The 52039-nt window shown below is 63.2% G+C and carries 72 protein-coding genes and 1 pseudogene (2 of these 73 cut by a window edge); 36 read left to right on the top strand and 37 right to left on the bottom strand.

The window, feature by feature from the left end; all coding sequences use genetic code 11:
* The 3 genes in view from KHO41_RS03130 to KHO41_RS03120 are tightly spaced (at most 45 nt apart) and all read right to left on the bottom strand, a layout consistent with a single transcriptional unit that may run on beyond the window.
* On the bottom strand, nt 1-291 hold the 5' portion of the coding sequence (locus KHO41_RS03130; RefSeq protein ID WP_211951842.1) for a hypothetical protein. Its footprint begins 111 nt before the window's first position; 291 of the gene's 402 nt are visible here — the first part of the coding sequence; its start codon is at nt 289-291; the stop codon falls past the left edge of the window.
* Between the two features lie 45 nt (nt 292-336).
* The gene (locus KHO41_RS03125; RefSeq protein ID WP_211951841.1) at nt 337-1605 is read right to left on the bottom strand and encodes a N4-gp56 family major capsid protein; all 1269 of its coding nucleotides are present in this window, start codon (nt 1603-1605) and stop codon (nt 337-339) included.
* An 11-nt stretch (nt 1606-1616) separates the two neighbouring features.
* The gene (locus tag KHO41_RS03120; protein ID WP_211951840.1) at nt 1617-2654 is read right to left on the bottom strand and encodes a hypothetical protein; all 1038 of its coding nucleotides are present in this window, start codon (nt 2652-2654) and stop codon (nt 1617-1619) included.
* A 175-nt stretch (nt 2655-2829) separates the two neighbouring features.
* Here KHO41_RS03120 and KHO41_RS03115 point away from each other — a divergent pair, with 175 nt between their 5' ends.
* Complete coding sequence (locus KHO41_RS03115) at nt 2830-3525, top strand: hypothetical protein (protein ID WP_211951839.1); 696 nt, start codon at nt 2830-2832, stop codon at nt 3523-3525.
* 517 nt (nt 3526-4042) lie between these two features.
* Here KHO41_RS03115 and KHO41_RS03110 read toward each other — a convergent pair.
* The 29 genes from KHO41_RS03110 to KHO41_RS02970 all read right to left on the bottom strand — a co-directional run bounded on the left by KHO41_RS03110 (nt 4043) and on the right by KHO41_RS02970 (nt 25449).
* Complete coding sequence (locus KHO41_RS03110; protein ID WP_211951838.1) at nt 4043-6016, bottom strand: acyltransferase family protein; 1974 nt, start codon at nt 6014-6016, stop codon at nt 4043-4045.
* Between the two features lie 82 nt (nt 6017-6098).
* Nucleotides 6099-8399 carry a hypothetical protein gene (locus KHO41_RS03105; protein WP_211951837.1) on the bottom strand — a complete coding sequence of 767 codons (2301 nt, stop codon included), beginning with the start codon at nt 8397-8399 and terminating at the stop codon, nt 6099-6101.
* A gap of 19 nt (nt 8400-8418) precedes the next feature.
* Nucleotides 8419-9486 (bottom strand): hypothetical protein, encoded by a 1068-nt coding sequence (locus KHO41_RS03100; protein WP_211951836.1) that lies wholly within the window; start codon nt 9484-9486, stop codon nt 8419-8421.
* Complete coding sequence (locus KHO41_RS03095; protein ID WP_211951835.1) at nt 9483-11567, bottom strand: portal protein; 2085 nt, start codon at nt 11565-11567, stop codon at nt 9483-9485. The genes KHO41_RS03100 and KHO41_RS03095 overlap by 4 nt, the downstream gene beginning before the upstream one ends.
* 32 nt (nt 11568-11599) lie before the next feature.
* A complete protein-coding gene (locus KHO41_RS03090; protein ID WP_211951834.1) occupies nt 11600-13150 on the bottom strand; it encodes a terminase large subunit domain-containing protein in 1551 nt (516 codons plus the stop codon).
* Nucleotides 13150-13830 (bottom strand): terminase small subunit-like protein, encoded by a 681-nt coding sequence (locus KHO41_RS03085; RefSeq protein WP_211951833.1) that lies wholly within the window; start codon nt 13828-13830, stop codon nt 13150-13152. The genes KHO41_RS03090 and KHO41_RS03085 overlap by 1 nt, the downstream gene beginning before the upstream one ends.
* Before the next feature lie 32 nt (nt 13831-13862).
* On the bottom strand, nt 13863-14204 hold the full coding sequence (locus tag KHO41_RS03080) for a Rossmann-fold NAD(P)-binding domain-containing protein (protein WP_211951832.1): 342 nt from the start codon (nt 14202-14204) through the stop codon (nt 13863-13865).
* A 195-nt stretch (nt 14205-14399) separates the two neighbouring features.
* Nucleotides 14400-14726: a hypothetical protein gene (locus KHO41_RS03075; protein WP_211951831.1), complete on the bottom strand. Its 327-nt coding sequence runs from the start codon at nt 14724-14726 to the stop codon at nt 14400-14402.
* Nucleotides 14720-15388 (bottom strand): transglycosylase SLT domain-containing protein, encoded by a 669-nt coding sequence (locus tag KHO41_RS03070; protein ID WP_211951830.1) that lies wholly within the window; start codon nt 15386-15388, stop codon nt 14720-14722. Before KHO41_RS03070 ends, KHO41_RS03075 begins: the two co-directional genes overlap by 7 nt.
* Entirely contained in the window at nt 15385-16026 is a 642-nt protein-coding gene (locus KHO41_RS03065; protein ID WP_211951829.1) for a hypothetical protein, read from the bottom strand. The genes KHO41_RS03070 and KHO41_RS03065 overlap by 4 nt, the downstream gene beginning before the upstream one ends.
* Before the next feature lie 2 nt (nt 16027-16028).
* On the bottom strand, nt 16029-16319 hold the full coding sequence (locus tag KHO41_RS03060; RefSeq protein ID WP_211951828.1) for a hypothetical protein: 291 nt from the start codon (nt 16317-16319) through the stop codon (nt 16029-16031).
* A 92-nt stretch (nt 16320-16411) separates the two neighbouring features.
* Nucleotides 16412-17410 carry a P63C domain-containing protein gene (locus KHO41_RS03055; RefSeq protein ID WP_211951827.1) on the bottom strand — a complete coding sequence of 333 codons (999 nt, stop codon included), beginning with the start codon at nt 17408-17410 and terminating at the stop codon, nt 16412-16414.
* Nucleotides 17411-17498: 88 nt separating this feature from the next.
* A complete protein-coding gene (locus tag KHO41_RS03050; RefSeq protein WP_211951826.1) occupies nt 17499-17822 on the bottom strand; it encodes a hypothetical protein in 324 nt (107 codons plus the stop codon).
* A gap of 28 nt (nt 17823-17850) precedes the next feature.
* A complete protein-coding gene (locus KHO41_RS03045; protein ID WP_211951825.1) occupies nt 17851-18267 on the bottom strand; it encodes a hypothetical protein in 417 nt (138 codons plus the stop codon).
* The gene (locus tag KHO41_RS03040; RefSeq protein ID WP_211951824.1) at nt 18260-18475 is read right to left on the bottom strand and encodes a hypothetical protein; all 216 of its coding nucleotides are present in this window, start codon (nt 18473-18475) and stop codon (nt 18260-18262) included. The genes KHO41_RS03045 and KHO41_RS03040 overlap by 8 nt, the downstream gene beginning before the upstream one ends.
* Nucleotides 18468-18725: a hypothetical protein gene (locus KHO41_RS03035; RefSeq protein WP_211951823.1), complete on the bottom strand. Its 258-nt coding sequence runs from the start codon at nt 18723-18725 to the stop codon at nt 18468-18470. Before KHO41_RS03035 ends, KHO41_RS03040 begins: the two co-directional genes overlap by 8 nt.
* Nucleotides 18722-19078 (bottom strand): hypothetical protein, encoded by a 357-nt coding sequence (locus KHO41_RS03030; protein WP_211951822.1) that lies wholly within the window; start codon nt 19076-19078, stop codon nt 18722-18724. Before KHO41_RS03030 ends, KHO41_RS03035 begins: the two co-directional genes overlap by 4 nt.
* Complete coding sequence (locus KHO41_RS03025) at nt 19075-19467, bottom strand: hypothetical protein (RefSeq protein WP_211951821.1); 393 nt, start codon at nt 19465-19467, stop codon at nt 19075-19077. Before KHO41_RS03025 ends, KHO41_RS03030 begins: the two co-directional genes overlap by 4 nt.
* 36 nt (nt 19468-19503) lie before the next feature.
* Entirely contained in the window at nt 19504-20025 is a 522-nt protein-coding gene (locus KHO41_RS03020) for a hypothetical protein (RefSeq protein WP_211951820.1), read from the bottom strand.
* On the bottom strand, nt 20025-20300 hold the full coding sequence (locus KHO41_RS03015; protein ID WP_211951819.1) for a hypothetical protein: 276 nt from the start codon (nt 20298-20300) through the stop codon (nt 20025-20027). Before KHO41_RS03015 ends, KHO41_RS03020 begins: the two co-directional genes overlap by 1 nt.
* Nucleotides 20300-20722 carry a DUF1064 domain-containing protein gene (locus KHO41_RS03010; protein ID WP_244873693.1) on the bottom strand — a complete coding sequence of 141 codons (423 nt, stop codon included), beginning with the start codon at nt 20720-20722 and terminating at the stop codon, nt 20300-20302. The genes KHO41_RS03015 and KHO41_RS03010 overlap by 1 nt, the downstream gene beginning before the upstream one ends.
* A gap of 29 nt (nt 20723-20751) precedes the next feature.
* Nucleotides 20752-21846, bottom strand: coding sequence for a DNA-methyltransferase (locus KHO41_RS03005; RefSeq protein WP_211951818.1), 1095 nt, complete (start codon nt 21844-21846; stop codon nt 20752-20754).
* A 232-nt stretch (nt 21847-22078) separates the two neighbouring features.
* The gene (locus tag KHO41_RS03000) at nt 22079-22732 is read right to left on the bottom strand and encodes a DUF6475 domain-containing protein (protein WP_211951817.1); all 654 of its coding nucleotides are present in this window, start codon (nt 22730-22732) and stop codon (nt 22079-22081) included.
* A complete protein-coding gene (locus KHO41_RS41135) occupies nt 22729-23607 on the bottom strand; it encodes a hypothetical protein (protein WP_244873692.1) in 879 nt (292 codons plus the stop codon). Before KHO41_RS41135 ends, KHO41_RS03000 begins: the two co-directional genes overlap by 4 nt.
* Nucleotides 23604-24149, bottom strand: coding sequence for an HNH endonuclease (locus KHO41_RS02990; protein WP_211951816.1), 546 nt, complete (start codon nt 24147-24149; stop codon nt 23604-23606). Before KHO41_RS02990 ends, KHO41_RS41135 begins: the two co-directional genes overlap by 4 nt.
* A gap of 2 nt (nt 24150-24151) precedes the next feature.
* Entirely contained in the window at nt 24152-24562 is a 411-nt protein-coding gene (locus KHO41_RS02985; RefSeq protein WP_211951815.1) for a Ref family recombination enhancement nuclease, read from the bottom strand.
* A 19-nt stretch (nt 24563-24581) separates the two neighbouring features.
* Nucleotides 24582-24752: a hypothetical protein gene (locus tag KHO41_RS02980; RefSeq protein ID WP_211951814.1), complete on the bottom strand. Its 171-nt coding sequence runs from the start codon at nt 24750-24752 to the stop codon at nt 24582-24584.
* Entirely contained in the window at nt 24752-24952 is a 201-nt protein-coding gene (locus KHO41_RS02975; protein WP_211951813.1) for a hypothetical protein, read from the bottom strand. Before KHO41_RS02975 ends, KHO41_RS02980 begins: the two co-directional genes overlap by 1 nt.
* 227 nt (nt 24953-25179) lie before the next feature.
* Nucleotides 25180-25449: a hypothetical protein gene (locus KHO41_RS02970; RefSeq protein WP_211951812.1), complete on the bottom strand. Its 270-nt coding sequence runs from the start codon at nt 25447-25449 to the stop codon at nt 25180-25182.
* A gap of 34 nt (nt 25450-25483) precedes the next feature.
* On the opposite strand from KHO41_RS02970, the gene KHO41_RS02965 reads away from it, so the two are divergent.
* Both KHO41_RS02965 and KHO41_RS02960 read left to right on the top strand, forming a co-directional pair.
* Nucleotides 25484-25786 (top strand): hypothetical protein, encoded by a 303-nt coding sequence (locus tag KHO41_RS02965; protein WP_211951811.1) that lies wholly within the window; start codon nt 25484-25486, stop codon nt 25784-25786.
* A 230-nt stretch (nt 25787-26016) separates the two neighbouring features.
* The gene (locus KHO41_RS02960) at nt 26017-26418 is read left to right on the top strand and encodes a hypothetical protein (RefSeq protein WP_211951810.1); all 402 of its coding nucleotides are present in this window, start codon (nt 26017-26019) and stop codon (nt 26416-26418) included.
* On the opposite strand, the gene KHO41_RS02955 is transcribed toward KHO41_RS02960, so the two are convergent.
* Nucleotides 26419-26658: a transcriptional regulator gene (locus KHO41_RS02955; RefSeq protein WP_211951809.1), complete on the bottom strand. Its 240-nt coding sequence runs from the start codon at nt 26656-26658 to the stop codon at nt 26419-26421.
* An 85-nt stretch (nt 26659-26743) separates the two neighbouring features.
* On the opposite strand from KHO41_RS02955, the gene KHO41_RS02950 reads away from it, so the two are divergent.
* The 6 genes from KHO41_RS02950 (at nt 26744) to KHO41_RS02925 (ending at nt 30465) form a co-directional block, all read left to right on the top strand.
* Nucleotides 26744-27265: a hypothetical protein gene (locus KHO41_RS02950; protein ID WP_211951808.1), complete on the top strand. Its 522-nt coding sequence runs from the start codon at nt 26744-26746 to the stop codon at nt 27263-27265.
* Nucleotides 27262-27795: a hypothetical protein gene (locus KHO41_RS02945; RefSeq protein ID WP_211951807.1), complete on the top strand. Its 534-nt coding sequence runs from the start codon at nt 27262-27264 to the stop codon at nt 27793-27795. The genes KHO41_RS02950 and KHO41_RS02945 overlap by 4 nt, the downstream gene beginning before the upstream one ends.
* Nucleotides 27788-28165, top strand: a complete 378-nt coding sequence (locus KHO41_RS02940; RefSeq protein WP_211951806.1) for a hypothetical protein — start codon at nt 27788-27790, stop codon at nt 28163-28165. The genes KHO41_RS02945 and KHO41_RS02940 overlap by 8 nt, the downstream gene beginning before the upstream one ends.
* Nucleotides 28166-28190: 25 nt before the next feature.
* A complete protein-coding gene (locus tag KHO41_RS02935) occupies nt 28191-28700 on the top strand; it encodes a hypothetical protein (RefSeq protein ID WP_211951805.1) in 510 nt (169 codons plus the stop codon).
* A gap of 13 nt (nt 28701-28713) precedes the next feature.
* Entirely contained in the window at nt 28714-29475 is a 762-nt protein-coding gene (locus tag KHO41_RS02930) for a DUF1828 domain-containing protein (protein WP_211951804.1), read from the top strand.
* Between the two features lie 159 nt (nt 29476-29634).
* Nucleotides 29635-30465: an HNH endonuclease gene (locus tag KHO41_RS02925; RefSeq protein WP_211951803.1), complete on the top strand. Its 831-nt coding sequence runs from the start codon at nt 29635-29637 to the stop codon at nt 30463-30465.
* A 69-nt stretch (nt 30466-30534) separates the two neighbouring features.
* On the opposite strand, the gene KHO41_RS02920 is transcribed toward KHO41_RS02925, so the two are convergent.
* Nucleotides 30535-31578 (bottom strand): hypothetical protein, encoded by a 1044-nt coding sequence (locus KHO41_RS02920; protein ID WP_211951802.1) that lies wholly within the window; start codon nt 31576-31578, stop codon nt 30535-30537.
* 250 nt (nt 31579-31828) lie between these two features.
* On the opposite strand from KHO41_RS02920, the gene KHO41_RS02915 reads away from it, so the two are divergent.
* The 24 genes and pseudogenes from KHO41_RS02915 (at nt 31829) to KHO41_RS02810 (ending at nt 46227) form a co-directional block, all read left to right on the top strand.
* Complete coding sequence (locus tag KHO41_RS02915) at nt 31829-32134, top strand: hypothetical protein (RefSeq protein WP_211951801.1); 306 nt, start codon at nt 31829-31831, stop codon at nt 32132-32134.
* Nucleotides 32135-32237: 103 nt separating this feature from the next.
* Nucleotides 32238-32681 (top strand): hypothetical protein, encoded by a 444-nt coding sequence (locus tag KHO41_RS02910; protein WP_211951800.1) that lies wholly within the window; start codon nt 32238-32240, stop codon nt 32679-32681.
* A gap of 10 nt (nt 32682-32691) precedes the next feature.
* Nucleotides 32692-33264, top strand: a complete 573-nt coding sequence (locus KHO41_RS02905) for a hypothetical protein (protein ID WP_211951799.1) — start codon at nt 32692-32694, stop codon at nt 33262-33264.
* Nucleotides 33261-33548, top strand: coding sequence for a hypothetical protein (locus KHO41_RS02900; RefSeq protein WP_211951798.1), 288 nt, complete (start codon nt 33261-33263; stop codon nt 33546-33548). Before KHO41_RS02905 ends, KHO41_RS02900 begins: the two co-directional genes overlap by 4 nt.
* Nucleotides 33545-33823 (top strand): hypothetical protein, encoded by a 279-nt coding sequence (locus tag KHO41_RS02895; RefSeq protein ID WP_211951797.1) that lies wholly within the window; start codon nt 33545-33547, stop codon nt 33821-33823. The genes KHO41_RS02900 and KHO41_RS02895 overlap by 4 nt, the downstream gene beginning before the upstream one ends.
* Nucleotides 33820-33966, top strand: coding sequence for a hypothetical protein (locus KHO41_RS02890; protein ID WP_211951796.1), 147 nt, complete (start codon nt 33820-33822; stop codon nt 33964-33966). Before KHO41_RS02895 ends, KHO41_RS02890 begins: the two co-directional genes overlap by 4 nt.
* Nucleotides 33963-34088 carry a hypothetical protein gene (locus tag KHO41_RS41625; RefSeq protein ID WP_280519687.1) on the top strand — a complete coding sequence of 42 codons (126 nt, stop codon included), beginning with the start codon at nt 33963-33965 and terminating at the stop codon, nt 34086-34088. The genes KHO41_RS02890 and KHO41_RS41625 overlap by 4 nt, the downstream gene beginning before the upstream one ends.
* A 10-nt stretch (nt 34089-34098) precedes the next feature.
* Nucleotides 34099-35349, top strand: coding sequence for a hypothetical protein (locus tag KHO41_RS02885; RefSeq protein ID WP_211951795.1), 1251 nt, complete (start codon nt 34099-34101; stop codon nt 35347-35349).
* A complete protein-coding gene (locus KHO41_RS02880; protein WP_211951794.1) occupies nt 35346-35990 on the top strand; it encodes an ERF family protein in 645 nt (214 codons plus the stop codon). Before KHO41_RS02885 ends, KHO41_RS02880 begins: the two co-directional genes overlap by 4 nt.
* Nucleotides 35990-36328, top strand: a complete 339-nt coding sequence (locus KHO41_RS02875; protein ID WP_211951793.1) for a hypothetical protein — start codon at nt 35990-35992, stop codon at nt 36326-36328. Before KHO41_RS02880 ends, KHO41_RS02875 begins: the two co-directional genes overlap by 1 nt.
* The gene (locus KHO41_RS02870) at nt 36316-36948 is read left to right on the top strand and encodes a lambda exonuclease family protein (RefSeq protein ID WP_244873691.1); all 633 of its coding nucleotides are present in this window, start codon (nt 36316-36318) and stop codon (nt 36946-36948) included. Before KHO41_RS02875 ends, KHO41_RS02870 begins: the two co-directional genes overlap by 13 nt.
* A 20-nt stretch (nt 36949-36968) precedes the next feature.
* A pseudogene (locus KHO41_RS02865) lies at nt 36969-37862 on the top strand (recombination-associated protein RdgC); the annotation flags it as partial.
* A gap of 15 nt (nt 37863-37877) precedes the next feature.
* Entirely contained in the window at nt 37878-38111 is a 234-nt protein-coding gene (locus KHO41_RS41620; protein ID WP_280519689.1) for a DNA translocase FtsK, read from the top strand.
* Nucleotides 38108-38704, top strand: coding sequence for a hypothetical protein (locus KHO41_RS02860; protein ID WP_211951791.1), 597 nt, complete (start codon nt 38108-38110; stop codon nt 38702-38704). The genes KHO41_RS41620 and KHO41_RS02860 overlap by 4 nt, the downstream gene beginning before the upstream one ends.
* Nucleotides 38701-38838: a hypothetical protein gene (locus KHO41_RS02855; RefSeq protein WP_211951790.1), complete on the top strand. Its 138-nt coding sequence runs from the start codon at nt 38701-38703 to the stop codon at nt 38836-38838. The genes KHO41_RS02860 and KHO41_RS02855 overlap by 4 nt, the downstream gene beginning before the upstream one ends.
* Complete coding sequence (locus KHO41_RS02850) at nt 38835-39923, top strand: FtsB/FtsL family cell division protein (protein WP_211951952.1); 1089 nt, start codon at nt 38835-38837, stop codon at nt 39921-39923. Before KHO41_RS02855 ends, KHO41_RS02850 begins: the two co-directional genes overlap by 4 nt.
* On the top strand, nt 39920-40468 hold the full coding sequence (locus KHO41_RS02845; protein ID WP_211951789.1) for a hypothetical protein: 549 nt from the start codon (nt 39920-39922) through the stop codon (nt 40466-40468). Before KHO41_RS02850 ends, KHO41_RS02845 begins: the two co-directional genes overlap by 4 nt.
* Nucleotides 40465-40692: a hypothetical protein gene (locus KHO41_RS02840; protein WP_211951788.1), complete on the top strand. Its 228-nt coding sequence runs from the start codon at nt 40465-40467 to the stop codon at nt 40690-40692. The genes KHO41_RS02845 and KHO41_RS02840 overlap by 4 nt, the downstream gene beginning before the upstream one ends.
* On the top strand, nt 40689-41360 hold the full coding sequence (locus KHO41_RS02835) for a hypothetical protein (protein ID WP_211951787.1): 672 nt from the start codon (nt 40689-40691) through the stop codon (nt 41358-41360). The genes KHO41_RS02840 and KHO41_RS02835 overlap by 4 nt, the downstream gene beginning before the upstream one ends.
* A 177-nt stretch (nt 41361-41537) precedes the next feature.
* Entirely contained in the window at nt 41538-41744 is a 207-nt protein-coding gene (locus tag KHO41_RS02830) for an excisionase (RefSeq protein ID WP_211951786.1), read from the top strand.
* On the top strand, nt 41734-42849 hold the full coding sequence (locus KHO41_RS02825) for a tyrosine-type recombinase/integrase (RefSeq protein WP_211951785.1): 1116 nt from the start codon (nt 41734-41736) through the stop codon (nt 42847-42849). Before KHO41_RS02830 ends, KHO41_RS02825 begins: the two co-directional genes overlap by 11 nt.
* Nucleotides 42850-43060: 211 nt before the next feature.
* On the top strand, nt 43061-44374 hold the full coding sequence (locus KHO41_RS02820) for a hemolysin family protein (protein ID WP_211951784.1): 1314 nt from the start codon (nt 43061-43063) through the stop codon (nt 44372-44374).
* Nucleotides 44375-44639: 265 nt separating this feature from the next.
* Complete coding sequence (locus KHO41_RS02815; protein ID WP_244873690.1) at nt 44640-45962, top strand: bifunctional diguanylate cyclase/phosphodiesterase; 1323 nt, start codon at nt 44640-44642, stop codon at nt 45960-45962.
* Between the two features lie 133 nt (nt 45963-46095).
* Nucleotides 46096-46227 carry an entericidin A/B family lipoprotein gene (locus tag KHO41_RS02810; protein ID WP_041680161.1) on the top strand — a complete coding sequence of 44 codons (132 nt, stop codon included), beginning with the start codon at nt 46096-46098 and terminating at the stop codon, nt 46225-46227.
* A gap of 91 nt (nt 46228-46318) precedes the next feature.
* Here KHO41_RS02810 and KHO41_RS02805 read toward each other — a convergent pair whose 3' ends face one another.
* From KHO41_RS02805 to KHO41_RS02795, 3 genes are read right to left on the bottom strand one after another with little or no spacing between them, the layout of a single operon-like run.
* Nucleotides 46319-46960, bottom strand: a complete 642-nt coding sequence (locus KHO41_RS02805; RefSeq protein WP_211951783.1) for a bifunctional 4-hydroxy-2-oxoglutarate aldolase/2-dehydro-3-deoxy-phosphogluconate aldolase — start codon at nt 46958-46960, stop codon at nt 46319-46321.
* Nucleotides 46961-47000: 40 nt separating this feature from the next.
* A complete protein-coding gene (locus tag KHO41_RS02800) occupies nt 47001-47936 on the bottom strand; it encodes a sugar kinase (protein WP_211951782.1) in 936 nt (311 codons plus the stop codon).
* 12 nt (nt 47937-47948) lie between these two features.
* The gene (locus tag KHO41_RS02795; RefSeq protein WP_211951781.1) at nt 47949-49217 is read right to left on the bottom strand and encodes an amino acid deaminase; all 1269 of its coding nucleotides are present in this window, start codon (nt 49215-49217) and stop codon (nt 47949-47951) included.
* A 195-nt stretch (nt 49218-49412) separates the two neighbouring features.
* Between KHO41_RS02795 and KHO41_RS02790 the strand changes: the two genes are divergently transcribed.
* The 3 genes in view from KHO41_RS02790 to KHO41_RS02780 are tightly spaced (at most 39 nt apart) and all read left to right on the top strand, a layout consistent with a single transcriptional unit that may run on beyond the window.
* On the top strand, nt 49413-50333 hold the full coding sequence (locus KHO41_RS02790) for a MurR/RpiR family transcriptional regulator (RefSeq protein WP_211951780.1): 921 nt from the start codon (nt 49413-49415) through the stop codon (nt 50331-50333).
* Nucleotides 50334-50336: 3 nt separating this feature from the next.
* On the top strand, nt 50337-51800 hold the full coding sequence (locus tag KHO41_RS02785; RefSeq protein ID WP_211951779.1) for an N-acyl-D-amino-acid deacylase family protein: 1464 nt from the start codon (nt 50337-50339) through the stop codon (nt 51798-51800).
* A gap of 39 nt (nt 51801-51839) precedes the next feature.
* Nucleotides 51840-52039: the 5' portion of a RidA family protein gene (locus tag KHO41_RS02780; RefSeq protein ID WP_011300142.1), read on the top strand. The gene runs 193 nt beyond the window's last position; only the first 200 of its 393 coding nucleotides appear in the window; it begins with the start codon at nt 51840-51842; its stop codon lies off the right edge, out of view.

Raw genomic sequence — 52039 nt, 5'->3', positions numbered from 1 at the left:
AGCCATGTTGGTCGAAGCGGCCGCTACGGTCGAGGTAGCTGCGAGGAACGCGGCAGCATCGGCGGCCGAGCCGTCGACGTACTCGTAGCCAACCGACACGGTCGTGCTGGCACCGAGCGCCGCATTGATCATGCGCAGGTCATCAACCTTGGCGCCGGCCGGCAGTTGAGCCAGACGGACCTTGTCGGCGATCTGAGCGGCAGCCAGGACGGCCGCACCATGGACAGCCGCCAGCGGCGCGGCGCCGGAATACTGCACGTCTTGAAGCGTAGGAGCGTTGATAGTTGCCATGTAGATTCTCCGGTTGGGGCGAGCGCTGGGCCCGCCCCTGTGTCATTACGAGGCCAGCAGAGTGCGACCGGCTGCCGAGGCGATGTCCGGGGCGTACGAGTCGACCACCGCCACGCCGTGGTCGGTGTCGGCGCCGTCGACCTTGAAGCGGATCTTGGCCGTACCACCCATGGCCGCGCTCACGATCTCGATCGAGTTGCCGTGGTCAACCTTCTCTTCCGACCAGTCATAGAAGTAGTCGGAGTCGGTCTTGCCGTAGGCCTTCGCCAGCGCCTGGGCGCCCACGATGATCGAGCGGTCGATGTCCGTTGCAGCCGTCACGGTCGATTCCGTGTACGTCTTGCCGTCGGTGCCGCCGGTATCCACCACCACATTCGAGCCGGTGTTGAAGCGGATGGCGTAGCGGTTCATGCGCTTGATCAGCAGGCCATCCCACATGATCGTCTCGTACGAGTCGAACAGCGGATGGTTGACGCCTGCCTTCTTGCGCTCGAAGGCGTTCTGCACGGCCTGACGCCACACCGTCTGGCTGGTGCGCGACTTCAGATACAGCCACACACGCTCGCTCACGAACATGACCCACAGCGGATCGTTCCAGGCGCGGTCGTCGCCCTTCACCTTGACCGACTGCAGGCGTACGGTCGATTCGCGCAATTGGGCGATGATGCGCTCGATGTCCTGGAAGGTCAGCGCGTCGTTGGTGCCGAGGTCAGTCGGGCCAGTGGCATCGCCGGCGGCGTAGTAGCGGTTCTTGGTCGGCGCCTTGATCGCGTTGACCATGATCTCGGCGAAGTCCGCATCGGACTGCAGCGGCACAACCCAGTCGCTGGTGATCTGGTCGCCGCGAGCGCCGGCCAGGTGCACCAGAGTGGTCTGGTCTTCGACGCGCGCGCCCCAGTTGTGCAGGCTCGCCATGGCGATGCCGCGCAGGTTGTGGGTGGTGCGCTTCTGGGTCATGCGGCCGCCCGAGTCGGCGCCGCCGCGGAGCTGGTCGATTTTCACGTCCATGCTCGAGTAGGTCAGATTCATCATCCGACCTTCGACGCGCTTGTCGCCCATCACCGGCTTGCCGCTGAGCTGGTTGAACAGGTCGATGGAGACAGAGTCGCCAGCGCCCTTGCTGAGGTCGCCGCACTTGACGACCGGGTAGTCAGGGCTGGTTTGGCCCTTGGCTTTGGCTGCGAACCCGCCTTCCTTCGGCATCTCGCCGGAGAGCAGATTCATAAAGCCGGGTTCGTGCTGAACCTTGGAGAACAGGCCGACCGAATACATCTTTCGGGCGAGCGGGCTACCAAACGGGATAACAGTGGACATAGCTCAAATCCTCACTGAATGCTGTTGAGATAGGCTTCCATTTGGTCCGGTGTCATCCGCGCGAACTTGTCAGCGATTTGGGCATGAGTCATCTTCTCGAGTGCATCCTGCTCGCTGGCGGCGGGCGGCGAACCGGCCGGGAAGTCCGAAAGCGAAGTCGGCACGCTGGGCTTGGCCGACGTCTTGGCCGCTGCCTCCGCTTCCTTCTTCAGTTCTTCCGGCGTCTTTTGTGGTGGGGACTGTTTCGCGCCTGGGATTTCGATTGCGCCGTGCGTCGTCTCGATGAGGGTCACCACGTGGGCGAAGCGTTCAGCCAGCGTCTTGCCGGCCCAATCCGGGTCTTGTCGAAGCACAGTGTCGAAACGCTGGGCGGCGGCGAAGAGCTTCGGATCGTTGGCCTGGATGTGCGCCAGCTTGGGCGTTGCGTCGATGGCGTCGCGGATAGCAATCTCCCGCTCTTCTGCCTCGGTGCGCACGCGCTGCTCGCGCTCCTGCTCTACAGGCTGCAGCTTCGTTTGCAAGGCAGCGAGGGTCGCTTGTTGCGCCTTCAGTGCCTTGTACATGGTGGGGAAATCCTCTCGGATCGCCTCCAGTTCCTCGTCGGACAGAGCCTCGGCTTCGGTTGCTGCGCCAGTGGTGCGGGCGGACTCACCAGGTGTCGCCCCTTGGTTTCCGGCTGCTAGCTGCGCCTTGAGGTCTGCGATCTGCGCCTCGGCATCCTTGGCCAATTGCTCGGCCCGTGCCGCGCGCTCTCGCTCGCCTCGTAGCACCGAATACGGAATGACGTTCTTGCCATCACGGGCAAGCACACCTTCCGCTTTGCTCTCGTCGTCCTGCGTCGAATCGCCTGCCGCGCCTTGGCTCGTTTCCTTTGCCTTGGCCGCCTCTGCAGCTGCTGCCACTTCGGCTGCTTCCTGGGCTGCTTTTGCTGCCTCCGCTTCTGCCGCACCGGTGTCGGCCGCCGCACTTTCCGGTGCGATGTCCTTGCCGCTCTCGGCGTCAGCGAATGCCTTCAGTAGTGCCTCAGGGTCGTTCAGGTCGATTTGCATTCCACTCCACTCCACGTATCGCGTTGGCTGCGAGGTTCAATCCCTTAGCCAGTCTGCCTATCCGGGCAGCACGGGAACCGGCTTGGGGGTTGGTGGAGATGCTAGGGGGTGGGGAGCAATTCGAGTCGTGCAGCGCTTGCTCTGATAGAGTTGGCACCCCTCACTAGGAGACGAAATGCCACTGGTATCAATTGAGCCGCGCTTTGGCGTAAGGACGCCGCGCGTATATCGATTCCTGCAGAAGCAGTACGTCGATAAATTCTTCGAGACAGGAGAATTGCTACTCGGCAGCTTCCTGCATTTCGCGAGTCACCCTGATGAAACCCGATTTGACGGGGCAGAGGGGGCTGTGACCTTGGTTCACCGGACCGATCGTGGTGGCGGACAAACGGTCCTGATGGACGCTGGCTTTGGTGAAAGCGCGTATGCGCTTTGCGGCAGCGTGAATCCATCAGTTTCGACACGGAACAAGTTTGGGGCGGATTCTGGCATCGTAATAACTGATCCAGTAGCATTTGCTCGCGAGGTGGCGAACGTCCTGCCTGGCTTCCGGCGCACTGTCCAAGGTCCTTGCAGCTATCAAGGTTATCGTGCAATTGAGTCCGATCTAGGGCACATCGACTTTGGGTGCAATGAAGAGACAAGCGATCCCAGCAAGCTAGATCAAGGTGCAGTGCAGCAAGCGTTCTCAACGATGCTGACCGAAGACGCCTATTTCATCAAGCATTCTGATTTCCATGCTGAGTGTGAGTACCGGGTAGTCTGGGAAGTCGACCATGTCGCTGACCGCCCTCGCATCGTGAACGCGCCAGGAGCAAGGAAGTACTGCCGGCGGTGGGAAGACCTAGAGTGGATCGGTTTCGGCGCGTAGACGCGTGATCAGATCGCACGAAGGACCCACAAGAGGGAGTCCAGCGCCTGGAGTCCGGACAATCGTCCTCAAGCGGCTGACACTTGGACCGGCCGCACCACTGAGGACCCATCAAACTGACCGCCTTCGCCCGAATTCTCTGCATCCTGATTCTGCTGCTGCGTTGCGGGTAAAATGCCAGAAGTAACAAAAACTACAATCTGATGTAGGCCGCATGCACAGCACAAAAGAGTTGCGCATGGGTCACATCACAAATATCGGGTGCGGTGATGGCGGTCTACCTATTTGGCTTCCTCGTCTTCGAGGCTCTGTGGTTCTTTCCCTTCCGGGCGATCTTCCGTGAGGCACGCTTTGGCTCTGGATATGCTTATCTGGCGCTTATCCCTCTGCTTGGGCCTCTGGCTTGCATCTGGATCCTCGCATCAAAGCCGTGGCCCCTGAAAACGAAGCTGGTTCGCATATCGCCGAAATAAAAAAGCCACCGGAGGTGGCTTTTTTTACTTGATCTTCAGTGGCCTTAACTGGCTGGATCGGCTGGGCTGTCGTGCGTTCGCACTTGCATACGAGGCGTAATAAATCCCAGAACCCGATCGCCGAGGAGGCGCGCGCCAGCCTCCGTCAGATGGTTATCGTCAAACAGCAGTGGCACCCCATTCTCTGCCCAGGCCACACACCCACCCTCACAGAGAGCCTGGTAAGCCGAGACATACTGCACTCCGCTCGGCAACGGTAGCACCGCAAATTTGGCATCCATTTTTTCCTGCTCAGGCCGCAGATGTCGCGCCACCAATCCAGAGTCTCCAGAGCGAATGCTGCGCGCCAGAAGCCGCGGGAAAACCTGGTCGTACTCGGCTGTCGGCCCGATGACCACAACTCGGTCGCTGTATTGACGGAGCCGGTTGACCGACTCCAAGATGCCGGCGGCGTCCTGATCACCCCAACGCGCAGAAAGCAGGATGACGTCGACCCGCTGTGCCGGCAAGAACTTCTCAAACACGTAGCGCATCACCTCATTGCAATGATGGGAGGACGAGGCACTTAGGATTGGCTTACACGCAGGCACCGTCGCCTGCATAAAGTTCACATCGGGCCGAGACGCTGAAAAACCGCCCCACAAGTGCGCCGCATGACTATCGCCGAGAAGCAGCACATTTTCCTTGTCGGGCGAAACCTTCAGGCAATCGCCTGCCGCTAAGTCAACGGGTCTCTTTGCATCGTCATCAATGAAGCACTCCCCGCGGCGCATCGATTTCGTCGCATCGTAATCCAGGTACGCAAGCGTGGCTTCGACACTGTGCGGCAAGGTCGTTCTTGCCGCACTAACCAGCGCCGCAGAAATCGCGATCGCACACATGCTCGCTGCCCCAATGGCCGCAAAGGTCAGTGGACGGCGGTTACCTCCGCCTTGCGCCGAGCGACGGAACGGCTTCTCAATGAGCAGGTAGGACAGCCACGCCACAACACCACACAGCACCAAAAGCGCGATGCGCTGCTTAATGGTCGGTATCCGGAACGCGTCGCAGAAGAAGACCCAGATTGGCCAGTGCCACAAGTACAGGGAATACGAAATCAACCCAACAAAGCGAAAGATGGGCGATTCAAGGATTGCAGTCGCGCGGGTGCGGAACGCGGAGCCTGCATAGATGAGTAGTGCAGCACCCAAGCACGGGGGCACCGCTGCCAACCCTGGGAACGGCGTCTTTTGGCTGATCAGAAGGATGCTGGCCGCGATGAGCGCCAGGCCTAGCACCCCAAGCAACTCGACAACCCACCTGCTGCGAATGATGGGTATTGCGCCGACCGCTAGCAGCGAGCCAAGCATTAGCTCCCACGCGCGCGATGGAACCAAGTAGAAGGCGGCAGATGCATCGACATCCACCAGCCACACCGCCCACGCGAAACTGGCGAGCGCTACGCCACTGATCACCGCCACCCTGCTCCGGTGCGTTCTCTTGCGAAGAGCGTACATCAATAGCGGAAAAGCCACATAGAACTGCTCTTCGACCGAGAGCGACCACGTGTGCAATAGAGGGCTCGCTGCCGCTTTCGAATCAAAATAGCCGCTCGACATGTAGAACGCTACATTCGATACTGACATCACTGCAGCGACGGTGGTGCGGGCGATGCGCGCCACATCAGACGGGAAACCCATCAGCATTGCTGCGGCAAGAGTGGCTGCCAGGACTACAAATAGCGCAGGCAGAATGCGGCGCGCTCGTCTGGCGTAAAATCCAGTGACACTGTATTTTCCGCGGGATATTTCCTCATGCAGTATCTTGGTTATCAAGTAGCCGGATATCACGAAAAATATATCGACCCCAACGAACCCGCCTGGGAAATACTTATCCGCCCTGAAGTGAAACAGGATGACGGGGATAATGGCCAACGCCCTCAATCCGTCTATATCTGGCCTATACCCTGCCGCCATACGCCCCACCATCGACTCCACAAGTTGTGCAGGCGCTTGATGCGCCCGCAATTTTTCCAGCATGGGATTAGATGATGGCCGCCGGCATAACGACACCCCACGTATGAGGGGTGTCGATCCTAAGCCGTTGTTTTTCGTTAGAGACTCAAACCTTCCATGAGTCGACGCCAGCGAGCCAGCAGGTGCCAACCATTCCCGTCTGCTCCCATGAGAAGACGACTCGCCCCGTGCCTGCGGGCGCAAGGTAGACACCGCCCAGCGTAGCAAAGCCAGAGGTGACCGCAGTGAGCGCGGCCTGCGTGCCGCTTACGCTGTTCACCACGATGATTGAGCTGATGAGAGTTGTTCCATCCGCCGCATAGAAATAGAGCACGCAGCGGGTACTGCCCGCCGTAATCGTGTCGATCCGAATGCGCGAGCGGATCAGGATCGAGTCGCCACCCTTGTATGGTAAATCCTGCGTGGCCTTCGACGTGGACGCGACAGCCGACACGAACTTCATTGACCGCGAATTGCCTACGGTCACTGACGAGTCGTACGTGTACGCGCCGTTGGCGTCTGGTGCGAGCGTGAATGCGTTCAGGTTGCCGCCCAACTGCTGGAATCGCCCGTTGCAAACCTGTGACGTGCCATAGTTAATCGCGGGCGGCACAGCGTTGGAGAAGGTCATAGCCAGTCCGCGCAACGATTCATTCCCAGCCACACCATCGACCGGATTGATAAGAGCGGAACTCCCCTTCATTTGCAGCGCAACGCCGTCCATTGTTACGCGGTAGTGCCCGCCTGCACCTGTGGCGATATTGATCCACGCAGTTTTCCCGGAGGCTGACTCCGTGTTTCCGAACGGAGATGCCCCCGGGCCTGTCCCGAGATAGCCTCCATACATGTGAAATTCCGGCCATGAGAAGCCGGATACATAGGTCATCTGCACATTGGCGTTGGCTGTGTTGCCTTCTTGGTGGCAGCCGAATGCATACACCTTCGTCGTCTTCAGAACAAAGTCGATGTCGTTATAGTCGATACTGACGTCGTGCAAATACAGATCGATACCGGTATTCCCCGGGTCATATACAGCGACTGAGCTGAATTGATTGTTGATGTTATTGAAAATTGAGCCACCGGTAATCGAAATTTTCTCGCCGGCATTGCTCGTCAGTGCGAATGCGAGCCCCCTCCGCCATGCTGCGCCCCACTTCACATTGCGGAAATGCATGAGGTACAGGTTGGCCCCCGAAAGGGTGACGTTGTCCCGGAACCCCTGAACCTCGAAGCCATCAATAAGAGCGTCATCAACCTGCTGCGCAGTGCCATCCAGTTGGATGCCGTCAGCCTGGCTTACTGTGCCGGCCGTGATATCTGGCCAGTAGCTGTATGTGCCGCTGTTCGTTACCTGCGGCCCCCAGAGCCGAAAGCCTCGGATGATCGTTCGGTGCGTATAGTCCTGCCCGGAGCCGCCACCGTAGGTTACAGCGTAGCCACTGGAAAGGTTTGATCGCAGGATGGAGTTGCCCATCTCAAGCAAGCATGGGCGAGTCAGCGCCCAAGTGCTATTGAGGCGATAGACGAAGTTCCCTGACAGGTCCATCCATAGGCGCCTCGGCTTGCAGAATGCTTGTAGCGCCTGCAGTGCAGGCTGATCGTCGTGCGAGTTGTCACCGTATGCGCCGTATTGGAGCGCATGCACCTTACCCACGTATTCCAGCCCGAAATAGCTGCCATTTGCCCCGGCGATGATCGCGCCACCGTCTGCTGTCTGGGCGCCGCTGAGCTTCCTGTAAGTGCCATGCCCACCATCGCCGGCTGTACGGTAGCCCTGCGTCTTGACCTGCGTCCAGATTGCCGCGTCAAGGGCCTGCAGATCAACCATAGTGGCGACTGTCTTGGTAAGGCCGAGCGTAGCGTAGACAAAGGAGGCGATCTTGCTGAGAGTCGTCTGCAGCAGTCCGGCTCCGCGGCTCATCGGTAGCGTCTCGCTACCCGTCAGCGTGCCCCCATCAGTGGCAGTGCCGTTGGCGATGGCTGAGGTTGACGCGGTTGCCGCTGACGCGCTGCCTGCCGCAGCCGTGGCTGAAGCGGCAGCATCCCCAGCCTGAGTGGTGGCGATAGCCGCCTGGGCCGTCGCAATGCCAGCCTGACTGGTCGCCGCAGCGGACGCGGTAGAGGCCGTATCCCGCGCGGCTTCCGCTGCTTGTCGTGCCGCCACTGCCTGACTTGCGCTAGCAACGGCATCGCTCCTGCTCTGCGCTGCATTGACCTTGCTGTCATTCGCCGCATCCCGAGCCGCCTCCGCCGCCGTCTTGGCCGCACCAGCAGCGGTAGCCGAAGCGCCGGCCGCCGCCGCCTGAGACGCTGCCAACCCCTCCAGATACTTGAGGTTAGCCTCGCTCTCTGGCACGGTGACGGTCCGCAGTACGTTTTCGCGGAGGATGAGGTGGTCAGTTTCCATCGTGTATCCGTGTCAGGTGTTACAGGCTGCCGTAAGCGGTGAGAACCCAGGCCGAACCGTCGTAGGTGGCGCGAGCCCACTGGCCAGGGTTCAGGTACTTGAGCGCGGCCACTGCAACGAGGTCGCCGCCTGTCGCTGCGGAAGTACGCGTGACATGCACGCGGTCGCCCGATGCGGGGTTCGTGATGTTCAGGGTGACGGTGCGGCCGGCGGTGATCGGCGCGGCATAGATGACGGTCGTGTCGATAGCGCGGCCGGTGGTCACGTCCGCGTCGCCGGGCTTCGTGACGGTGGGCGCCGCGATCGAGCCAGCGCTTGCCGCAGCCGCCGCGGCACTCGCGGCCGCAGCCGCCGCGCTCGCCGAGGCATTACCTGCCTGCGTCGTCGCCGTCGCTGCCGATCCCGCCGCTGCAGTCGCCTGCGTGGTGGCCGTGCCCGCCGATCCGGAAGCCGACGAGGCGGACCCAGCCGCAGCAGAAGCAGAGCCCGACGCCGCCGCAGCCGACGCCGCGGCATTCGCCTCCGACGTCGCCGCATTGGTGCGCGAGGCGTCTGCCGCATTGGCGCTGGTGGTAGCCGACTGCGACGAGGCGAGCGCCGCCGCAGCCTGAGCCGCCGCGTCCGTCGCGCTGCCTGCCGCTGCCGCCTCGGCCGTTTCCGCCCCAGTCTGCGCCGCCTGCGCCGCCACCTTCGCCGCATTGGCGCTATCCACCAGGTCGGTGGCAAGGCTCGTCGCCTGATCCAGATAGTCCTGGAAGTCCGTCTTCCCCGGCAGGTCAGGCAGTTGCGCGATTTCCGACAGGTTCGCCGTCGGCGCATCCGGTACAACAGCGATGGTCGAGTAACCCTTCGCGTCCGACGGCTGCACCTTGATCTTGTAGTTCGAAGACTGCGACCCGAGGGCGTTGGGCCACAGGTTCAGCGTCGCCTCGCCATATTGGTCCGTGACCGCCTCAACGATCTGCGGCACGACGAAGCCGTCGTGGATCTCATAGCGATCGAGCTGGGCGGTAACGGTCGCGCCGACCACAGCATCAGCGTTCTGGTCGTAGAGCTTGATCGCGACGGCGCAGGTTGGAATGCTCATTGCGCGTTCTCGCTGGTGGCGTACTGCTGATACTGGGCCGGCATCATGCCGAGCTGGGCGGTTTGCGCTTCGAGGTTGTCGGCCTTGGCGTTCTCGTTGCGGACCTTGGCGGCGGTCAGTGCTGCCTCGAGGACTTGGTTGCGCTCTTCGAGCTTGGCCATCTTTTCGGCCTGTTGGGCTTGAGCCTGCGCCGCTGCCTGCTGTGCCTGCTCGTCGGCCATGCCCAGCTTGCTCTTGAGTAGGTCGACAATCTCAGTCTTGTTTGGCATGTCGCTCATCGAGACCAGGAACGGCACCAGCACGGCCTGCAGTTCTGGCGGCAGGGACTTCGCGACCTCGGCCATCATCTGCTGTTGCTGCAGCTTGAATGTCGGCGTGCTCGGGATGTCGTCCAACACCACCTTGGCGCGCACACGACTGGTGTCGTTGAGCTTCACCGGCTGGCCGGTCTGTGGATCCTGCGCGATCTGGTTCAGCACGATGACGCGCTTGGCCTTGCCGTCGCCCACTTCCACCGGGATCTGGCGACCGTCCATGTCCTCCAGCATCAGGGAGAACAGCATTTCGCCGACCATGCGGCGGGCGAAGCGGTAGTTGTCGTTGATCTCGGCGAGGGTGTTCAGGCCCTGCTCGACCAGTGAATTGATAGCCAGGCCGGACGTGGCGCCCGACTGCTGGCCCATCATGGTCTTGTGGATGCCGGAGGCCTCAGCAATCTCTTGCTTGGCGTCCAGCATAGCGGCGTGCTGCTGCACGGCCAGGTCGCCGCCGACGTCGATCTTGAAGCCGCTCTTCGGATTCCGATTGGGATTCAGGACGATGTAGGCATCCGCGCGAGCCGCCTCCTGCCGCGCTACATCATGATCGGTGACAGCATCCGCATCCGTGACCACGCGGCGAGAGTTCAGCAGCCACAGCTGCTTGGACTTCCGCGCGTTGATCTCGTCCTGCGGCGAGAGCATCGACCGGATGAGGCCGTACGGCGTGCCTGTCAGGTCTTCCTTGTGGCCGAAGAACGGCACGTAGGGGAAATTTCCGTGCTTGTACGGGCTCGGCACGTCATAGAGGAAGTGCGGGCCGCAGTACCAAGCAAGGCGCACGCGCTCGAATGTCCGGCGCTCGACCTTGACGGCGCCCGACAGGATCGCCATCGAGTGCTTGGGATTGTTGAAGTCTGCCTCGACCGCGCGGCCGTCACCCAAGCGCATGACGTAGCCAGACACCCATTTGCGGTACCAGATTTCGTACAGGCACACGCGCCGGCGCACCACGTCGCGCCAGTCGTCGTGATCGATGCGAGTGTCGCGCTCGATGAAGTAAGAGCGCTGCAGGCCGGTGTCGCCGGGCATGATCGGATCGAAGCCAGCCCAGTCGCCGAGCGTGTAGCGCAGCAGGTTGGCGTACTCTGGCATCATGGCGATGGCCGCGTCCACGTCCAGCCATCGACGGCGGATCAGGTACTTCGCGTCGGAAAGGTCCGGCTCCAGCGAGCGCCAGTCCCACGCGATTTCCCGACGGTGCACGCTCTTGACACGGTATTGACCCTTGAACGGGTCGTGCTCGCGGCCGACTTCCACCCAGCCGATACCAGCCTTGATCTGGCCAGCGTAGGCGTCCGAGCAAGCGCGATCCGCACGGGTTTCCGTCTCGGCGTGCTTAAGCTTCAGGGACAGGGCTTCGGAGGCGTCCGGGCTGGTGATGCCATCGTCCTCGGCCCGCACTCGCCAGTCGGAGCGGGTCTTCGCCTCCATACCGAGCACGGTGTCGATGCTGGGCTTGATCAGGTTCGTGATCAGCGGTGGCTGGCCACGCTCTTCCAGAATCTCCAACTGCTTGGCATCAAGCTGGTTGCCGTCGTAGTAGTCGCAGCAGCGGTCTGATTCCTTCCGCCAGGCGGGCTGTCGCTTCACTTCAAACAGGAAGTCAGCCACCTGCTCAGGCGAAAGCGCCTCGTCGCGCAGTTCCTCGGGCTGTTCGGTGGAGCGCTCAACGTCTCCGTCTACGCGGCCAGAGCCCTGCCCGGCGGTCAAAGGCTCGTCGGGGCGGGGAATAGCAGCGCTGGTCAGTTGAATGTCGCCCATCGGCAAGGATCTCCATGGCGCGCGCCAAGAGATCAACCGACGCGCCAGTCGTATTTTCTGCGGGAGGGGTCAATTCGAGTCGTGGGTACGGGCGGCGTTGCGGCGTAGCGCAGCATCATCGTGCCGTAGCGGCTGGCGGACATCAGATCGTCCTTCAGCTTGACGATCTTCCCGTCCTTGCGGTGGTACAGGCGGAACTCCTGGAACCAGTCGTGCAGGTGGGCGAAGACCTTCCACTTGCCGGTCTGCATGCGGGTGAGCATGTCCATCAGGCCAGCCTCGACGGACGAACGGGAAACCTTCGCTCCGTCCTCTGTACCCGTTTCTGCGTACTGCGCACGCTCCCACAGCATGTTGACGCCTTCCTTGCGGTATAGCTCGGCCAGTTGCTCGCCGCTGCCCTTCTCGGTGTTCAGGCCGTCGTGCGGCCAGGCCACGGGAATCCAGTCGGCGCGGGAGATGATCAGCGGCGCCTGGTCCTTCGGCGTGGTCTCGCGCACGCGCAAGCAGTCATAGACATAGATGATGTCGTTGTCGCGGTCCCATGCAATCCAGACCATGGCACTCGGGTGGTCCCATCCGAAGTCCAGGGCACAGATTCGCGGCCAGGAATCCGGGATGGTGAACGACTGGACCTTGATGGCTTCCTCATCCACCGGGAAGATCCGGCCGGAGCCGAGCACCGGATATCCCTTCGAGCGGGCCTCGCGCAGGTAGGGCGGCGTCGCCTCAAGCAGTTCGGTCTTGGTCTTCTCGTCCAGGTGCGGGACATCGTTCCAGCCCGCCATGACCAGATACTTCGAGGCGCTGACTTTCGATGCGACGGCATCCTTGGCGTCCGGCAAGCCGTTGGGCAGGAACGCCATCACCGTTTCGCTCATGCCTTCGAGCGGGGTGAAGGTGATGTAGATCAGGCCGCCGGTGGTCGCCGTCCGGATCAGGCACTCGCCATAGATATCGATCGGCGGCTCTTCGTCCAGCCATACGCCGTCCTGCTCGGTGCCCTCGAAAGAGCCGCGGCCCTGCTGGTAGCTCTTGAAGCCCAGCTTTGACCAGCCGCCGGACGCGTGCTTGATCTTGACCGTGTCGACCATGTCCGGCACGCCCTGCTTCCAGGTGATCGAGCCGATGTCCTCGCCGGGGATCATCCCGGTGCCGGTGACGCCCTTGCGGCCGCTGGCGTGCGTGATTTCACCCAGCAGCTTGGCCTGGACGATGTCGCGGGTGGTTTCGTTGGTCTTGCCGGCTGCCCAGAACTTCACGGGCTTGTCGAAACGCCGGCCGGTCCACCAGTCCGGATAACGGCCGGTCAGGTGACAGGTGGTCTCGTACGCGCCGCCTTCCGTCTTCCCGATCCGGTTGCCGGCCATGAAGCACCGCTCGCGGTACGCTGCGCCGGCCTCGAAGAACTGCATGTGCTTCGGGTACAGCATGCGCGCGTGCTTGCCGGACTCGGGGAACATGCCGAGCATCTTCCGGCGGGCCTTGCGGTAGGCCTTCTCTTCCAGCAGGGCCAGCAGCTCGAGGCGCTGCTCGCGCGTCAGGCCGGTGCCCGCGGCGGGGCGAGCAGCAACAGCGGCCATTACTCGCCGTCGCCTTCCTGTAGCGCGGCCTGGCGGGCAGCGATCTGAGCATCCAGTTCCTCGTCGGTGAGGTCGGACGTCTTCTTGATCTCGCCGGAGTGGACGGTCTCGATCCGATCGCCGTAAGTCTTCGGCGCCATCCTGGCCAGCAGCCACTTGCGGGTTTCGACGCGCAGCTTGGAGCGCTGGATCACGTCATGGTCGGTGCGCCGCTCGCCGGTTTCCGCGTCGATGTACGTATCGTTGATGCCGTCGTCCGCAATGGCGACCGTCTCAATGACCATTTTGTCGGCGGCTGCCTCGCGCGCGTGGGCGTATGCCTCCGAAAATTCAGGGTAGTCAAGCCGCCATTTGAAGACCGTGCTGCAGGAAGGCATGGCCGGGTCGGCGCAAATCTCGGTCAGGAACTTGCCGTCGGCGATCTTTTCCAGGATGGCGTTGACAAGCTCCTGGCTGTACAGCGACGGGCGGCCGACCTTGCGCTTTGCCGGTGCGCGCTTCTTGGCCGGCTTCTTCTTGGCAGGCGCCTTCTTCCCGGCAGGCTTGGCGCTGGCCAGCGGCGCGGTTTCTGGCCTGTCTGGCGTCTTACGGGCGGCGGGCTTCTTCGCTGCCGGCTGGGCCGGAGCGGCTTCAGGTTCCACGCGGCGCCTCTTATCGGAGGGCGAACCGGACTTGCTCACGGTGGTTTCCTATATGGTGTGTATGAAATTTCTCAGCCGGTTCGAGAGGGCTGGGTGGCCAATGCCGGCGGCATGGTGGTGACGGACTTCACAACGACCGTTCCAGACGCAGCCATGACTGCCAGCACGCCAGTGATCACCCAGCCGCGGACTAGGCGCATAGTGGGCAGGTCCGTTTCGATGGCGCGGATCCGGCCGTCCTGCTCCTTGAGGGACTTGAATGCGCGTTCCAGCGCTTCCCGTGTTTCCAGGTGGCGCTGCTCCATGGCGATGATCGTGGCGTTCTGCTCGACCAGCTTGGTGACGGCGCGCTCCAGTTGGGACAGGCGGTAGTCGATCAGCAGCTCGGCGCCGGGGGTCGTGGTGTCGCTCATCGGGTCACCTCGACTGCGAGAGCTTCACGAGCGTTCACAGCGTCAATCAGGCGGTCCATGCGAGCAGAGCAGCCTTTGCCGTATTCCTTGGCTTCTCCAAGGCGTGCGGCAAGGTCGTATTGATCAGCAGTTGTGAGTTGGCTGAAGATCGGGCTGCCGCACGGCTGTTTCAGCGCTTCCGGCACGGGCGGGAACTTAACGGTTAAGGTCGTCCCGCAGGCTGTCAGGAAGACGGCAAGCAACAGGGGCAGGATGCGCACGGGCGGCCTCGGTGAGTTGGGATTGAAAGTCGGCCGCTTCCTTCTTCGCGGCGGCGAGTTGGGTCTGAAGGGTCTTGACCTGAGCGGTATCGGTCACTGTCACGGTCTGGGTGATGACCTTGTCGACGGTCTTCGCGGCGGTCTGCTCGCCGGAGTGTCTGCCGCTGATAAAGATCGCGCCCGTGATAACGCCGACGATGTAGATGCCGATGAGCAGCAGGAGGTCTCGCGCCGGCTTGAGAGGTTGGAGCCAGTTCAGCATGGGAACCTCACCGGGCGGCCCCAGGTTGTGAACAGCGGCTGCCAGCGGCCGAGGATCTGGAGCGGGTAGTCCGCGTTCTCGCGCTGGTTGGCTGGGTGGATGCCCGGGTTGATCTGGCCGGTGACGGGCCAGGAGCCGGGCGCGGCGCTCAGTTTCTGCCGCTTGTAGACGTAGCCGAGGCCTCCGTTGTAGCTCGACAGGACGAATGCCCAGCGGTCACACTCGGTGGCGGCGGTCTTGACGCGGTCGTACAGCCAGCGGTCGTACCAGACCCCTGCGCGGATGCTCCACTGCGGGTTCAGCGGCTGCACCGGCCCGTCGACGCCAGCCTGCCCTGCCCACGTGGCGGTCGCCGGCATGAACTGCATGAGCCCTTGGGCGCCTACCTGGCTCCTGGCGAGCGGGTTGAACTTCGATTCCTGCATGATCTGCGCGGCGATCACGGGCACCGGGCCGGTGGCGCCGAAGCGGAATGCAGTCTCGCGGGCGATCGCCTGGCGGTACTGGTGCGCGGCGGGCGGAATCTGTGCACTGGCGGCGAGCGTCGCGGCCAGCAGCATTAGGCCGACAATCACCGACAGCGCGACGACGGCGCAACCGCGCATCCCGAGGCGGGTCGGCGGGGGGGATTCCTTCCGGCGATGGGATGCGCGAGTGCTCATTGGCCTGGCTCCTCGTGCAGGAGATAGGCGTAGCCGTTCTGGCGGCGGTTAGAGCCGGGGTAGTCGGCGTCAGCGGCGGCCCGGCAGCTGTAGACCGGGATGCTGCTGAAAATCTTCGGCGATTGCAGATCAGGGAACGCCGTGACGTTGGCGAAAGCGCCCTGCCCTGCGCCGTGCACGCGGGTGATAAGGCCGGGGTGCTCGTCGGTGCCGTTGGCGATGTAGCCCTTCACCATCACTTGGTTGCCGATGCGGGGCTTCCAGCCCTGCGGCGGATCGATCGGCGGCAGCGGCTCAGCGATGGGATTCGGCGTCGGCGTAGCGCAAGCGGCCGGCATGCCAACGACCGACTGAGGCGCGGCGGCGTCGGCCTGAATGGGGCTGTACTTGCGCTCGAAGACGTCCTTCGGGTTCAGGTAGGCATAACCATCCTCCTGCACCACAAGGTAGTCGCCGGGCACCGGGATGTAGCGGGCGGTCATGTCCGAGAGCGCCGTGTAGCCGCTGCCATCCTCAAGCCTCAATTGCAGGTCGGGGCTCGTTTGGCCGTAGCCTTCGACTCGGCAGGTGATGTCTTTGACCTCGCTGATGCGCAAGGCACGCACGCGCACCGGGTTGGCGATGTGGGTTGTCTGCATGCTCACAGCCCCGTCAGGCCAGCAATGATCACCGCACCAATGATCAGCGCGCGAGCAATGCGGTCATTCGTGGGGCTGGCGGCGTTGACCCGGCCCAGCGCGTTGCGGCTGATCCAGTAGCCCACCCATGCAAAGGTGGTGACGTGGCCCAGCTTCTGCAGCGTGACCTGGACGGTCGGGAAGCGGCTGCCGTCGATCAGCAGCACAGCCACATAGAACAGCAGGCCGAGGATCAGCCAAATGGCCATCCGCAGACGGTCCTGCAGTGCGTAGCTTGCGGGGGTTCGGGACATGCTCGCCTCATCGGGTAAGGGGATGAGGCGAGTGTATGGATGGGGAGACTATTCGAGGCGCGACAGAAGAAAGGGCGCCGAAGCGCCCGATTTCACATCAACAGGGAGAGATTTTCCCCCTTCTTGGGGAATGCCTTCGTGAACTGGTGCTTGAACTCATTCCAGTCATCATGGGCGCGCATGAACCCGATGATGGCGTACATGTGGCTTGCGAGTGCCGGGTGTCCGATTTCCTCGGTCAGCCACTGGAAGTGCTTCGCCTTGCGCTGGCCGCGCTCGTTGGTCGGGTTGCGGCGATTCAGTTCGTCGAGTACCCCCGGGCCGAGGCGCTCATAGACCAGATCGTTGATGTAGTGCCCGACCACGCCGGGGCGGCGCGACGTGCCCGTCCATTTCCATTTCTTGAGCCGGAACAGCTGCTCGAAGAACTCGTCCGGGAAGGTCTTCACCCATGCGGCCAGTTCCTTGCGGAGGAACTTGTCGAGGTAGGCCTGCAGGGCATCGCGCGCGCGCACGCTCTGGTAGCCCGTTGCTTCGTCGACCAGCGCGACAATGCCAGTCTCGGCCAGGCCGCGCACCAGCATGTCAGCGCGCTTGGCGACGTGCTCCTGCGTGTAGTGCAGCATCTTCTGGTCGCGGGCGCGCAGATACAGGTTGCAAACCTGCGGCAGCAGTTCGGCGCGATACCCATAGGCCGTGATGCCTTCTACCTTGAATTCGACGGGCATCGTCGAGCGCAAAAATTCCTCTGTAATCAAAGGCTTGAGGTTCGCCGCGAACAGAAAACTGGGGGCATTGTCGAGGGCCGCGCTGCGCGCGCCAGTTCCGCCTTTCGGACGACCGGATCGGCCAATAGCTTTGAGGAAGCCGTCTTGCGTCAGAACCCGCGTTCCGTCGCTCAGGACATAGCACGGGATTTCCACGTCGAGGATACGCAGCGGTCGGTCGACGGAGCCGAACTCCGCGACGGGCAGGTCGCTGCCGCTCCACCGCTTGCGCGCGGCCTTCGCCGCGATCTGACGACGCTTCTCGGGGTCGAGCGCCTGAGCGCGGGCAACCCCGCCTGCAACCTTGCTATTGTCCTTTTTCATGCAAGCATCCATTTGTTATGGTGCTTGCATACTATGCGCATTCAATCACAAATGCAAGCATCGTCATCGATGGCGATGCTTGCATTGATTAGGCATGGATCGCATGGAAGAAGCATTCCAGCCCGGCGTGGCCCCGGTCCTGCACCAAGCGCCCCCAGCGGGACGTGAACTTGCGCCCCTCGCGCGAGATGCGCCGCTCGTTGTTGAGGAATGTCAGCGCGTCGAGCGCTTGCTTGTAGGAGATGCCGGCGCGCTGCGCCACCTCCTGGCCGGTCAGAAGGCGGTCTGCGGCGTTGATGACCTCGAGCACCTTGTCTCGGTTGGTCTTCGCGCGAAGCGCCTCGAAGTGAAACTGAAGTGATAACTGCCCTGCCGCGATCGCCGCGGCATACCTGCGTTGAAACGCCCCCATTCCCGCCCCCGGAAAATCAGGGACCCGGTTAGTCGAACTGCACCCCATGCGTCGTGGCAGCATAGGCCGCGACCTTTGTCATGTATTGGCTCATCTCGCGCACGGTGATTTCGCCGCGTGCTATCGATGGCTGCACGAATTTTATGCTGCCGTCTGGCAAACGCAACTCCCTTGCAGGTAGAAAGCGTTCTTTCATGCTGATGTGCCACGCTTTCTCGCTGAAGCGCTGGCCCTCCACCCAGACCTGCTCGGCGATGGGCTCGATCAGCGATGACCAGTAGGCCTTCACCTGAACCTCAAGGCGGTCTTGGTCATCGTCGGTCAGGATCACGCGAAGAGGACGGCCATCGCGTGCCATGGTTGGGGCTGCCGCGCGGACGGTGGATACCACCTCGGCCCAGTCCGCGCGGCCGCGAAGCACGATTTCCCGGTAGACCTCAGCCACGGCGCGCCAGAATCTCGCGCTCGCGCGCCTTGTCCCGCTTCAGCAGCGGAGCCCAGGCCATCAGGTACTGACCAAGCTCTCCGTACCACTGGCCGGTGATGGATACCCCGCCCACCGTCAGCAACTGCACCTTGGCGCCGCGATTTGGCGGCACCTCGTAGCGCCAGCCGGTAGGCGGTGCGGCGATATGGGTCTGAGAATCACGCACAAGAAACCTCACCCTTCGAATGCTTCGCGCGCGCCTCGGTCAGCGTGCGCGTGCCGGCGATGCGGCAAACGATCTGCATGGCGCGGTTGCGGCTGATCTCGTACTTCGCGGCGGCCGCGGCCAGCGTCTGGCCCTCGATCGCCACCATGCGGTGGATCTCTGTGTTCCGCGCGATGGTCTGCAGAGCCCTCGACGTCAGCAGGTTCACGGCGTCATGGGCGGCCTTTGCTTCTGTCCAGTACCCCGTCATGCCGCCTCCTTGGTGCGGTACTCATGCAGCGCTGCTGCGGCGCGGGTGATAGCGAGCCGCACGGCCGCGGCCTTGTTCTGCGTGGCGTCCTCCATAATCGTCAGCGCCCTGTCTCCCGGGTAGGTCTCAGCCATAGCAATGCCTCGACGGACAATGACACTCATGCCGCAATCGATCTGTAGGCGGAAGGCGTCGCCGTCGTGGCGCAGACTGTCGAACAGCGCCCACTGGTCGCCCACGCCTACGTGCACCACCTCCAGCTCGCGCACGCGGAACCGGCGCACCTCATAGCCGGCGGCGCGCGCGGCCGCCTCGATCATGGCGAGTTCTTCCACGCTGGCCGGCCCCATCATGCGATCACCGTTGCCGGGTCCGGCGCGTCGATCAGGTCCAGCACGCGCTGAAACCGCTTCTGGAAAGGCTCGTCCAGGATCTCCTGCTGGAAGCGCGTCACCGGCTCGCGGCGCTGCTTGAACGGCGAGCCGTGCAGCACTTCACCTGGCGTCAGGTCGTTGAACTCGTCCACTGGAGTGACCCAGAATCCGCCGTAGCTGACGCGTGACAGGCGTAGGTGGTCGCGCTGCGTTTGCGCGGCGAGCTTCCCCCACGTCTCGTTCAGGCTTTCGGCCTTGGCGTCCGCATCCTCGCGGGTGGTCATGCGCTCCGGCGTCCGGAACCCGATACCGAAGTAGCTCTCGCCGTGGCCGGCGTTCTGGTGCGTCGCGAAAAACAGCTTGCTCACAATCTCTCCTGTTGAGGCGCCACGCTGGCGCCGGTCTTATGCCGCCAGCGCAAAGCGCTTCGTGCCTTCCTTCTGAACCTTCACCACTGCACCCATCTCCAGCCGGCGCACTGCCTCCTGAATCGCCCGGGTGTACTGGCGCTTAGTCACCCCTTCGAGCAGCGTCTCGTAGAACGCAATGCCCTCATTGAGCGCCGGCAGGTCGCCGGGTCCGAAACCCAGCTTCCCGTGGCGCGGGCTATTCGGGTTCTTGCAGGCCTCTGCTACGTTGATCATGGCGTTCTGGGCGGCGTAGACCACCTCGAGCCCGATTTCCTTGTTGCCGGCGTTCTCGCACAGCATTTGCGAGGTGTTAAGCGCGTTGACTATCGTGTGCCAGTCCTGTGCGCAGCCGGTGCCGCGTGCCATGGAGCGGACCGAGCCATGCAGGGACATGAGGATGGTCGCGCGCTGGTGGTCGGGTAGTGGCTGGTCGCCCTCGAAGATCAGTGCCAGCACGTCGCGGCGGGCCTCGCGCGGCTTGTAGGCCTTGTCGCGCTTCTTTGTGGTCTTGGCCATCACAGGCTCCTGAGTTTGGCGGCGCGGCGGGCGCGCTTTGCTTCGGCTGCGGCCTTGCGGCGCAGGTCTTCGGCGCCGGGCTTGAATGCCTCGCGAGTTTCCTCGCTGGTCAGCGTGCGCGGCTCGAGCGCAGCGAAGTAGTTCACGCCGCGCGGCGCCATGGCTATGGCCATGCCCAGCGCCTGCGCGATCTGCAGGCTGGCGCGGCGGGCTCGCTCGCCGCCGGTGACCACTACCACCGGCTCGGCGGCCGGCGCTGTTTGCTTGCAGTCCATTAGATTTCTTCCTCGATCCATCCAGCGTCACCCTTGCCAGCCGGGTAGACGAACTTGAAAACAAAGGGATACAAGGCGGCGGCGATCTTAGTTTTTGCGCGCGCGTCGTCCTCGATCATGGCTTTGGCGCCCTTCACGTCCCGCATCTCCAGAATCCCGGCGTCAGTCATCACCGCGAAGTCGATCGTGATGGACGTATTCTTGGCGAGCATCAGCTTGACGCCCTCGAAGTTCCACCAGAGCACGGCGCCGGCCAGCTTCTGCTGGTCCAGGTAGACGGCGTAGCGGCTTTCAGTTTTGTTCATCGTGCCGCGCGGCAACCGGCCCTTCGCCTGGTTGCGCTTGAGCACTGCGGCGGCGCGGTCGGCCTTCGACAGCGGAGCCGGTACCGGCTTGGACTGGCGCGCCTGGTGCGCGGCCAATTGTTCAGGCGTCCAGCGAAGCATTCCGCTCATGCCGCCTCCAGGACCAGGCCAAGCTGGCGCGTGCGCTCGGCCTGCAGCGCGATGTATTCCGGGTTCAGTTCGGAACCGAGCCAGCGGCGGCCGAGGCGCTGGGCGACACTGGCCGTCGTGCCGGAGCCCATGAACGGATCGAAGACGATGTCGCCGGGCCGGCTGCCGGCGAGAATGCAAGGCTCAACCAAGGCCTCCGGGAACGTGGCGAAGTGGGCGCCGCTGTACGACTGGGTGGCGATCGTCCAGACGCTGCGCTTGTTCCGCATCTCCGTGATCGCACGGAAGGCCTCCCGTCCCTCCAAGTCGTTCGTCTTGCCTGCGAACTCACCTCGCTTGACGCTCTCGCGCACCTTATGGGCATAGGCTTGGAGGCCTGCCTTCGTGCGGTGGCGCTCGTCGCCCGCTTCGTAGGCGGCCTGTCCCTTGGCGGCATTCACGTTGCCAGGCACGCGCACACGGCCACGCTCGCGCTCATCGGCGTCAGTGCCATGACCAAAGCCCACCCCAGAGGGGGTCGGCCCATACGTTGCCGGCTCCTTGATCGCGTCAGCGTCGAAGTAATAGCGCTCGCTGCGGGTCATCAGAAACAGGTACTCATGCGCTTTGGTGCACCGATCGCGCACGCTCTCCGGCATGGGGTTCGGCTTGTGCCAGATGATGTCTTGGCGCAGATTCCACCCGGCATCTTGAAGTGCAAAGGCGAGGCGCCATGGCTGGCCCATCAAATTCTTGGGGCGCATCCCGGTATTGGTCTTGGCGCGGCCAACTGACGTGTCGCCATGCAATGCCTTCACATGCTTGCCGCCAGTAGATCCACCCCACTTGGCGTCGTTCGCATAGGCGTCGCCCATGTTCAGCCAGAGCGTGCCGTCGTCCGCCAACAGTTCACGGCAAAGGTCGAACACCTCTACCATGCTGGCCAGAAAATCGCGCAGCGTCGGCTCTTGGCCAATTTGCCCAGCGTGGCCGTAGTCGCGCAGGCCCCAATACGGAGGGCTGGTGACGATGCATTGCACGCGCACGCCGGTGGCGATCAGGTCGCGCATGATGTCGCGGCAGTCGCCTTGGTAGCAATGGTCGATCTTCATACCGTCCGCCCCTTGATCCACTCGCGGCGCTGTGCCACCTGCTCTTCCGATACCGGCACATGCTTCTCACATGCCGGGCTTTCTCCGCCTATCCAGCGAAGCGCCAGAGATTCATTTAGGCATCGCCCCATCCCTACCCTTGCATGCGCCCTATCGCTTGCCGTCAGGTGTTCCTGGCCTGCTCCTGAGCGGGGCTTTAGGGTGAAGCGATCGCAGGTAATGCAGGTGGTAGTCATGCTTGCTTTCTCCCGTCGCCGAGGCGCGGCACCTGGTTGGCGGCGAGTTGCACGACCGTCGTGATCTGCAGCAGCGGCACGTCGGAACCGCTGGCGCGCACCTGTGCGGCCTTGGCCGGATCGCCCAGCAGCAGCGGTGCTTCAACCGCAAAGCCCGTCTTCGCGTTCTGCGCCTCGGCCATGCCGACCAGGTGCGGCGGGAAGTCGGGGATCTCGCTGCGCATCTTGTAGCCGCGGTACCGGTTCACGAACTCGTTTCGCACGAACGGCCATTCGTCCTCGTTCTTGCGGCCAAGTTCGATCCAGCCGCCCATTTCCGTGAGCACTCGATGGATCAGCGGGTCATCGAACGAAACCGAACGGTAGGTGCCCACGGTGCGCAAGCCGCGATCGACCTTTGCCCACGCCACCAGGGCGCTGTCCTGCGTGGAGCCCTGCAGCATGCGGATGATGTCGGCCGGCTTCGGCATGAACTGGCCGGAATCCGGGTTCACGCAGTGGCGGTTGAACGCCTCGGCCACGGCCTCGAAGTCGAACGGCTGCATAGCCTGCCACCAGACACGGCCCGCGAAATCCGAAAAGTCCTGGCGATAGAAGGCCGACACGTCCGAAACGAGCCGGGTAAAGCGGGATGCGTCCTGCGGTGTCATTGCGCTGCTCCTTCGAGTTCTGCGGCGAGCCGTTCGGCCACCGCGCGGTTATTGGCTTCCAGGGCTTCCTGGCGATTCGGCGCCTTGCGCTCGCCCTTCAGGCGCTGGCAGCACGCTTTCAGGTACTCGCGGGCGTCGGCTGGCTGCTCCGCCACTGCGGCGGCAACCGCGTCCTTGACGATGGGGAAGGTGTAGTCCTGCACCAACTTGCCCATGAAGGTCCGGCACTGGGACGGCGGGCAGCCGCCCTGCTCCAGCACCGACACCGCGGCTCGCCAAAGCTCGGCCTTGGCCAGTTCCTCGGGGGACTTGGCCTTCGCAGGCGGCTCGCCGCCCGTTCCGTCAGGAACGGAATCATCCGAAGGTGAAGATGAAGATGCAGTAGAAGAGCCGTCACCAAAGGGGGGCTTAGGTGCATCCTTTGGTGCGACACCTTTCCCATGCTTTGCGTCACCCTTCGATGCGGCATCATTGCCTTCACCGAAGCGCGACGATTCGCCGCGAATGGTGCGTACATATTCATCACGAACCATGCGCGAGGAATACCAAATCGGCCCCTCTTGAGTAGCAATCAGCGTCACTGGTGCGCCATCCTTGCGGCCGGATCGCGGGACATAGATGAAGGCTTCGCACGGCGCGCCGGCATCGGCGCCCTTCAGTACGCCCTTGGTAACGAGCGCCTTCAGGTCGGCCAGCTTGCAGCCCACGGCCTGAGCGATTTCCTTCAGGGCCCAGCGCAGTACGCCGTATTCCTCGGAATCGTGAAGCAGGCACATCACGTCCAGCCAGATGCCCTTTTCGGCATGGCTACAGCGACGCAGGTTCGTGTTCGACTGCCAGTCGCCCGGGTAAAACTGAAATGACGGGCGCCTCATTTTTGATCCCGAATCTTGTTCCAGCAGACGCCACAGAAGTAGCGGAAGATCTGCCCCGTCTTGAATGTCTTGCGAATGCCGGCGATCTCCATTGCATCGATGACTTCGTGCACACCCAGCTTCTCGATGAACTGGCGTACGCTGACCAGAGACGACGGGCTCAAGGTGTAGCCGGCGTCGAATCGCTCGTACACCTCCGCCACGCGCGCCGCCTCAGAATCCAGGCGCCGACGCTTCCCCTCGATCACATCGTGGTAGCCGCGCAGCTGCTCTTCGCGCTCAGCGATCAGGTCCGCCTTTTCCTGCAGCGATTGCGGGACGGACGTCAGAAGGCGTGCGCGCTTACCGTTATTGCAAGGCTCGCAGGCGGTAACGAGGTTATCCATGTCGTCCGATCCGCCCTCGGCCACGGGGTGGATGTGATCGACCTGCAGAGTCGCCTCCGGCGGGTGCGCGCCGCAGTACTGGCAGGTAAAGCCGTCTCGCTTGAAAACCTCAAAGCGGGTCTTCTTGCTGATAGGCTTGCGTTGTTGTTCGCTCATGATCAAACCTCGTTGGCCGGCAGATGGGCGACCAGAATTGTTCGTACGCGCTCCACGAGCTCGACCTCACTGACGCCATACATGGCTGCGAACTGCGGGCGGCCCATGTCGTGCACGCCGTAGCCGCTGTGCTGGTGATGCGCCGGGCAGAGTCCCACCGTGCGGTAGTGGCTCGCACGCATGGCGCCCTGGCCGGTGCGCTGGTGGTGAACGATGGCCGCGGTCTTGCCCAGCCCGAGGTGCTGGCAGAGCATGCAGCCCAACGCCTGGACGTGGCCCATGTAACGACGTTCGGCCGCGGTCGCCTGCTTCCGCTTGGCGCGCATGCGCTTCGGTGCCTTGGTGGGCTTCGCTTCGGCCGCTGTGCGCGCGAGCTGGGCGCCGCCCTGCTTGAAGCCGCAGGTACGCTTCAACGGAGTGCGCTTCAGGGGCTTAGTGCTGCGGTTCAGCATGGCTGGCAGCCTCCACGTCGATCGGCAGGCCAAGGCTGTCGCGCTTGACCTTCTTCGCCCGCTCTTCGGCCGCGCGAAGCTTCTCGGCCTCCTTGTCGTCAGCACGCTTGCGGAGGGCATCGCGTAATGCGATTTCGAAGGGAAGTAGCATCACTGCACCTCCACGGCTTTAGCGACGCGGGCTTCCTTGCACGACGGGCAAACGTTCAGCTTCCCGTTCTTGAGGCGCAGCGCGCGGTTGAAGAAGCCATTGCAGCCTGTGCACTTGAACGAGTTGTGCTGGCCGGCATATGGGATGGTGGAGACGGGCGCGCGGCGGCGCATCTCGATGATTCGGGGGTCGAGGATCATGCTGCGGTCCTCCGCTTGGCGCGGCGAGCAACCACGAAACCCTGGCTCCATTCCTTGCGGGCCTCGGTGTGCTGCGGATACGGATTGTGACTACCCTTCTTCCCTGCGCGGGCAGCACTCTTACCTTCGTCGCGAATAGCTTCGCGCGATCGAACTTGCTCCATCTGTATTCCCCCGGTGCGGCCGCGGCCGCTTTCATCGAATCAACGAACTACTGCGCGCGGCTCTCAGTCTTTATTGGGTTCGAATCGCGCACCATTCCCTTTGGCGACATTCCGGCGCTGCTCGGCTAACCTCAACATGTCGTCTGGAAGGGCCCAATGGCAGATGATTTCCCGGACCAGTTCGGCACGGGTCATGCCGGCTTCGCGGGCCTTCTGGGTAACGATGTCGCCTACTACCTCCGGCAGATCGGTCTTGACCGAGTCGGTCAGCTTGCCGAGCGGATGGTTGAACGGGGTGCGGGACATGAGCAGTTCTTCAATTTCTTCAAGCATGGGTCTCAGTGGAGAGTCAGACGGGAGCGCCGATATGACGCCAAGCAAAAACGAAGTGGCGGTCAACACAACGAAGCCACTCACCGAACACGATCTGGAGCACCGCAACATGCGCCTGCAGCTGTTCGTGCTGCGCCAGCTGCTGCTTAAGTCCTACGCCGAGCAGTACGGCGACCGCGCTCAGCAGGTGATCGCCGAGCGCTTGGCTACGGTGAGCGATGCAGCGCCTGGCGCTGGCATGCACGCTGCGGAACAGGCCCTGCTGATCGAAGAGTCGGCGGAAGTCTTCGCGGACATCGATGAGCACCTGGCTTTGATTCAGGCGGATGCGCTTTGAGGGCGATGCGAGCAGCGCTCCCTGCCCTGCTTGGCGCCGGCCATACGTGGCGCGCGGCGATGACGAGAGTCCGACAACCGGGCCGGCCAGCGGCGCCACTGCATTCAGGTCTTGAAGAGGGGTCATTTGGTTATCGGGTCTCAGGTATAAAAAGCCCCGGCGCAAAGACGCCAGGGGAAAACCGCCTGCGGGTCAGTCAAGCGGTCGGGGAACCATCGAAAGCGCCGGCAGTGACAGAGCGCTCTGATACGAAAAAGCAGACAAACCTGCGCGGGGACGATGACAAACTGCATCGCATGTACACGTTCGGCGAGCGGCTTCGATGGGCAATGGCGCGCATGGAGCCGCCAATGTCCGGACGCGCCCTCGCCCATCGCATTGGGATCCGACCTCAGTCGATCCACTACCTGCTCGACCCCGCGCGCAACGCTCAGGGGAGCCGCCACACGTCGGCAATTGCACGAGTGCTCGGTGTTTCTGGCGACTGGCTCGCATCGGGAAAGGGCCGGCCTTACGAGAAAGGCGAGCGCCAGGCCGATCCGCAAGAAGTCGTTGCGAGCTGCCTCGCATCCGCAAAGCAACTGGTCGCAGACCTTGAGCGGCTGATTCGATTGCTTGAGGGAAAGGGCTGATCACTTCTTGGCGCCCCCGCCTTCAGCCAGCTCGGGCCAGAAGACATGCCAGTCGGTCGGGAACAAATCCTTTCTGGTAACCGCGCCGCCAGTGGCCCGCTCTATCGCCAAGCCAAAGTGCTTGGGAACCGGTCGCACACCACTTGCCCAACGGCTCACGTCGGGCTGATGCGCCCCGATTGCCTTCGCTAATTGAAGGCATCGACCACGTTCTTGGGACAGGTATGTCTTGAGATCCATGGCGCGAAGTATAGCGCTGCGCTAATCGTTGTCAATAGCGCAGCGCACATTTCAAAGTATAGCGCTCTGCTATTTAATCGGTGCCATGCAAACCATTGACGAAATCCGCCGCGAGAACCTGGAGCTGGCCGTGCAGCGGCTGGGCGGGAAGGCGGTTGCTCTCGCGAACGCGGCTGGCCTGTCAGCGGCGTATATCAGCCAAATCCGGACAAAGCAGCCTGATTCGAAGAGTGGAAAGCCGAAATCCCTAGGTGATGACGCAGCGCGCAAGGTTGAGGCGGCAATCGGCGAACGGGCTGGGTGGATGGATGTCCGTCATGGCGATGATGCGAAGCCGGCGGAGTCCGCAAACACTTTCACTCAGGGCTCGTACGCCATGAGCACTACTGTCGCGCGATTGGCGAAGATCCTCGACGGCCGCGAGCAAGCTGAGATCGATATGATTCTTGACGCCGTTGAGCTGTTGCTGAAAGTTGGGCCGACACGGCGCCAGGGGGAGCCGGAGCCAGAGCAATCCGACCAGCCAGTGTTTTCGCGGAAGAAGAGGGTAATCGAGTTCACCGGCCTTCACCCGAGCAGGGCAAGGGGGCGGCAAGGGGCAAAATGAGGCAGTTGCTTGTAATCGTGGTGGCAGTTGGCCTGCTGGGCTGCCAGCAAAAGCAGAGCACGCCCACAAGCTCTGCTGCGCCTGCTGGCGCGTCGGCGGCGACGGTGGCTAAACCGGACAGCCACTCGCAGACCGAGCGCCTGCCGTTCCCGACCTGGAGCGAGTTCAAGGAAGAGAACAACTTCGACACCACTGGCCCGCTAGAACGCAGAATGATCTGGCAGGTCTATCGCGATCGCGTCGTACCGGCTGTCGCGGCTCATCAGGGCTTAGACGCTGCCGAGCTGCAGCGCTACTTTGAATCGAAGGTGCCAAGACCTTTCGAGCCCGCCTATGCCATCCGGCCTACTCCGCGCTCCTTCTCTGGTTATGACTGCACTCAGGATTGCTCTGGCCACGAAGCGGGCTACGCCTGGGCGGAAGAGAATGGCATCACCGATCCTGATGATTGCAGCGGCAAATCCACGTCGTTTATTGAGGGCTGCCAGGCATATGCGGAAGAGCAACAGGAAGGCGAGACGGATGAATAACCCCTCCGACGTGGGGAGCGGCGCGGGCTGGCTGTCGGCTACCCTGATCCATCCAACTTTGGGGTCAAACATGAAGAAGGTCTTTCTGGCCGCCGCATTGCTGGCTGGCGTGTCGCTTGCCCACGCCCAGACAACTTACGTCCGCCCCTCGGTAGACAAGAACGGCAACTACCGCGAGGGTCACGTCCGATCCAACCCGGATCAGATCCGCAGCAACAACCTGAACGCCGAGAACAATCAGTATGGTGGCGTGAACCCGTACACCGGCCAGCGCGGGCACCAGAAGGACGAGTACAGCAACCCACCACAGTACAACCAGTCCTACGGTCAGCCGCAGGGCGGCCAGAGACGGAACCAATATGGGTACTGATATTAGGTGGGCGGGGAGGTAGGAATTGGACGTTGACTTCTCCCACCTTACCGACGCTGACCTTGACCGGCTAAGGCGCGAACCGAAGAAGGTAGAGAATCCCTCGGCCCGGTGGGCGACCAAGGGCGGTCACCGCGAAAAAAACTACCAGGTGCGCGCGATCGACGACGAGACCGCCAAGTACCGGGTATTCGTGAGGGTCTCGGTATCCAATCCGGCCGTCTTCTCCGTGGGCTTGGTGCGGCTTTTCCATTCCGGCGGAGCGCTGGTCCTGGTCAGATATAACGGCGCATACCATCCGCATCGGAATGTAATTGAAAGGAACAAGCTTCCGGCCGCAACACACAGGCACATTGCGACAGAGCGCTACATCCGTGCCGGCTACGATCCGGACGGATTTGCAGAACTGTTTGAGGGCTACACTACGGTTGACGGCGCGCTGCATTGCTTGGTCCGCGATACGCTAATATCGGGATTGAGCACATCCCCAGACGCACCGCAGCAACTTGAACTGACACTCCTACGTGGCACCTGATGCACCTACGGCCTTGCGCCGCATCCTCTGTGAAGCTTGGTGCTCCGACCTCGATGTCGGTGAGGACCGTGACGCCATTCGCCTATCGATGCCGCTTACCGAAGCTGACGGCGACTTTGTCACCGTCTGGCTGCGCGAAGTGATGGGCGGATGGCAGATGGAGGATGCTGGAAGCACCTTGATGCGATTTTCCTACGATCAGGATGTTGGGTCACTGTCGTCGGGACCCCGGGCGGTCATGCTCCAGCAGATGCTTCACGAATATGGGGCGCGCCTCGATGAGGACGGCCAGATCCGCGCAGAGTCGACTGAGCCAGATCTGGGGCAGGGATTGTTACGCTTCGGACAAGCGCTGCTTCGCGTCGGGGAATTGAAAACTTGGACGAAGAGCCGGGTTGCCTCAACCTTCTTTGACGATCTTGAGGTGAGCCTCAAATCGATAGCAGGCCCACAGAAAGTCCACCGGAACTACGTATATGGCGGCATTCCCGTTGCCGACGATTACCCGATTGACTTCTACATCGAGGGCGGTAAGGAGCCACTATTCGTCTTCGGCGTGCCCACGAAAGATAGGGCGCGACTGGCAACGATCGTGCTACAGCACCTGCAGCAACACATCGAGAATTTCAACTCAATCGTGGTTTTTCAGGATGCATCCGCTATTGGAAGTGCTGATCTTCGGCGACTAATGAACGCCGCCAATGACATGGTCGATTCACTGGATGCGACGGATGCACTGAAGAGGAAGGTCATGCACCGCTTGGTGGCAGCATAGCCCCCCCCTCCTCGATCAGCCAGCATTAAGACCCGCCCACTGAGGCGGGCTTTTTGTTGCTGCGGCATGTGAACGCACAAGGCCCGACCTGTCGGGGATACCGTGACGAATTGTGTCGTGCTAACTTCCAACTGCCCCACGGAAAATCCCCGGAAAACAATGTCAAAGATCAACCAGATGGATCGTGCACGCCTGGCCTGGCCAGTGCTCGCGACAGTCGCGGAAAAGCGGCAAACCATTACCTATAAGGAGCTCGGTGCGCACCTAGGCGTGCACCACCGCGCCATCCGCTACGTGCTTGGCCCCATTCAGGAATACTGCATGGAGTCCGCACTGCCGCCGATGACGATCCTCGTCGTAAATGGATCCGGCTTGCCGGGAACGGGCTTCATTGCGCATAACCGAAAGGATCTTGATAGCGGCATCGAGCGCGTTTGGTCTTACCCCTGGCGACAGGAGAGGAACCCGTTCGATTTCGCGGCCGAAGGTCTGTCATACGATTCGCTGTTGACAGGGCTAACGGAAAACCCTGACGAGGCGGAGCAGGTCTACACCAAGGTTAAATCCCGCGGAATCCAGCAGATCCTATTCCGCGATGCTGTCAGGAAGGCCTACTCATGGCAATGTGCGTTCACGGGAATGGAGTTTCCCGACGCCCTCGAAGCTTGCCACATAGTCCCTTGGCCCGATGCAACACCCCAACAGCGCCTTGATGTGCGCAACGGCGTATTGCTCAACCCGCTACACCATAAGCTCTTCGACACGGCCTACATAACGGTCCGATCTGACTACACGATCGCATATTGGGATCCCAGTGCATCGAGCCGTCAGCATTCAAAGCTTGAGGCAAGCCTGACCACGCAACTGCATGGCCAGCAGATGCGCCTACCTCGCTTTGCAAAGCATCGCCCCCTGGCGGACTACATTGAGCAGCACAACGATACCCTGCGATCGAAGTTTGATGAGTGGAAGGATTTCGATCTATGGTAGAGCGACCCGGAAGTAAGAGGCTTCCGATGTCCGTCGCGGCCCGCCCACTGAGGCGGGCTTTTTATATGCTTATTGGCTTCTTCCGTTGCTCTCCTCGTCGGCAGACCATCGCCATTCGAAGTGCTTTTTGAGAACCCATCCTGACCGATACTCCTCGGCAGCCCGGTCATAGTAACGAACGAAAAACCACTTTCCTTCCTCCGCCAAGAACCTCACCGCCTCGCCAGCATTGATTCTTCCTTTCGCGCCTGCTGCAGATTCCGGGCGGGACTTGACCTGAGCGCCTCTACCTGCAACAAGACGTGCTTCTTGGCGGCGCGCATCCGCCTTCGAAAGCTTCTCCACCTTCTCGCCAGCATCAATTAGCATCGCCGTCATGACTGCGAGCTTGGCATCCACTTCTGCATCCCGCTTTGCAGCGCTCCACTCCTGATACAACGGCACCAGAATCGCAGCCAGAAAGCCCAACACCGCCAACCATTCGAGGGTCTTTCTGCCAAGGCCAATTCCGACCTCTTCACCGGTGCGCACCGCTTCCGCATAAACCTGAACGGGAGCATCTTCCGAGGGCGGATTTCCCCACCTGGTCAGTTGCTCTTGGAGGCGCGGCAGATAATCTGTAAGCGCCGTTCCTCGGAAATCAATCGTTGCTAACGACAGATCGCCTATGGACGCCCTCAAGGCTTCCATAGAGGCAAGGCTGTTCGCCAAGATAGTGTTGGCGTCATACCCGAGCGAGCCAATGCCCATCTGTTCGGTCAGCTGCTTTCTCAACTGCTCGGTGTAGGGTAAGGCATGCTCCCGTAGCTTCGCCATCGTTGAGCGCCAGGACGCAGCATGATCGTCAAAGTGACGATTCAACGCAGTGAGATCTGCGAGGCCAAGGGCGCGAACCAGCTCTTCCTGCGAGGTGGCGATAGACCCCATTGAGCGGAGCTCTCGCATCTGCTGCTCCACCTGTGACGTGGCAGCGTTCTTGAGTTGCTCCCGCACCCTATCCAGCTCGCTATATCCAAGAACTTGCAATGCGCTCACTCCAAAGCGCTCCCCCAGCCCACTGATGGCAGGATCAAGAGAAATCCGTGGCATCAATCCTTTCCAACCTTCACTCATCTGGTACTCCAAATTCGAACACGCCAGCATACCTTCCGCCCGTCGTATTTGCTGCCCCACCCGGGGAGGTAAGGAGCACGGCTCTCCTCTGCCGCTGGCCGCCACCTAGCGAGCCTCTCGTAGCAGACAGGCCTGTCACTCACAACCAGACCCCCATGTCTCCCCCTGTCGTAGGGTTACCAACTCGGTGCATCCCGGTCGTAATGCAATTGAAAGCTAGGGATTGTCCTTAGAACGAATAGAACAATGCATGACATCGGTTATTGACCTGGCCGCCTATCGGGCGCGGCGTGCCAGGAAAGGGGTTGGGGCTCAGCCGCGTCCTCCGGATTGCCCCGGCGACGATCTAATTCAACTCCAGCACCAGCCAGGCGGCTCGTATCGAGCCCAGATCACAGGCATCTACGCCGAAGAGCCGGACATAGCTATCGAAGTGATGGTCGACGCCATCAAGCAGCTTGCCATCGGCAGCCCCGCGTCCGCGATCGAGACCATGGCGGAAGCCATTAGGCATCTGGCAGAGCTAAAGAGAAAGTCTCGCGCGAGGCCGGTTTAGATTAGCGCTGCGCTATTGACATGAATTAGCGCTGCGCTATACTTCGCTCCATCAGCACGACGCCAGCACCCCGCAGGCAGTGCCCAAGCAGATGGAGAGAAGCATGTCGCCGTCGGAAATCATCAGCAGGATCCACCCGAACGAACGGACCCGCTTCCTGATCGCCCTGGTTGCGATCGATAGCCAAGACCAAGGCATGGAGCCGGACTCGCGCCAGTTGATGCAGCTGGCCCGCTACACGGAGTTGCGCGACAAGATCGTTGCGCAAGCCAATGCAAGTCTGGAGCGCGATCAGGAAGTCGCTGCCGGCGCGCGTGCCGCGGTCGAGCGCGCTATGTCCGCCCCGGGAACCGTCATGGTGAGCACCCGCCGCGATGGAAAGAGCGAAGTGCGCACCGTTCGCGGCACCGATGTCGCAACGGTACAAGCGCGTGCCCGCGCACTGGTCGCCAACATCGACGCCTTCCGTAGCCCCTCCCTCAACGAATTGGGTAAAGACAGCCACGGCCGGCATGTGGTCGAGGTTCGTTGCCACGGCTTGGACTGAGGCGCGCGCCATGCAACCGACCAAAGCACAGATCGGACTGCTGCAGCACACGCTGGGCATCAACGAGCATCGCCGCGAGCCGTACCGCAACCACTTCGTCGCCAGCCAGGGCCATCACGACATGGCGGACCTTGAGCAGCTGGAAGCGGCTGGCCTGATGATCCGCGGCCACCGCCCCGGATTCCTTCCGGGCGACTCGATCGTCTTTTACACGACCGAAGCGGGCCGCGCGCTGGCGATCACGTCGCTGCCCGACCTACCGGACCCGAAGAAGCGGACGCGCTACGAGGAATATCTCAGCGCCGACGGATGCGCGGGGGATTCGTTTGCTGAGTTCCTGTGCGGCAGCCGCCTGCCGAAGTTTGAGCAGCGCAAGGCGTACGGAAATGCCCGTCGGGACAGGTGGGGCGATGAGTACCGCATGTATCGCTGCCACGCCTATCCGTACGAATTCCGTCGTGACATCGAAGGCGACTGGGCGCCGACCAAGAAGGACGCCAAGGCCAGCTACAAGGCGGCGCTGAAGAAGCGCCAGCAGGAGCAGCGCTCCACCCTCAACACCCCAGTTGGGAGCTACGCATGACCTCAGTGAACATCCACCAGGTCAAGCTGAAAACCCGCCGCGAGATGGAGCGGACCATTCCGCGCGAAAAGCTCGGTTGGTGGCACGACGTATGTCCCGGCCAGCGGCTCACGCTGCGCGACGCCACCGCAGCGGACATCGCCCGCTGCACGCTCCGAGAAGGTACGTCCCGCAATCCGGATGACTACTTCTGCGAGCTGCCCGCTAACGGATCGCTGGTAAACAAACTCGCCATCGCCCACATGACCACCTACGCCGTTCCAGTCACGGGAGCAGCAGCATGACCACACTCAAGATCACCCACAACGACACCTCTCTTATGGTGTCTGGCACCTACCGCCGCGGCTACGACGCCACACTGGAACAGCCCGGCCAGGACGAATGCTTCGAGGTGGATACCGTCACTGACTCGGGTGTCGACGTCACGCACCTGCACGACGGGGAAGAGATCGCAGGCCTGGCGTTGGAGGCCTACCACGATCTGCAAGCCTTCTGGGAAGAGGAAGCCGCTGACCGCCAGCGCGAGGAACGTCGTTTCGCTTTCGGAGTGGCGGCATGAAGCGCGGCGAAGACTTCATCTGCGACTTCGAGCGTCGGCATCCGATCCTGTTTGGCTGGATCCTGACCATGCTGATTGTCGTGTTCTACATCGCTGCCGGCGATAGCTCAACCCTCTTTGCCCTGACCGGGAGCCCGCAATGAAACGCTTTCGAGTTGTCCTCGACAACACCACCGAGTACATCGCCGTCGCGGCCTGCAGCATCGACGTCGTCATCCAGGCGCTGGACCGCGGCGCCCGCAAGATCAAAGTCACCTCCATCTGAGCCGACCATCATGGAAGCACCAGAGATTGAAGTTCTGGACCCTATCCAGACCCAGCCGGCCGCAGGCCTGGTCCTGTATGACGCCATCGAATCCGGTCTGGCCGAGCTGCGCGCGGCCGGCGCCGAGGCCTTCGACGTGAAGACGACCGCTGGCAACAAGGCCGCACGCGAGTTCATTCAGCGCTGCGTGGCCACCCGCACTGCCACGGACGAGGCCTACACGAACTGGAACCGTCCGATCCTGGCTCAGCAAAAGCTGGTGCGCGAGAAGCGCGACGAGATCCTGGCCTCGGTCAAGGCGATCGAGACGCCTGTGAAGGAGCAGGTCGACGCCGAACAGAAGCGCAAGGACGAGGAACGAATTGCCAAGGCCCGCGCCGAGAGCGCACGCATCAGCGCGCATCAAGCCTGCCTCAACGCCATCGCCATGCTGCCGCGCGACTACCTGAGCGCGTCCGTTGCCGACGTCGAAGCCGCCATCCGCGATCTGGAATCGCCAGAGTACGTGGGCCAGCGCGACTGGGAAGAGTATGCCGAGCAGGCCAAGGAAGCCGTAGCCGCTGCCCTGATCACGCTCCGTGCCCACCTGGAGAACGCCAAGGCCCGCGAGGAACTGGCTGCGATGCGTGCCCAGCAGGAAGCCGAGGCCGCCGCCCGCCGCGCCGAGGAAGCCAAGGCCGAGGCAGAACGCAAGCGCGTGGCCGGCATCAAGGACCGGATCCATGCAATCGAAACCGCGCCGTCGACCTGCATTGGTCTGGGCGTGAAGCAAATCCAGCAGCGTATTGAATCGCTGGCGGCAGAAGCCGCTGACGACTTTGCCGAGTTCCAGGCCGAGGCCGGCGCCGCGATCGAAGCCGCGCTGGGGAACCTGAACACCATGCTGGCCGGCGCTCGAGATGCCGCGGAACTGGCTCAACTGCGCGCCGACAAGGAAGCGCGCGAGCGTGCCGACCGCGAGGCCGCGGAGCGCAAGGTCCGCGAAGAACAGGAGGCCAAGGCTGCCGCCGAGCGTGCCGAGCGCGAAGCCGAAGCGAAGCGCCAGGCCGAAGCCCGCGCCGCCGAGGAAAAGCGCCAGCGCGAGGAAGCCGAGGCCCGTCGCCGCGAACAGGAAGCCGCCAAGGCCGCCGCCGAGCGCGTGCGTGCGCAGGCTGAAACGCTGCTGGTCCTGCTGGTCGAAGCCCGCGCCCATGTGCCGGCCGGCGATCTCGCCGACCGCATCGACGCCGCCATCAATGCAGCCACCGGAGCCGCAGAATGACCCAGCACGACCTGCCTGAAATGGAAACCACGCTGACGCCGGCCGCCATCGGCGGCATGGGCCCCATGTACACCGCCCTCGCCAAGGCACAAGGCGCCTTCCAGCCGATCGAGAAGAACCGCAGCGTGACGATCGACATCAAGGACGACCAGAAGCGGAAGATCGGCTCCTACAACTTCCGCTATGCGGACCTGCAGGAAATTCGCGCCAAGACCACGCCGGCCCTTTCCGAGAACGGCCTGTGCCTGTTCCAGTTGGTGACCGAGGAAAACAACAGCACGATCATTCGCACGGTGCTGGGCCATTCCACTGGCGCAGAGATCACCGCCGTGGCGCGCCTGTACCGCGACGACCGCGACATCAAGAAGTTCGGTGCCGCCATCACCTACCTGCGCCGCTACATCGTAAGCGCCCTGCTTGGCGTGGCCGCCGACGACGACCTGGACGAGGACGGCACTCCGGACGCCGGCACCGACATATTGCCAGCAGCAGAAGAGCACCCGGGCCTGCGCGATGCCAAGACCATCGGCGAACTGAGCAGGATCATGAGCGGCCTTCCGAAGGAAGAGCGTGCCACCTACAACCCCTATTACGAGCAGCGCATGAAGGAACTGCGCACGGCCAGCCAGGAGGCAGCGTGATGGCTGAAATCAAAGACGGTGGGCCGGCATTCCCAGGCTCCTATGAGTTCGACCAAATTCCGCCTTACGACCCGGAGCGGCCGAACGCTATTCATGTCGCAAAGCCGGTGAAGGTTTTCCAGTCTGGCATGACCCTGCGCGACTACTTCGCAGCTAATGCGGACATCGAGCCGGAGATCGGCGTTAAGTATGCGGAGACTCTGCTTGGCCGAGCCATGCCCGACTACGCCGCCGACCCGCTTGCCAACGCGATCTTCTGGGCTGATGCCCGGGCGTGCCTCCGCTACATCGAGGCCGATGCAATGCTGCGAGCCAAGGGGGAACCGTGCGCATCGTGACCTGTCAGCAGGGCAGCCACCAGTGGATCGCCGCCAGAAGCGGCGTGATCACCGCCAGCATGTTCCGTGTCGCCCGGTCCCGCAAGAAGAACGGCGAGCGCACCGACGAAGCCCTCAACTACGCCTTCCGCTTGGCTATCGAGCGCATCAGCGGCGAGCCACTGGATGGAGGCTACGAGACGTGGCAGATGCGCCGCGGCCAAGAGCTGGAGTCCGACGCGCGCCTCGCACACCAAGCTGACATCGGCGAGTTCGTGGAACCGGTCGGCATGGTGCTGTCAGACGACGGCAACTTCGGCGCGAGCGCCGACGGCTGGATCCGCAAGGATGGCGGCGCCGAGTACAAGTGCCTGATCGCGCCGGACGAACTTCGCACTGTGCTGATCGACCACGACCTGAAGAAGTTCGATGATCAGGTGTACGGGAATCTTTGGCTATCCGGCCGCGCATGGTGGGATTTTGCCCTGTACTGCCCTGCCCTAAAGGCCATCGGCAAGGACTTCTTCCGCTGGCGCATCCAGCGAGACGAGGCATACATCGACGCCATGGTCGAAGACCTTCTGGACTTCGACAAGCTGGTTGAACAGAACGTGGTCGAGCTGCGCAAGCTGGCCGCCTGACAAATTCAAGGATTCCCGCAATGTGGTTCAAGAACCTGTCAATTTACCGACTTCCTGTCTTCGCAATGACTGCGGCCGACCTGAGCGCCGCCCTGGCGAAGCATGCCTTTGTCCCGTGCACCAGCCTTGAGGCGGAAACCCAAGGCTTCGCCGAGCCGCGCGACGGCAGCGGCCTGGTGCACGAAGTGGGCGGCAATCTCCTGATCGCCCTGCAGACGGAAAAGAAGCTGCTGCCGCAGTCCGTCATTCGAGACGCGACCAAAGCCCGCGCCGCGGAGATCGAAGAGCAGCAGGGCTTCAAACCGGGCCGCAAGCAGACGCGCGAGATCAAGGAGCAGCTGTACGAAGAGATGCTGCCCAAGGCCTTCAGCATCAACACGCTGACCCGCGCATGGATTGACACGAACAACGGCTGGCTGGTGATCGACGCGGCAAGCTCCGCCAAACGCGACACCATGCTGGGCTACCTGTTCAAGGCGATCGATAACCTTTCCGCCCACCAGCTCTACGTGAACCACTCCCCTGTCGCCGCCATGACGGAATGGCTGGCCACCGACACCGCGCCGTCGGGCTTCACTGTGGACGACGACACCACGCTGGAATCGATGGGCGAGAGCCGCGCGACGATCCGCATTGCCAAGCAGGCGCCGGACCCCGACGACGTGGCCAAGCACATCGCCGCTGGCAAGCGCTGCACCCGCTTGGCCATGACGTGGAATGACCGGGTATCCCTGGTGCTGACCGACTCCCTGACCATCAAGCGCGTCGCGGCGCTGGACGTGATCAAGGAAACGACCGACGCATCGATCAATGATGCCGACGAGCGCTTCGATGCTGACTTCATGCTGATGGCCGGCGAGCTGTCGCAGATGCTGGCGGACCTCGCGGCAGCCCTTGGCGGCGAGCGCCCTGCGGCAGAGGCCGGCGACCTGATCGAGCGCGCCGCAGCAGACATCGCCCCGGATGGCTGCGACGATCCCCTCTATGAACAGGCCGTGACCATCGTGCGCGCGCACAAGCGTGCCTCTATCTCTCTGGTGCAGCGGCACCTGCGCATCGGCTACAACCGCGCGGCGCGCCTGATCGAGGCCATGGAAGCTGGCGGCGCTGTGTCTGCCGCGAATGACAGCGGCGATCGCACCGTGCTGGGAGCGGCAGCATGACCGCGAAGAAGCGAAAGATGCAAACCGCCTGGTCGAATGGGGAGATCCGAACCCTGCGCCGGGAGTGGAAGAACGACAAGCCGGTCAAGGACTGGGCGCACAAGATCCCGAATCGCACCGTACTGGCGATCAAGGCCCGTGCCAATGAATTGGGACTTGGGCCCCGCAAGGTAAGCCTGGCCGGCCGGTCGATTGCATGGTCGCTCATGAAGCAGCTGCTCGCCGACGGGAAGCCCCGCTCCACGCTGCAGATGTCGAGGGAAATCAATGTCTCGCGCCGGTCGCTTGACCACTGCACGCGCCAGATGCACGGCAAGAGCCTGCGCGTAGGCGACTGGGGCCCGCAAGGCCTCGACGGCGTACGACCTCGCCTGTGGGCGCTGGGAAAGGGAAAGGACAAGCCGAGGCCGCCCAAGCAGGACCGCGCGGAGCGCCATCACATGCTCTGGCTGAGGCTGAAGAAAGATCCGGAGAGACTCGGCTTGCACTATGCCCGGTGCAAAAACCGTAACGCCGAGCGCGCCGGCCGCCTGATCCGCCGCGACCCCGCAGCCGCATGGATCGGTACCCCACCAAACCACACGACACCATGAGCCCTGTAACAGCCCTGATCATCGTCGCTGCCGGCGGGGTGCTATTCGCCCTGGGAGGCGCCTATGTGGCGCGGCGTCAGGCCAAGTGGATGGCGGACTTCTACACCCAACAGAACAAGGACAACGAGCAATGAGCGAATCGACTACGCCGGCGCAGTGCCGGGACGAAGACTGGAGCCTGGCGCGCGACTGCGGCCTGATGGCGGCCGAGCCGGGCACGAACGCATGGGATGCGGCGCTGGGGCGCTTTGCTGATGGTGTGCGCGCCGCGCTCGCGCAAGCTGGCGGGCAGGAGCCGGTTCATCTCGACGGGCGCATTTGCGAGCACTGCGGCGAAGGTAATGCCGTGCTCACGTTCGAAGATGGTCAATTCTCCAGCAACTGCGATATGTGCTGCGCGGATTGCGATTACTTCATGGTGGAGCGCCTGAATCAGTTGATCGGTGTCCAGCGCCAGGTGCCGTGGGATAAGTTCCCCGGCTGGCTGATCGACCACCATGAAGGCGACACGATCACGGAGGAAGGGTTGCAGCATGCGCTCGAGGCCATGCTGAAAGTTCACCCGCTTCTCGCCGCCCCTGCGCCGGTCGCATCGCCGGCCGCGCCAGCACCCGCAAGCCTGTTCGATGACATGCTGCAGTCGCTAGAGCACGTCGAAGCCGTGTATCGCCTGAATGTCGTGAAAGACAACGGCGAGCCGAGCAGCACGCTAGACAATCTGCAGCGAGTTATTGCCCGCGCTAAGGGCGCAGCGCCTGCGCCCGGCGACCGGCAGGGTGTGGCGCTGTCGGATGAGATCAGCGCATTGCGCAAGCCCAAGGCGCCGGACGGTGCTGCATATGCCGAGTATGACAAAGGCTACAACAAGGCTCTGTCGCACGTTCTCGAATTGCTCTCCCGCGCATCGTCCTCGCTTGATGAGGAAATAGCGATGCTGCGAAAAGATCTTCAGCAACAGCGCGAGCGCAATGATGAACTGTCGCATGAGCTTGTCGTGCTAAAAGGTCGCGCCTCGTCCTCGCGGGAGGAGGTGGAGAGGGATGCGGCACGGTATCGGTGGCTGCGTGATTCCGACCGTATTGGCGACGATGGGGACGATCACATTATCGTTGGGGCCGCCGGTGGCGAAGACGTGCTTTGGGGTGAGCGGATGGATAGCGCCATCGACGCTGACATGCTCGCCGCCGCTGAGGCGCCCAATGAGAGCAGGGGCGCATGATGGGGGACAAACCTGTATTCCCCGGCATCGTATTGAGCGCTGGCATGCCGTCGAAAGAGGTCATGGATCAGATGGACCAAGCCATGATCGACTGGACTATGCGTGCAGCGCGTGGCGAGTGCCAATGGATCTGCGCTGACTGCTGCATGTCGTTTCCGGAAGGGATGCCAGATTCGTGCGCCCACGGGCACCAGTCATGCAAAGACATTATCCAGCGAGACAAGCGGGCTGCCGCCGCTGAGGCGCCCAATGGGGGGAGAACGGTGATGGAAGGCTGGGACGAAATTGCGAGCAAGGCTGTGCAGGCCGCGTTCCTGCGCGACGTGTGCCAGGGGATGTCCAAGCCGCATGAGTGGGGCGACCACACCAAACTGTGCATGCGGTTCGCGCTGAAGATGTACGCACAGGGCTACGCCGCAGGCATGGAGCGGGCGGCGGTAATCGTCAAGAACGAAGCCGCCATGTGGACGACAATGCAAACCAAGAAAGGCTTTGCTAGCGACTGCGCCCACGCCATCCGCGCCGAAATCAAGGATCAATCATGACCATCCCCGCCACCTTTCAGACGCTGATGCCGGTCTGCCCACACTGCGGCCATGAGTTCGACAGCGACGACATGAACGAAGCCGACGAGGATCTGTGGTCATTGGCGCCGGACGAGGGACGGGCCAGCGTCGTCTGCCCGGACGCTGCCTGCGGCAAGGAATTTCACATCCAAGGCGGTTACCGCCCGCGGTACACGACCGCGATTGACGAGGACGACCTATGACCATCCCCGCCACTACCCCAGCAGATGGGGAACTGAACCTGGACGTGCTGGAAGCGATTGCGCGGCGTGGCGGCACGGTGATTCCATCGGACACGCTGGCAATGATCGCCCGCATCCGCGAACTGGAGCGCGCCACCCCCTCACCGGGGAAGGCGCCGGAGCGAATCCAAGAATTGGAGCGCGTCTGCGGATCAATGGCATCGACCATTGAGAACATGGACAAGGCCGTGCGCGCCACGCTTGGTATTGACCCCGACGCCGATGATTCTCTGCCGGAGTTGGTGGCGGATTGGATGGAAGATCGCGCCTCACCGGGGAAGGCGGAGGCAGAGGATGCGGCGCGGTATCGGTGGCTGGTAGACCGCTACTGCGGTTGGGATGCCGAATGGGGCGACCCAGCCAAGGAAATCATCGCTTTCCGGTTTGACCAGGAGGCGCCCGTTCCGATGAATAAGGGAGAGCTTTCCGAATCCATCGACGCCGCCATCCGGCAGGAGCGGGACAAGCAATGCGGCTGCCAGACCTGTCGCCCACATTCGGTCGAAATGCGCATGATCCTGTGCCCGACCTGCGGCAACAAGCGATGCCCGCACGCCAACGACCACCGCAATGCCTGCACGGGCAGCAACGAGCTGGGACAGCCAGGATCAGCGTACCCGGCCATCTAGCAGGAGCGGGACAAGCAGTGATGCAGGAAGCAGCAGAACAGATGTTAGAGGTCACGCGCAATGCAGTTCACTGCCGGCGCCACAAATAACTAAATGCAAGAAATGATAAATCGGGCTCACCGGGTCATAGCAGTAACCCGCCAGACATGGCGGATGGAGCAAAATATGGCAACCGCAATGCCAAAACTCATCTCGCTGGAATCGTGGGCCGAACGCATGTTCGGCAGCGAAAAACCGCATCGCAACACGCTGCGCAACTGGCGCAAGCTCGGGCTCATCAACCCGTTGCCAGTGAAATGCGGTCGCACCTATTTTGTAGAGCCCGATGCCGTGTACATGGACGAGGCCGGCGAGCTTGCGCGGAGGATTGGCAATGGCCGCTAGACCTCGTTCCGCCAAGCGCCGCAACTGGCCAGTCAATTTGTATCAGAACGGGGCCGGCTACTTCTACTTCCGCGACCCGGAGTCCAAGAAGGACTTTGGCCTTGGGCGCGACCAGGCCAAGGCCTTTCAGGAGGCGCGCGTCGTCAACGCCGAGATTGCGCGACGCACCAAACACACGTCGCTGCTCGATCGCATCAGGAAGCCCAACGGCAAGACGCTGGCGCAATGGGCCCCCGAGTACCTGAAGGCCTACGAGGACAATCGTGCCCCCACCGCCAAAACCATGCAGACGGTCAAATCCGGTGTGCGGGCGGCGCTCGCTGCGCCGTTCGCCAGCAAGGATTTGCCCGCCATAACGACGAAGGATGTCGCCGAATACATCGCGACGGCGGTTCAGGAGCGCGGCGCCAACATGGCGAAGCTGATTCGCAAAACCCTTCTCGATATGTTTCGCGAAGCTGAAACCGTCGGGCTGATCGAAAATGGAAAAAACCCGGTGTCAGTCACTCGGACACCGAAATTCGACGTCGAACGCTCACGCCTGACCCTGGACCAGTTCCAGGCCGTCTATGCTGCAGCCCTGAAGCTGGAGCCGTGGGTCGCTCGATGCCTGGAACTCGCCTTGCTGACCGGCCAACGGAGAGAGGACATCGCAGGCCTGCAATTCGCCGACGCCACTGAAGGTTTTCTGCACGTCATCCAGTCGAAGACTGGCGCAAAACTGCGCATCCCCCTGAGCATACGCCTTGATGTGCTGAATATGACGCTTGACGAATGCATCAAGCGCGCCCGGGACGCTGTCGTATCGAAGAGCATCCTGCACTACTCGCGGCGGAATCGGATGCGGAAGGCCGGCACGCCGGTACGTGCAGACGCCCTCACGAAAGTGTTTCAGGAACTCCGGGAAGATGCTGAACTGACATGGGAGGATGGCAAGAACCCGGCCACCTTCCACGAGTTGCGCAGCTTGTCGGCACGGCTCTATACCGAGCAATATGGTGAGGATTTAGCGCAGGTCATCATGGGCCACAAGACAGCGGCCATGACCGAAATGTACCGGGACACGCGCGGCGCAGAGTGGGTCGAGGTCCGCGTCTCGGGTTGAGAATTTCAGACAAGTAATAGACGCGCAGTAGACACTAACCCGCAAAACCGCTTAGAACATAGGGAGCATGACCGCCGCTACTACCTGAGAGGTAATGACGGCCATTCATGCGCGCGCAATTTGCGCCCTATTCTGCACACCGCGACAAGGTGTAACAGGCGAATGGTATGCTTGATCTTTTAACCCCCGCGCGCAAAGGGCGCGCACCCTGATGGAAATTGCCATACTGCTGGCGCTGATTCTGCTCAACGGTCTGTTCGCCATGTCCGAGATCGCGCTGGTCACCGCCCGCCGGGCGCGGCTGCAGCGCCAGGTGGAAGAAGGCGACCGCGGAGCCATTGAAGCCATCAAGCTTGGCGAAGACCCGACGCGGTTCCTGTCGACCGTCCAGATCGGGATTACCTCGATCGGCGTGCTCAACGGCGTAGTGGGCGAATCGACCCTGGCACAACCGCTGGGCGTGTGGCTGCAAGGGCTTGGGCTGCCGCAGACCACGGCCGGCTATGTGGCAACAGCCATCGTAGTGGCCGGCCTGACCTATTTCTCGATCGTGCTGGGCGAACTGGTGCCCAAGCGCCTGGGCCAGATGGCGCCGGAGACCATCGCCCGGCTGGCGGCGCGCCCGATCTCCTGGCTCGCCGTGGCCAGCACGCCGTTCGTCAAGCTGCTGTCGGGATCCACGCGTCTGGTGCTGCGCCTACTCGGCGTCAACACAAACCGCGGCCCCGGCGTAACCGAAGAAGAAATTCATGCGCTGCTGATCGAGGGCTCCGAGGCCGGCATCATCGAGCAGCACGAGCACACCATGGTGCGCAACGTGTTCCGCCTCGACGACCGGCAACTCGCCTCGCTGATGGTGCCGCGCGGAGACGTGGTGTATCTCGACGTGGAAGTGCCGCTGGATGAGAACCTCAAGCGTATCGAGGAATCGGATCATTCCCGCTTTCCGGTCGTGCGTGGCGGCATGCATGACATCGTCGGCGTGGTGAGCGCGCGCCAGTTGCTGGCCCGCCGCCTGCGCGGCGAAGAAGCCGACCTGATGGCCGCGGTGCAGCCTGCGGTGTTCGTGCCGGAGAGCGTCACGGGCATGGAGCTGCTGGAAAACTTCCGCGGCTCGGGCGGCCAGATCGCCTTCGTCATCGACGAGTACGGCGAAGTGCTGGGCCTGGTCACGCTGCAGGACCTGATCGAAGCCATCACCGGCGAGTTCAAGCCGGACAGCGCGGACGAGGAATGGGCCATCCAGCGCGAAGACGGCTCCTGGCTGCTCGACGGCCTGATCCCGATTCCCGAACTCAAGGATCGCATTGGCCTGCGCCAGGTCCCCGAGGAAGAGAAGGAACGCTATCACACGCTGTCCGGCATGCTCCTGCTGCTGCTCGGCCGGTTGCCCCAGACCGCGGACAGCGTCCAGTGGCAAGACTGGCGCTTCGAGATCCTTGACATGGACGGCAAGCGCATCGACAAGGTCCTGGCATCGCGCGTGGCGCCGTCGGAAGGACCGGAAGACGAAACCACGGGCTGATTCCGGCACCGCCCTTCGTCGTCTTTCCCTCGCATCTGCAATTCGGGCGGCTGTCAAGGCCGGCGTAACGTGCGCCGGCTCTATACCGACGGTGCTCTCCTGCCGCGCTCCCTGCCGTATGATCGTAGCTGCGCCACACCGGACGCCGCGATACTGCCTGCACGGCAACGTGCAATCGCGGTGGCGGAATACAATCAAAACGACAGAACGGGGAAGTGTGGGCAGTGGCCGGCATCTTGCGGGCCTCGCCTGCAAAAGAGATTGCATGCACCAAGACGACGCCGACGACAGCGCCGGTCAACGTGCCGGAAACGCGTATGACATGGTTCAGCCGGCCGCTTTCGTGGCCGCGCTGGGCAATTGCCGCGCCACTTCCGGCGGCGCGCAGCTGGTCATCCTGATCATTCGACTGGATCGCTTTGCCAGCGCATGCGAATCCGTGGGCCCCCGGCGGGCTGCGCATCTGCGCCAGCTCGTCCAGGCGCGGCTCGCGCGATTGCTGCTGCCGGAAGCGCGCATGTACTGGCTCGGACCCGCGGATCTGGCGGTGGTCACTCCGCTGCCGGCCGCGACGCAAGACCCGGCACGGCTCGGACAACGCATGGCCGACGAGCTGGCCCGACCGTTCACGCTGGACGGCTTCGAGCTGTTCCTGTCCTGCAGCATCGGCATGTCGCTCGACCATCCCGACGTGGCCGCCGAACGCAGCCTGCAGCACGCCTTTGACGCCATGCTGCGGATCTGCCGCCAGGGCGGCGACGGGCTGGCGAGCGCCATGCGTGCCGGCACGCCCGCCGCGGACCAGATGCTCGCCGCGCTGCCCCAGGCGCTGGAGCGCGGCGAACTGAGCCTGCATCTGCAGCCGCGCGCCGATTTTGCCGGCTCCCGGATCAGCGGCTATTCGGTCCGCCTGCGCTGGCGCCATCCCGCGCTCGGGCGGGTTGCGCCGCAGGACTTCCTGCCCGCGCTCGAAGGCCTGGGCCTGATGGGACCGGTGGGCAACTGGCTGCTCAGCAGCCTGGCGCCGCTGGCGCGGGCAGCCAACGATGTGGGACCGCTACAGTTCACCCTGCTGGCATCGAGTGCGCAACTGCATCAGCTCGATATGGTCGATGCGCTCGCGCGAACGCTTGATGCCGGTGCCGTCGCGCCAGAGCGGCTCTGCATCGAAGTGCCTTCCACCAACCTGCCGGACGACCCGGAACTGATCGGCAGGTTCGAAGCCCTGCGCCGGCGCGGCCTGCAACTGTCGCTCAGCGATTTCGACGGCCGACCGGAAAGCCTGGAAACCTTTGGCCGGCTGCGCCCGGACCGGGTCACGCTGGACGTGCGCAGCCTCGGGCATGCCGACCAGCCCGCCAACGCCGCGGCAGGGCTGCGCGAGGCGTGCACGGTGGCGCGCAAGGCGGGCGCCATGGTTTGTGCAAAAGGCGTGGAAACGCGCAAGCAGCTGGAACAGGTGCATGCCTGGGGGTGCCACAGCATCCAGGGCTACCTGCTGGCGCAGCCATTCCCGGCCAACTGGCTCGCGCAGACTCACTGGGCCATCCAGCAGCGCGCGCGGGAACTGCTCGGGCCGGCGGGATGACGCCAGCGGCGAGCGTCCATGCGCCATCACCCTGCCCGGTACGATTTACAAATTGCGACACATCACACGTGATGCGCACGGCCACTGGCGGTAAAATCTGCCGCGAAATGACCATGACTGAAAGGAGCCCGGCGTGAAGAAAGGTTGGATCTGGTGCGTACTGTTCGCGACCTTGCTGGCTGGCTGCAATACCATGGCCGGACTCGGCCAGGATATCCAGCGCGGCGGCCAGAAACTGGAAGGCGCGGCGGATCGCCACAAGTAAGCGGCAAGCCCCGGCATCCGGGGCCCAGCGCACCCTCGGCAAAACGGCACGCATTGCGTGCCGTTTTGCATTCCGGGCCGTGCGCGCAGAGTCAGCCGCGGCGCAATGCCGCAGCGTCTTCCGCGAGCTTGCGGATGCGGCCCCAGTCGCCGGCAGCAACAGCGTCCTTCGGGACCACCCACGAGCCGCCCACGCACACCACATTGGGCAAGGCGAGATAGCTCGGTGCCAGCGCTGCATCAATGCCCCCGGTTGGGCAGAAACGCAGTTGCGACAGCGGCCCGTACAGCGACTTAAGCATTGGCACGCCGCCCGCGGCCTGAGCCGGGAAGAACTTCAGGAAGGTGAAACCGGACTCCAGGGCAGCCATGGCCTCGCTGGCCGTGGCCACGCCCGGCAGCAGCGAGATGCCGGCATCCTGCGCACCGGCAGCCAACGCCGGCGTCAGGCCCGGCGACACGGCGAACTGCGCGCCGGCATCGCGCACGGCGTGGAGCTGTTCCACGGTCAGCACCGTACCGGCGCCCACGCAGGCGCCCGGAATCTTCGCGGCGACGGCGCGAATGGCGTCCATTGCGACCGGTGTGCGCAGCGTGATCTCGAGCAGAGGCAGGCCGCCGGCCACCAGCGCTTCGCTGACATGCAGCGCTTCGTCGACGGAGCCGAATTCCAGCACAGGAATGACCGGCACATTGGCCAGCCGCGCGAGCAGCGGGGAAGGTTGAAGTTGCATGGCAGTCAGGTTCGTTGCGGACAAGGATGTGTGGATCTGATCAGGCGATCACGGACACCGACTGCGCCAGCCTGGCGAGCACGGTCTCTGCGGAAGGAATCGGCGCCACCGCGCCGTAGCCGGTGGTAGACAGCGCGGCGGCCACGTTGGCATAGCGTGCCGCCTCGAACGGATCGGCACCTGCCGCCAGCCGCGCGATAAAGCTGCCGCCGAAGCAGTCGCCGGCGCCCGTGGCATCGACCGGCTTGACGGCAAACGGCTGCACCAGCGTGCGCGACTCAGTCGTGGCCACGTAGGCGCCCTCTTCGCCAAGCTTCAGCGCGACCAGGCCAATGCCGCAGCCGAGCAGGTAGTCGACGATGGCATCGCGGTCATCGAGCCCGGTCAGCACGGTGATGTCATCCCAGCTCGGTAGGCACACGTCGGTCAGTGAAAACGCCTCGCGCATGATGCCGCGCGCGCGCGCCAGCGACCACAGGCGCAGCCGCAGGTTGGTATCGAGCGACACCTTCGTGCCGGCCTTGCGTGCATGCTCCATCGCGGCCAGGCCCGCATCGCAGGCACTGGTGCTGATGGCCAGGCTGATGCCGGACAGGTGCAGGAAGCTCGCCTGCGCAATCGCGGCCAGCGGCAAGTGCTCGTGATGGTAGCGGCTCGCGGCCGAGCCTTCGCGCAGGTAATCGAAGCGGTGGCCATGGTTGTCATGGCTCACGAAGTACACGCCGGTCGGCGCGACCGGATCGACACGCACATGGCGCGTGTCCACCCGCTCGCGCGTCCACAGCGCCACCAGACGTTCGCCGAAGCTGTCAGCGCCCACCGCGCTGATATAGCCCGTGGTGGCGCCTTGCCGTGCCGCGGCAATGCAGAAGTTCGAGGTGTCGCCACCAAAGCCCTGCAGGTAGCGGGTCGGGTCGTCGGGCTGCTGGTTGAACTCCACCAGCGGCTCGCCGTAGGCCAGGATGTCGATGCTCATGGCGGGCTCTTCTCAGAAGAAGGTCTGGACAATGTCGATGACGCGCATGTCGCCGTCCAGCACGGGAATATGCCGCCACTTGTCGAACGTCAGGCACGGATGCGAGATATCGAAGGCAATCATGTCGCCGACCCGGATATCGTCGCCCGCGCGGATCTGCAGGTACGCATGCTGGTCCATCATGCCGGTGACTTCCCAGTGCGCCGGCACGGCGACCGGGGCATCGCTGCCCGGACGATAGATGGCCGCGGGAATCGGCATGCCGGCGTCGAACGCCGCGTCGCGCTTGCCCATGCCGATGATCGCGCGCTCAGGCTCCGGCACGGACTGCACGTACGCCCACAGCTGCAACGCCGGCAGCAGGCCTTCACGCATCTTCTGAGCCACGGGATTGCTCGCGAGGATGCGCTCCTGCGCGGCCTTGTAGACGCCGACGTCATGGGTCAGGTAGCAGCCGGGACGCAGCACGATCTCGATCGGCGTGCCGATCTCGGTGCGCGCGAACTCTTCGGCCACCACGTCGTACCACGCCGAACCGGCGCCCGACATGACCACCGGACTGCGGCCGAAACGGCCCTGTTGCGCGATCTCGCGCGTCACCGCGACCGTGCGCTGCAGGAATCGCCGGATATCGGCCTCCTCCTTCAGCACGCCCTCATAGATTTCCACGCCAGCCAGCGACAACGCATCGGGCCAGCGCGCCAGTGCCGCCAGCACGTCCGCCTGCTGCGCGGCGTCGCGCACGCCGGTGCGGCCGCCTTCCACGCCCAGTTCCAGCAACACCTGCAGCTTCTGCCCGCGCTCACGGAAATACGCCCCGAGCTGGTCCACCAGGTCCGCGGAATCCACCAGGCTGAAGAATTCGAAGCTCGGATCGCGCAGCAGGTCCGCAATGATTTCCATATTGCGGCGGCCCACGAGCTGGTTGGCCATCAGCACGCGGCGCACGCCATGGGCGTAGGCCGCTGCGGTCTGGTGCGCCGTCGCCAGCGTAATGCCCCAGGCCCCCGCGCCGAGCTGGCGTGCGAACAGCTTGGGCGCCATGGTGGTCTTGCCATGCGGCGCAAGCTGCACGCCGTATTCGCCCATGAAGCGGTTCATCCATTCCAGATTGTGTGCCAGGCGGTCTTCATAAAGCACTGCGGCCGGCAAGCTCAGCTCTTCGCGCAGCAGGTTCCATCCCGTCTGGCCAGCGTTTTCGGGGGCAATCGGCGCCTCCAATCGGCCCAGCGCCTTGTTGAGCGGATCGATCGTGCCGGCTTGGTACTTTGTTTCACGCATGCCTGTCATCACCCTGAAAAAATCTGATTGACGTAATGATATCCCTGAAATTACGATATTTCATCCTTTGTTATAAAGTAACACGCCGGTCCACCGAGCGACAACCGGATGCGATCAGCGCCCCGCCGCAGCAACGCGACAGGGCCGGCATTACCAGTTATAGCCCTTCGCCAGCCGACGGACCCTCCCCCAGCCATGACCGCGCCTTTCGATATCCTGACCCGCATCGCCGAGCGCGGCCCCGCGTTGCGCCTAGCCGAGCAGAAAGTGGCGCAGGTGGTACTGGAAGACCTGGCCGGCGCAGCGGCGGCCAGCATCAACGAACTGGCGCGCAAGGCCGGTGTGAGCGAAGCGAGCGTGACGCGCTTTGCCAAGGCCATCGGTTGCCGCGACGTGCGCGACCTCAAGCTGCGGCTGGCGCAGGCGACCGCGGTCGGCATGCGCTTCCTCGATCCCGATGGCGTGCCGGCGCCCGCCGATGCCCCCGCTACCGTGGCGGACCGCATCCATGCCGACGTGCTGACCGCGCTCGAGGTCAATCGCAAGCTCATCGATGCCGACCGCGTAGAACAAGCGGCGCGCCTGTTGCTCGGCGCACGCATGGTCTACGCTTTTGGCATGGGCGGCGGCTCGTCGATCATGGCCGACGAGGCGCGCCACCGCCTGGCGCGTCTGGGGCAACCCGTGGCCAGCTACCAGGACGCGCTGCTGCAGAAGATGGTGGCCGCGACGCTCAGCCGCGATGACGTGGTGCTCGCGTTTTCGGCCAGCGGCAGCGTGCCGGAGATGCTGGCGAGCTGCGATATCGCGCGCGAATACGGCGCGAAGCTGGTGGCCGTGACCGCGCTCGGTTCGCCGCTGGCTGCGCGGGCCGACGTGCTGCTGCCGGTGCGCACGCTCGAGACCGACTTCATCTTCAAGCCGTCGGCCTCGCGCTACGCGATGCTGCTGGTGCTCGATGTCCTGGCTACGCAGTGCGCGCTGTTGCAGCAGGACCAGAGCAAGGAACGGCTGCGCCGCCTGAAATATGTGCTCGACGCCCACCGCGGTCCCGGCGGTGAGCGCGGCCCGGACAGCGGCGCCGGCCCGGACGGCCGCCAGCCGCTGGGAGACTGACCTATGCCACACCTGTTTGATACCCTGATCCGCTGCGTCACGCTGATTGACGGCTCGGGCGCCGCGGCGCGCATGGCCGACGTGGCGCTGCGCGATGGCCGGATCGCATCCATCGACGACGCCGGCGCGATCGACGCCGACTCCGCCGCGCACGTGGTCGAAGGCCACGGGCTAGTGCTGTCCCCCGGCTTCATCGACGTGCACACGCACGACGACACCAACGTGGTCCGCCAGCCCGAGATGACGCCCAAGCTGTCGCAGGGCGTGACCACCGTGATCGTCGGCAACTGCGGCATCAGCGCCGCGCCGGTGGTGCTGTCAGGCGATCCGCCCGATCCGATGAACCTGCTCGGGCATGCGGATGCCTTCCGCTACCCGGATTTCCGCTCCTACGTGCAAGCCGTCGACGCCGCGCAGCCATCCGTCAACGTCGCGGCGCTGGTGGGCCACACCGCACTGCGCAGCAACCACATGGACCGGTTCGACCGCGCCGCCACGCCGGCCGAAATCGCCGCCATGCGCGCGCAGCTCGAAGAAGCACTGCAGCACGGCGCGCTGGGGCTCTCCACCGGACTGGCCTACGCCAATGCCTTCAACGCGCCGACGGAGGAAGTGCTGGCGCTGGCCGAGCCGCTCGCGCATGCAGGCGCGCTCTACGCCACGCACCTGCGCAGCGAATTTGCCGAAATCCTCGACGCGATGGACGAGGCCTTCCGCATCGGCCGCCATGCGCGCGTGCCGGTCGTGATCTCGCACCTGAAATGCGCCGGCGTTCCGAACTGGGGCCGCAGCACCGAAGTGCTGGACGCGCTCGACGCCGCGCAGCGCTGGCAGCCCGTCGGCTGCGATTGCTACCCGTACACCGCGAGCTCATCCACGCTGGACCTCAAGCAGGTGACCAGCGATTTCGACATCATGGTGACGTGGTCCGAAGGTGCGCCCGAGATGGGCGGCCGCCTGCTGGCCGAAATCGCGGCCGAATGGCAGGTCGACCTGCACGAGGCCGCGCGGCGGCTGATGCCGGCCGGTGCCGTGTACCACTGCATGGAAGATGCCGACGTCGACCGCATTCTGAGCCACCCCGCCACCGTGGTCGGCTCCGACGGCCTGCCCAACGACCCGCTGCCGCACCCGCGCCTGTGGGGCGCATTCCCGCGCGTGCTGGGCCACTATGCGCGCGACCGTGAACTGTTTCCGCTCGCCGTAGCCGTCAACAAGATGACCGGCATGTCGGCCGAGCGCTTCGGCCTGACCGAACGCGGCTTTGTGCGCGAAGGCTACTGGGCCGACCTGGTGCTGTTTGATCCCAACACCATTCGTGACGCGGCCAGCTTCACCGATCCGATGCAACCCGCCGAAGGCATTGCCGCGGTCTGGGTCAACGGCGAGCTGTCGTGGCAACAGCGACAGCCCACCGGCGTGCGCGCCGGCCGGTTCCTGCCGCGCGGCGCCCAGCCCGCGGCCTGACCTCTCTTTCTTTTGTTTCACCCGATTTCAGGAGTTTTCATGGATATCAAACGATTCGGCGTAGAAGGCGGCACCGGCCAGGGCGGCCAGCACATGCCATTTGCCCGCGCAGTGGCTGCAGACGGCTGGCTCTACGTGTCCGGCCAGGTGCCGATGGTCAATGGCGAACTGGTCGACGGCGGCATCGTGCCGCAGACGCACCAGGCCATCAAGAACGTGCTGGCCATCCTGGCCGAGGC

This window comes from Cupriavidus numazuensis, assembly GCF_905397435.1.
Lineage (GTDB): Bacteria > Pseudomonadota > Gammaproteobacteria > Burkholderiales > Burkholderiaceae > Cupriavidus > Cupriavidus numazuensis.
This window is presented reverse-complemented; position numbering and strand designations above follow the sequence as displayed.

What these genes read in the sequence shown, in the direction of transcription:
- KHO41_RS03125 (WP_211951841.1), bottom strand. Translation starts at nt 1,605, where the DNA reads ATGTCCACTGTTATCCCGTTTGGTAGCCCGCTCGCCCGAAAGATGTAT.
- KHO41_RS03120 (WP_211951840.1), bottom strand. Translation starts at nt 2,654, where the DNA reads ATGCAAATCGACCTGAACGACCCTGAGGCACTACTGAAGGCATTCGCT.
- KHO41_RS03115 (WP_211951839.1), top strand. Translation starts at nt 2,830, where the DNA reads ATGCCACTGGTATCAATTGAGCCGCGCTTTGGCGTAAGGACGCCGCGC.
- KHO41_RS03110 (WP_211951838.1), bottom strand. Translation starts at nt 6,016, where the DNA reads ATGCTGGAAAAATTGCGGGCGCATCAAGCGCCTGCACAACTTGTGGAG.
- KHO41_RS03105 (WP_211951837.1), bottom strand. Translation starts at nt 8,399, where the DNA reads ATGGAAACTGACCACCTCATCCTCCGCGAAAACGTACTGCGGACCGTC.
- KHO41_RS03100 (WP_211951836.1), bottom strand. Translation starts at nt 9,486, where the DNA reads ATGAGCATTCCAACCTGCGCCGTCGCGATCAAGCTCTACGACCAGAAC.
- KHO41_RS03095 (WP_211951835.1), bottom strand. Translation starts at nt 11,567, where the DNA reads ATGGGCGACATTCAACTGACCAGCGCTGCTATTCCCCGCCCCGACGAG.
- KHO41_RS03090 (WP_211951834.1), bottom strand. Translation starts at nt 13,150, where the DNA reads ATGGCCGCTGTTGCTGCTCGCCCCGCCGCGGGCACCGGCCTGACGCGC.
- KHO41_RS03080 (WP_211951832.1), bottom strand. Translation starts at nt 14,204, where the DNA reads ATGAGCGACACCACGACCCCCGGCGCCGAGCTGCTGATCGACTACCGC.
- KHO41_RS03075 (WP_211951831.1), bottom strand. Translation starts at nt 14,726, where the DNA reads ATGCTGAACTGGCTCCAACCTCTCAAGCCGGCGCGAGACCTCCTGCTG.
- KHO41_RS03070 (WP_211951830.1), bottom strand. Translation starts at nt 15,388, where the DNA reads ATGAGCACTCGCGCATCCCATCGCCGGAAGGAATCCCCCCCGCCGACC.
- KHO41_RS03065 (WP_211951829.1), bottom strand. Translation starts at nt 16,026, where the DNA reads ATGCAGACAACCCACATCGCCAACCCGGTGCGCGTGCGTGCCTTGCGC.
- KHO41_RS03060 (WP_211951828.1), bottom strand. Translation starts at nt 16,319, where the DNA reads ATGTCCCGAACCCCCGCAAGCTACGCACTGCAGGACCGTCTGCGGATG.
- KHO41_RS03055 (WP_211951827.1), bottom strand. Translation starts at nt 17,410, where the DNA reads ATGAAAAAGGACAATAGCAAGGTTGCAGGCGGGGTTGCCCGCGCTCAG.
- KHO41_RS03050 (WP_211951826.1), bottom strand. Translation starts at nt 17,822, where the DNA reads ATGGGGGCGTTTCAACGCAGGTATGCCGCGGCGATCGCGGCAGGGCAG.
- KHO41_RS03035 (WP_211951823.1), bottom strand. Translation starts at nt 18,725, where the DNA reads ATGACGGGGTACTGGACAGAAGCAAAGGCCGCCCATGACGCCGTGAAC.
- KHO41_RS03030 (WP_211951822.1), bottom strand. Translation starts at nt 19,078, where the DNA reads ATGATGGGGCCGGCCAGCGTGGAAGAACTCGCCATGATCGAGGCGGCC.
- KHO41_RS03020 (WP_211951820.1), bottom strand. Translation starts at nt 20,025, where the DNA reads ATGGCCAAGACCACAAAGAAGCGCGACAAGGCCTACAAGCCGCGCGAG.
- KHO41_RS03015 (WP_211951819.1), bottom strand. Translation starts at nt 20,300, where the DNA reads ATGGACTGCAAGCAAACAGCGCCGGCCGCCGAGCCGGTGGTAGTGGTC.
- KHO41_RS03005 (WP_211951818.1), bottom strand. Translation starts at nt 21,846, where the DNA reads ATGAAGATCGACCATTGCTACCAAGGCGACTGCCGCGACATCATGCGC.
- KHO41_RS03000 (WP_211951817.1), bottom strand. Translation starts at nt 22,732, where the DNA reads ATGACACCGCAGGACGCATCCCGCTTTACCCGGCTCGTTTCGGACGTG.
- KHO41_RS41135 (WP_244873692.1), bottom strand. Translation starts at nt 23,607, where the DNA reads ATGAGGCGCCCGTCATTTCAGTTTTACCCGGGCGACTGGCAGTCGAAC.
- KHO41_RS02990 (WP_211951816.1), bottom strand. Translation starts at nt 24,149, where the DNA reads ATGAGCGAACAACAACGCAAGCCTATCAGCAAGAAGACCCGCTTTGAG.
- KHO41_RS02980 (WP_211951814.1), bottom strand. Translation starts at nt 24,752, where the DNA reads ATGCTACTTCCCTTCGAAATCGCATTACGCGATGCCCTCCGCAAGCGT.
- KHO41_RS02975 (WP_211951813.1), bottom strand. Translation starts at nt 24,952, where the DNA reads ATGATCCTCGACCCCCGAATCATCGAGATGCGCCGCCGCGCGCCCGTC.
- KHO41_RS02970 (WP_211951812.1), bottom strand. Translation starts at nt 25,449, where the DNA reads ATGCTTGAAGAAATTGAAGAACTGCTCATGTCCCGCACCCCGTTCAAC.
- KHO41_RS02965 (WP_211951811.1), top strand. Translation starts at nt 25,484, where the DNA reads ATGACGCCAAGCAAAAACGAAGTGGCGGTCAACACAACGAAGCCACTC.
- KHO41_RS02955 (WP_211951809.1), bottom strand. Translation starts at nt 26,658, where the DNA reads ATGGATCTCAAGACATACCTGTCCCAAGAACGTGGTCGATGCCTTCAA.
- KHO41_RS02950 (WP_211951808.1), top strand. Translation starts at nt 26,744, where the DNA reads ATGCAAACCATTGACGAAATCCGCCGCGAGAACCTGGAGCTGGCCGTG.
- KHO41_RS02945 (WP_211951807.1), top strand. Translation starts at nt 27,262, where the DNA reads ATGAGGCAGTTGCTTGTAATCGTGGTGGCAGTTGGCCTGCTGGGCTGC.
- KHO41_RS02940 (WP_211951806.1), top strand. Translation starts at nt 27,788, where the DNA reads ATGAATAACCCCTCCGACGTGGGGAGCGGCGCGGGCTGGCTGTCGGCT.
- KHO41_RS02925 (WP_211951803.1), top strand. Translation starts at nt 29,635, where the DNA reads ATGTCAAAGATCAACCAGATGGATCGTGCACGCCTGGCCTGGCCAGTG.
- KHO41_RS02920 (WP_211951802.1), bottom strand. Translation starts at nt 31,578, where the DNA reads ATGAGTGAAGGTTGGAAAGGATTGATGCCACGGATTTCTCTTGATCCT.
- KHO41_RS02915 (WP_211951801.1), top strand. Translation starts at nt 31,829, where the DNA reads ATGACATCGGTTATTGACCTGGCCGCCTATCGGGCGCGGCGTGCCAGG.
- KHO41_RS02910 (WP_211951800.1), top strand. Translation starts at nt 32,238, where the DNA reads ATGTCGCCGTCGGAAATCATCAGCAGGATCCACCCGAACGAACGGACC.
- KHO41_RS02905 (WP_211951799.1), top strand. Translation starts at nt 32,692, where the DNA reads ATGCAACCGACCAAAGCACAGATCGGACTGCTGCAGCACACGCTGGGC.
- KHO41_RS02900 (WP_211951798.1), top strand. Translation starts at nt 33,261, where the DNA reads ATGACCTCAGTGAACATCCACCAGGTCAAGCTGAAAACCCGCCGCGAG.
- KHO41_RS02895 (WP_211951797.1), top strand. Translation starts at nt 33,545, where the DNA reads ATGACCACACTCAAGATCACCCACAACGACACCTCTCTTATGGTGTCT.
- KHO41_RS02890 (WP_211951796.1), top strand. Translation starts at nt 33,820, where the DNA reads ATGAAGCGCGGCGAAGACTTCATCTGCGACTTCGAGCGTCGGCATCCG.
- KHO41_RS41625 (WP_280519687.1), top strand. Translation starts at nt 33,963, where the DNA reads ATGAAACGCTTTCGAGTTGTCCTCGACAACACCACCGAGTACATCGCC.
- KHO41_RS02885 (WP_211951795.1), top strand. Translation starts at nt 34,099, where the DNA reads ATGGAAGCACCAGAGATTGAAGTTCTGGACCCTATCCAGACCCAGCCG.
- KHO41_RS02880 (WP_211951794.1), top strand. Translation starts at nt 35,346, where the DNA reads ATGACCCAGCACGACCTGCCTGAAATGGAAACCACGCTGACGCCGGCC.
- KHO41_RS02875 (WP_211951793.1), top strand. Translation starts at nt 35,990, where the DNA reads ATGGCTGAAATCAAAGACGGTGGGCCGGCATTCCCAGGCTCCTATGAG.
- KHO41_RS02860 (WP_211951791.1), top strand. Translation starts at nt 38,108, where the DNA reads ATGACCGCGAAGAAGCGAAAGATGCAAACCGCCTGGTCGAATGGGGAG.
- KHO41_RS02855 (WP_211951790.1), top strand. Translation starts at nt 38,701, where the DNA reads ATGAGCCCTGTAACAGCCCTGATCATCGTCGCTGCCGGCGGGGTGCTA.
- KHO41_RS02850 (WP_211951952.1), top strand. Translation starts at nt 38,835, where the DNA reads ATGAGCGAATCGACTACGCCGGCGCAGTGCCGGGACGAAGACTGGAGC.
- KHO41_RS02845 (WP_211951789.1), top strand. Translation starts at nt 39,920, where the DNA reads ATGATGGGGGACAAACCTGTATTCCCCGGCATCGTATTGAGCGCTGGC.
- KHO41_RS02840 (WP_211951788.1), top strand. Translation starts at nt 40,465, where the DNA reads ATGACCATCCCCGCCACCTTTCAGACGCTGATGCCGGTCTGCCCACAC.
- KHO41_RS02835 (WP_211951787.1), top strand. Translation starts at nt 40,689, where the DNA reads ATGACCATCCCCGCCACTACCCCAGCAGATGGGGAACTGAACCTGGAC.
- KHO41_RS02830 (WP_211951786.1), top strand. Translation starts at nt 41,538, where the DNA reads ATGCCAAAACTCATCTCGCTGGAATCGTGGGCCGAACGCATGTTCGGC.
- KHO41_RS02825 (WP_211951785.1), top strand. Translation starts at nt 41,734, where the DNA reads ATGGCCGCTAGACCTCGTTCCGCCAAGCGCCGCAACTGGCCAGTCAAT.
- KHO41_RS02820 (WP_211951784.1), top strand. Translation starts at nt 43,061, where the DNA reads ATGGAAATTGCCATACTGCTGGCGCTGATTCTGCTCAACGGTCTGTTC.
- KHO41_RS02815 (WP_244873690.1), top strand. Translation starts at nt 44,640, where the DNA reads ATGCACCAAGACGACGCCGACGACAGCGCCGGTCAACGTGCCGGAAAC.
- KHO41_RS02805 (WP_211951783.1), bottom strand. Translation starts at nt 46,960, where the DNA reads ATGCAACTTCAACCTTCCCCGCTGCTCGCGCGGCTGGCCAATGTGCCG.
- KHO41_RS02800 (WP_211951782.1), bottom strand. Translation starts at nt 47,936, where the DNA reads ATGAGCATCGACATCCTGGCCTACGGCGAGCCGCTGGTGGAGTTCAAC.
- KHO41_RS02795 (WP_211951781.1), bottom strand. Translation starts at nt 49,217, where the DNA reads ATGCGTGAAACAAAGTACCAAGCCGGCACGATCGATCCGCTCAACAAG.
- KHO41_RS02790 (WP_211951780.1), top strand. Translation starts at nt 49,413, where the DNA reads ATGACCGCGCCTTTCGATATCCTGACCCGCATCGCCGAGCGCGGCCCC.
- KHO41_RS02785 (WP_211951779.1), top strand. Translation starts at nt 50,337, where the DNA reads ATGCCACACCTGTTTGATACCCTGATCCGCTGCGTCACGCTGATTGAC.